Consider the following 57,671-nt stretch of genomic DNA (forward strand, 5'->3'; position numbering starts at 1 on the left):
TTGCTCTACACTAATAAATGGTGTAGATTTTACTTTAGTGGCTTTTCCTTTAAAAGTCTCATTGTTGTAAATAACCGTTAACTCATACTCGATATTATCTTCCGGTAAAAAATCGGTTATGGGTTCGTAATTTCCCGTGGCATTTATATCAGAAAAATTAATAACAGAATTATCTGATAAATTTGTTAGAAAAACAGTTGCATTTGTAACTGTAGGAATAGTTTCTTCAAAATAATCTGCAGATTCTCTAAGTTTTACAATAGTTTTTGCGGTAACTGGGCTTTCATCAAAATAGACTTCGAAAGATGCGTCTATTATTAATTTAGGACTTATGGTTGGTACATCTACGTCTATAACTTTTTCACAATTAGAAAATAGTAAGACAATTAGCGTTACGTAAAAAAATATCTTTTTCATCTTATTAAAATTTAAAATTGTAAGTTACAGATGGCACTAAACCAAATATTGATGTTTGTACAGCTTCGTTTCTAAAAGTCTCTTGGTTTTGTGTAAAAGCTAAAGAAGCCGCATTTTGTCTTCCGTAAACATTATAAATACCAAAAACCCATTCTCCTTGCCATTTTCTGTTTTTATTTTTTTCTGGATTTAAAGTTGCAGAAATATCTAAACGATGGTAGTTTGGCAATCTGTCTGAGTTTCGTCTATTATCATCATAAATTGGCACGTTTAAACCTTGGTATTCGTATTGCCCAACCGGATAATTTGTTGGTTGACCTGTTTGAAATACAAAATTAGAATTGAATTTCCACTTATCATTTAATTTGTAGCTAGCATTTACAGAAAAATCATGTGTTTTGTCGTATGGTGTGCTGTACCATTCTCCGTTATTAATTCCTGGTTCTTCAACTGTTCTACCTGCAGTTAATTGTTCTGATTTAGAAAGTGTGTAAGAAAGCCATCCTTGAAATTTTCCTTCATTTTTTTGAACAACATTTCTAATCCGTAAGCTCTAGCTTTACCATTTAAAATAATGGTTTCAATTTCGTTATTGGCAATTAAATTTGCGCCATTTATATAATCGATTCTATTGCTAATATCTTTGTAAAAAGTTTCTGTTTCTAATGTGTATTTTCCTTCATTAAAAGATTTAAAATAACCAACAGCATATTGATTTAATTGCTGAGGTTTTACAAAGGTTCCACTTGGTGTCCAAACATCTAACGGAGTAGGAGAAGATGTGTTAGAAAGCAAGTGTAGATATTGTACCATTCTATTGTAACTCGCTTTTATAGAAGAATTATCATCTAAAATGTAAGACATCGAAACTCTTGGTTCTAAATTGTTAAAACTTGCAAGTACATCGCTTCTTTTGTAGTTTTCTACACCAGTTGCTTCTGCAGATTCGTACTTTTTAAATTCAGAATTATATACAACTGCTTGGTCATTTGCATAGGAGTTTAATTCATCTTGCCCTAATCGAGTAAAATTGCTAAATCTAACACCATATTGTAGTCTAAAATTGTCACTAATTTTATGTTCAGCATCAATATAAGCTGCAAATTCATTTGCATATTTGTCAATTAATTTTTCTGCAACAATACCGTGAATCTTCTCTATTCGGAATTATTTCTCCGGGATTAAATTTGATGTAGATATTATTAATTCCATAACTTAATTTTACTTTTTCACTCACATAATGATTAAAGTCATATTTAAGGTTGAAGTTTGTAATGCCGAATCCCACTCGAAACCGACAAAGTCAAGAATCAATCCGTAGAAATAATCAGAATAAATTAAAGATAAGTTAGAAAATAATTTATCTGTAAATAAATGATTCCAACGTAAGTTTACCACAGTATTACCATAATCGTTTACAAAATTATCACTTAATCCGAAGACATCTTTACCAAAATAAGTAGATAAAAATAAATTGTTTTTATCGTTAAATCGGTAGTTTATTTTTGTGTTTACATCGTAAAAGTAGGCTTTATTGTCATTATCAAAAAGAGGTAAAAAAATATGAGCATAAGAAGATCTACCACCAATTAAAAAGAACTTTTTCTTTTTCTAAAGGACCTTCGATAAGTAATCTCGAAGAAACTAAACCAACTCCACCAGTAACTTTAAAATCTTTACTATTTCCTTCTTTCTGATAAATATCTAAAACAGATGAAAGTCTTCCGCCATATTTTGCAGGAATACCACCTTTATATAATCGAACATCTTTAATTACATCAGGATTAAAAACCGAGAAAAAACCAAATAAATGAGACGAGTTAAAAACAATTGCTTCGTCTAATAAAATTAAATTTTGATCTGCAGCACCACCTCTAACATTAAATCCGAAGCTCCTTCACCAGCACTTGTAACACCTGGTAAAAGAATTAGAGATTTAATAATATCTGCTTCTCCTAAAACAACCGGAATTTGTTTTATGGTAGAAGAAGTTAATTTATTAACACTCATTTGTGGTGTTTTTAAATTAAGTTTTTCAATATTACTTTCAATTACTATTTCATTAAGACTTTCTGTAGCTTCAAGAAGTTTAAAGTTTTTTGTAGTTTTTTCTGATAAATTAATGGTTTCTAAAAGCGTAGCGTAACCTAAGTAACTTAATTGAATTTTGTAGTTTCCTTGCGGAATTGTAATTGAATAAAATCCGTATTCGTTGGTTGTTGTACCAGCATTTAGTTCAGGGAAATAAATTGAAACTCCAATCAAGGTTTCGTTATTAGTATTGTCATAAACAGTACCGCTAAGTGTAATTTTTTCTTGTCCTAAAATTGACAAACCAATAAAGAGAAAGAAAACAAATAGTTGTTTTTTACGTAGCATTTTTTGTTTTGTTTAATTGCAGTAATAATTAATTAAACAAAAGTACAATTCTTAATTTTAATAGAACGTTAAAAATTTAGAATAAGAATCGTATTTGTGTAAAAATAAAATCCGGTGAAAACACCGGATTTTATAATACTAATAATTTTAAAGATTAAATACTTGCTAAAATAGAATTTAGTAAAGTATTTGGTCTCATAGCAGCATCTGCTAAACTATCTGTTGGTTGATAATAACCACCAATATTGTTAGCGCTACCTTGAATTTCATTTAATTCTGATACAATTTTAGCTTCATTTTCTTTTAAATCGTTTGCGATTTTGGTAAACGTAGCTTTTAAATCTGCATCTTTATCTTGATTAGCCAATCCTTCAGCCCAATACATTGCTAAATAAAAATGACTACCTCTGTTGTCTAATTCGCCAACTTTTCTTGATGGAGATTTATCGTTATCTAAAAATTTATCTGTTGCATCATCTAAAGTTTCTGATAATACAATTGCTTTTGCATTGTTGTTAACAGTACCTAAATGCTCTAGAGAAACTGCTAATGCTAAAAATTCCCCTAAAGAATCCCAACGTAAATGGTTTTCTTCTATAAATTGTTGTACATGTTTTGGGGCAGAACCTCCGGCACCAGTTTCAAACAATCCACCACCATTCATTAACGGAACTATAGAAAGCATTTTTGCAGATGTACCAACTTCTAAAATAGGAAATAAATCTGTTAAATAATCTCTTAATACGTTACCGAAACAGAAATTGTGTCTTCTCCTTTTACAATTCTTTCTAAAGTGAATTCTGTAGCTTCTATAGGTGATAAGATTCTAATGTCTAAGCCGAAGTATCATGATTTGGTAAATATGTATTTACTTTTTTAATGATTTCTGCATCGTGAGCTCTGTTAGCATCTAACCAAAAAACAGCAGGTGTTTTAGAGGCTCTTGCTCTAGTAACTGCTAATTTTACCCAATCTTGAATTGGTAAATCTTTAGTTTGACACATTCTCCGGATATCTCCTTCTTCTACATTGTGCTCTAATAAAGTGTTGTTATCAGCATCTGTAACTATAACTTTACCGAAGCAGACATTTGAAAAGTTTTATCATGAGAACCATATTCTTCTGCTTTTTGAGCCATTAAACCAACGTTAGGAACTGTACCCATTGTTGTAGGATCGAAAGCACCATTCTTTTTACAGAAATCGATAGTTGCAGCATAAATACCTGCATAAGAACTATCTGGTATTACTGCTTTTGTATCTTGTAACTCTCCTTTAGAATTCCACATTCTTCCGGATGTTCTAATCATTGCTGGCATAGAAGCGTCAATAATTACATCAGAAGGAACGTGTAAATTAGTAATTCCTTTATCAGAATTTACCATTGCTAAATCTGCATTTTTAGCAAGAATAGCATCGATATCAGCTAGAATTTCTGTTTTCTTTTCTGCAGATACTTCATCTAAGTTGCTTAATAAGTTACCGAAACCATTGTTAACATCAACTCCAATTTCATCAAAAGTAGCAGCATGTTTTTCAAATAATTCTTTAAAATAAGTTCTTACAGCATGACCAAAAATAATTGGGTCAGAAACCTTCATCATAGTCGCTTTCATATGTAAAGAAAGTAAAACGCCTTGTGCTGTAGCATCTGCAAATTCTTTATCTAAGAAAGAAAGCAATGCTTTTTTACTCATTACAGTTGCATCTATAATTTCACCATCAATTAAAGATAAATTTTCTTTTAAGACAGTCTTAGTTCCATTATCTGCAACGTGTGTAATTGTTACGTTTGTAGCATTATTTATTGTAACAGATTTTTCGTTATGTGCAAAGTCACCTTCGCTCATTGTAGCTACATGTGTTTTAGAATCTGCACCCCAAGCACCCATAGAATGTGGGTTTTTACGTGCATAATTTTTAATAGCTTTTGGCGCTCTTCTGTCAGAATTACCTTCTCTTAAAACAGGGTTTACTGCAGATCCTTTTACCTTATTATAAAGAGCTAATACAGCTTTATCTTCATCTGTAGTAACTTCTTCCGGATAATCTGGTAAACTATAGCCTAAATCTTGTAATTCTGATATTGCAGCTTTTAACTGTGGTACAGAAGCACTAATATTTGGTAATTTAATAATATTAGCTTCGGCTTTTTAGCCAAATTACCTAAATATGCTAAAGCGTCTTCTACTTTGTGTTCTTCTGATAAATAATCAGAAAAGTTAGCAAGAATTCTAGAAGCTAAAGAAATATCTTTTACTTCAATTTCTATATTAGAAGATTTTGTAAATGCTTTTACTATTGGTAAAAAAGAACGTGTTGCTAAAGCAGGAGCTTCATCAGTTTTTGTATATACAATTTTGGCTATTTTGCTCATTTTTAATTGTTTTTTAGAAATTAAACTTTATACGAAATGGATTTCGTAAAAAAAGTGGAACAAATTTATGAATTTAATGTGAAATTCTAATTGTTTAATTGTTATTAATTACCTTGTTTTTATAGGGGATTGATAATAAAAAGCATGTATTGATGTGAATATGTTTTTATTCGAAAAATTAAACAAAATTTAACTATTTGTTCATCTTTATTGAGTTTAATTTTTGGGTGACAGCCTTTTAATATAGACGGTTTTAAATAAGTTTAAAACAAAAAAAAGCACTGTAATAAAACAGTGCTTTTTAGTATTTTTATAAATTGAAGAATTATCTTCTTTTTTCTGTAATTCTAGCTTTTTTACCAGTAAGACTTCTAAAGTAAAAGATTCTAGCTCTACGAACTTTACCTCTTTTATTAACTTCAATTTTTTGAATAGAAGGTAAGTTTACAGGAAAGATTCTTTCTACACCTACAGTACCGAGACATTTTTCTGATAGTAAAAGTTTCAGAAGCTCCTACACCTCTTCTTTGAATAACTACACCTCTAAAAACTGAGTACGTACTTTTTCACCTTCTTTAATTTCATAATAAACAGTGATTGTATCACCTGCTGCAAATTCTGCAAATTCTTTTTTTGTTACAAATTCGTCTTGTACAAATTTTACTAAAGATTCCATATCTTTTAATTTAATTGGTTTTGTAAAACAACATTCACGATTTTTTCGTCAGAGGTTAATTTAGCGGTTGCAAAAGTAGTACTTTTTTTAGTTCTAAAAACTAAATGCGAACTATTTTTAAGGTTGATAGTCAGTACAATAGAAAATCCGAATTTTCTACTCTGTTTATTGTTTATTTTGATGATAATTGGTTCTAATTCAGTTACCTTTTTAAATTTATTAGTTAGTAAACTATCAATTTTACCTAATTTATTTTTGTCTTTAAAACGCTTATCAGAATCTATAAAAATTGCGCTTTTACCTTTTAAATCATTTAAATTGTCGCCTAAATAATCAAAATGTAAAGCTGGTAAACCAATAATGTTTTGGGCGTACACTTTATCTTCCATAAAAAAGTTTAGTGCTGCCGAAGTTTTATAGTTATCATTAGAAAAAACAAAAGCGTCTGTATATTGTTCTTTTAATTTTTCTGTTTCTGTTGCTAATTCTTTCCATCCAACCCAAGTGTCATCACTTTTAATAGGAACTAGATAAAAGATAATTTGTAAACTAACTAACAAATGAAATACAATAGAAAATATAAGCTGAATTTTTAGTATTTTTTTACTGATAAACATTCCTGCAATAATTACTCCGGTGATGTACGATGGCATCATCCAATTTAATTTTACCCAATATATAGGTGTCAATAAAAAGAAACCTAAAAAAGTTGGAATAAAAAAGGCTAATAAAAACAATGTTTTAGTTTGCGGAATTTTAAATTTTGTAACAGCTCTTTTTACATATTTAAAAGTAAAAGTTATAAAAATTAGAAATAAAACAGGTAGCAATAAAAACATTTGATGGCCAATTGCACCAAAGAAATAGTTTGGTGAAATTTTAAATTCTGTTATAGAGCTTGTTCTTTCTGATGATTGAAAAGCAAACGAAGCGAAATCGTTTTGATAATTCCAATACCAAACAGGAAAAGTAACTGCAACAGAAATTATTAAAGAAAACCACAACCACGGTGATAGTAACAATTTTCTATATTTATTAGAAAAAATTAAAAAAGCTAATAAACCAAATTGCAATAAAATTGCAGTGTATTTACTGTTAAATGCAAGTCCCATTGCCAAACCAGCAAAAACCCAATACCATTTTTTACTCTCGAAAATTGCTTTGTAAAGGCTAATTAAACTTAGTGACCAGAATAATAGTAAAGGTACATCTCGAGTTGAGTTAAACGATAAAATCGAAATAAATATGGTAGAAGCTAATAATACAAAAGCTCGTTCTAATTTTTGTTTGGATAAAAAATAAGAAGCTAATTTATAAAAACTAAGAATAGTTAAAGAGGTAATAAAAAAATCGGCAAATTTTACTACAAAAATAGAGGTGCCAAGAATATCTGTAAATAATCTTAAAATATATCCAATCATCCCTGGATGATCAAAATAAGATAAAGATAAATTTTGTCCGTATAAATAATAATAAGCATCTTGAGGCATTAAGCCCATAAATGGTAAAAGTAAAATTCTAAATAATTGAAAACCTAAAACCCAAGAAATTGCTTTGTGTTGCTTTATGTAATTTAGTAATGTTTCCAAATAAATAAAATTTAAAATGTTTTTTTACGAATTTTCGTCTAGTAAATCTGGTCTTATTTCTTGCGTTCTTTCATAAGCTTTGTCAGTTCTCCAATCATCAATTTTTGGAAAATTACCAGATAATAAAATTTCAGGAACCTTATTCCCTTCAAAATCTGAAGGTCTAGTATAAACTGGCGGAGATAATAAGTTGTCTTGAAAAGAGTCTGTAAGTGCAGATTGTTCATCACCAATAACTCCCGGAATTAATCGAACTACAGCATCAACTAATACAGCAGCAGCTAACTCGCCTCCAGTTAACACATAATCTCCAATCGAAATTTCTTTAGTTATAAATAAATCTCTAATTCTTTGATCTACACCTTTATAATGTCCTGTTAATATTAAGATGTTTTCTTTTAAAGAAAGTGTGTTTGCAGTACTTTGGTTTAATGTTTTGGCATCCGGAGTCATATAAATTATTTCATCATATTTTCTTTCCGATTGTAGCTTTCTAATACAGTTTGCAATCGGTTCTATCATCATAACCATACCTGCACCACCACCAAATTGTGTATCGTCTATTTGTTTATAGTTTCCTAAACCGTATTCGCGTAAATCGTGAATTATAATTTCTGCCAATCCTTTTTCTTTAGCGCGTTTAACTATAGAATGATTAAACGGACTTTCTAACAAGGCTGGAGCAACTGAAATAATATCTATTCGCATTTTGCAAATGTAAGTTTTTTAAAGAATTATAAAATAACTTTTTTTAATTGGCTGTTTTTTTTAAACTTCTTTCCATCTATTTGATTCTGCAAACTCTTAAATTATTGTTTTTTCTAAAACTTTTCTATGGATTTTATAAAAACAAATAATTTGTTAACTTTAGAAAAGTTGAAAAAAGAAGATTGATAATAAAAACATCTATCATCAAAATAGTAGTACTGTTTAGATGATAGATGTTTTTTTAGTTTTTACCATTTATAGGTAAAAAGTTTTGGCAATATTTTAAATATTATTTTCTAGTAATTTCTCCACAACCAATTCTTGCACCTGCTGCGCCGAAGGTTGAGAGCTAAAATCGTCGGGTCCTTGATGAATTATAATCGCATGACCAACCACATTTTTTAAATCATTTTCGCCGCCAACTGACCATAAATCTGTTTTTCTTTCAATAGAACCTTTTCCGGTTTCATCAACAACTAAATTTCCTATATCACCAATATGAAAAGGATCTTGTAACCATTTTCCATGATTTTTTTCGGTAGGATTCCAGTGTCCGCCAGCAGATTTTCCATCATCCGAAGAACAATCAGCAATTTTATGAATATGAATTGCATGATTTCCTTTAGAAAGGCCTTTTACTTCTGCTTTCATGGTAACCATACCATCTTGTTCTATAAAAGTTACAGTTCCGGAAATATCGCTACCGCTTTTTGGGCTAATAACAGCAACTGCTTTTTTGGGATTTGAACTACAGGCGCTTAAAATTATAATTGTTAAAAGAAATAATGATGTTTTTTTAAAATACTTCATATAATATATTTTTTAATTATTTTCTATTCGGATACCAATCTAGCTGCACAACTTCGATAGAATTATCGTTTTTATTTACGATTTCTTTAAATTTAGTAACATCGCTTAAACCTTCTGTACCTCTGTAATGATATGGGTAAATTTGTTTTGGTTTAAAGGCTAAAACAGCATCTGCAGCACTTTCTACCGTCATAGTATAAGGTAAATTCATGCAAATAAATGCTTTGTCAATATTCTTTAGATTGCGCATTTCCGGTATATCTTCTGTGTCTCCGTGAAAAGTAAATTCTTTCGTTATTAATGGTTAAAATATAGCCGTTTCCTCTTCCTTTAGAGTGAAATTTTAAAGCTTCTTCTCTTAAATTATACATCGGAATTGCTTCTAGATTAAAATTTGTAAAACTTTTAGTTTCACTATTATTAATTACAATAATTTCTTTTGCATTAATGTCTTTAATTTTTTCTGCTACCGCTTTTGGTGCTATTATTTTTGTTGATGATAGGTCTAGAGCTTTTAATGTTTTTAAATCCATGTGATCACCATGAATATCAGTAATTAAAACATAAGTAGGTTTTTTAAAACCGGAAAAAGCCTCTTGACCTAAAGTTGGGTCTAAATAAATAATTTCGTCTTTAAAAGTTAATACAGCAGTTGCATGCGAAATTGGTGTAATCTTTAAATCAGAAGTATTGCTTGTTTTTTCTGTTGATGTAACTGTTTCTTCGCTTTGTTTTTTAGTTTCTTCTTTTTTACAAGAAAAAATAGAAAAAGCTACAATTAATAAGTATGTTATTTTAAGTTTCATTATTGAGTGTTTTTTTACGATTTTACCAAAGATAAGAACTTTAAATTTCCTTTTCTGTTAAGCTTTTTTTAATTCTGAAACCTTTTTTAATGTTTTGTTAAATATCTTTTAAAAACCGCGATAAAAAAGAGATTTTTTTATCTTTAAAAATTAATATTTATCAGATGAAAACAGAAAAATATAGAGTTTCTAGTGCTATTAAATTACAAGATTTTAATACAAAAGAAGTTCTAGAAGACGCAGAGAAATCATTAAAAAAATTGCGTAAAAAAATAAGTAAAATGCAAGATGCTATGTATGCCGAAGGTAAATATAGTGTGTTAATTTGCTTACAAGGTATGGATACTTCGGTAAAGATAGCTTAATTAGAGAGGTTTTTAAAGATGTAAATGCAAGAGGTGTAGAAGTGCATAGTTTTAAAGTACCTACAGAATTAGAGCTAAAACATGACTTTATGTGGAGGCATTATATAGCTTTGCCTGCAAAAGGTAAAATAGGTGTTTTTAATAGAACTCATTATGAAAATGTTTTGGTAACAAGAGTGCATCCAGAATATGTTTTCGGCGAAAATATACCAACCGTAAAAAGTTTAGACGATTTAGACGATGCTTTTTATCATGATAGAATGGATAGAATTAATGATTTTGAAAGTCATTTAGTAAAAAACGGAACGATAGTTCTTAAATTCTTTTTAAATCTATCTAAAGAAGAACAAAAAAATAGATTGTTAAGAAGATTGAATATACCGTAAAAGAATTGGAAGTTTTCTGCAGGAGATTTAAAAGAACGCAAATTGTGGGATAAATACCAGTTTTGTTATGAAGATTTACTAAACAGAACATCAAAAGAAAATGCACCTTGGTTTATAATTCCGGCAGATGATAAACCTTCTGCTAGATATATTTTAGCAGAAATATTAAAAAAAGAATTAGATAAATACGATTTTAAAGCACCAGAATTGCCTGCTAAAGATGCCGCAAGAATCGAAGAATTTAAAAATCAATTAAACAACGAATAAATAAGTGGTAAACTAAAATGTTGTGTTTTAGTTTTTTGCTTTTAGAAAATATAAAAATGAATTTAAACTTAACAAAACCAATTGTATTTTTCGATTTAGAAACTACAGGAGTTAATATTGCCACAGATAGAATTGTAGAAATTGCAATTTTAAAAGTTTTTCCTAACGGAAATAAAGAAAGTAAAACGTGGTTGGTAAACCCTGAGATTGAAATTCCACAAAGTTCTATAGATGTTCATGGAATAACAAACGAAAAAATTGCAAATGAGCCAACTTTTAAAGAGTTGGCAACAGAGGTAAGCGCTATGATTGAAGGTTGTGATTTGGCAGGTTTTAATTCTAATAGATTCGATATACCACTTTTAGCAGAAGAATTAATGCGTGCCGGAATCGATTTTGATATGCAAGATCGAAAAGCAATTGATGTACAAGTTATTTTTCATAAAAAAGAGCAAAGAACATTAAGTGCAGGATACCAGTTTTATTGCGGTAGAGAGTTAGAAGGCGCTCATGGTGCAGAAGCAGATACAAATGCAACGTACGAAATTTTGTTAGCTCAGTTAGATAAATACGACGATATAGAAAATACTGTAGATGCTTTAAGTGAATATTCTACACATGGCGAAAGAGCAGATTTTGCAGGTTTTATTTTGATGAACGATAAAAAGCAAGAGATTTTTTCTTTCGGAAAGTATAAAGGCAGAACGGTAGAAGAAGTTTTTAAAGAAAATCCTGGGTACAATAATTGGATGCAAAATGCAGATTTTCCGTTGTACACAAAAAAGGTTTTAAGACAAATAAAAGAAAGAATGAATCCGCCAAAAAAGAAAATGACGGATGCAGAAAAGTTACAAGCGTTGCAACAAAAGTTTAATTTAAGATAGAATTACTTTTTTTGACGAATAACAATTGTAAAATAAAATAAAAATAATGTTTACAGCATATAACAATTTACCAAATAACTCTCGTGTTTGGATTTACCAAGCAGATAGAGAATTTACAGAAAATGAAATACAGTTTATTTCTGATAAAGCAGAAGAGTTTATAAATCAATGGACACGTCACGGTGATGATTTAAAAGGCTCTTTTACTATTAAATACAATCAGTTTTTAGTGTTGGCAGTAGACGAAAGTTTTAACAATGTTTCTGGTTGTTCTATAGATAGTTCTGTGCGTTTTGTACAAGCTTTAGAAAAAGAATTACAATTAGATTTAATGAATAAAATGAACGTTACTTTTAAAGATAACGAAAATATAAACCTTGTTAAATTATCTGATTTTCAAAGATTTGCAAAAGAGAAGAAAATTACTGCAGACACAATTGTTTTTAACAACATGGTAAATACCAAAGAAGATTTTGAAAATAATTGGGAAATTACTGCAAAAGATAGTTGGCATAAACGCTTTTTGGTATAACTATTGTTTTAGTATAATAAAGCCTGTTGGCAAGAAGTTGCGTTAAGGATAGAGCGGTCTGTTTGAGCTCTTTTTTAGGTGAAAGTTCGAGTGTTTTTTTTGACGAAGGAAGAAAAAATGTATGAAGAACAAACCTAAAAAAGCGAGTAGCGAAAGCCTGTTGAAACGCCAAAAAAATATCGAAAGAATTAGAATGAAGAAGAATATATTAGCCTTTTTAGCAATTGCTTTTACGTTAAGTTTAAGTGCACAAAGATTAGATCCGTTAAGAACTAAAGATTTTGTTGCACAAGAAATTTGGGTAGATAGCATAATGAATAGTATGTCTATTGATGAAAAAATTGGACAGCTTTTTATGGTGCAAGCGTATTCTAATTTAGATGAAAAGCATGAGCGTTTTATAAACAAAATGATTACAAAATATCATGTTGGTAGTTTAATTTTTATGCAAGGTACGCCAGAAAAACAGGCGATTTTAAATAATAGATATCAAGATTCTGCAAAAGTACCTTTGTTAATTGGTTTTGATGGTGAATGGGGTTTAGATATGCGTTTAAAAAATACATATCGATTTCCTTGGAATATGACTTTAGGTGCCATTAGAAACGATTCTTTAATTACAAAATTTGGTAAACATTTAGGCCAACATGCAAAACGAATAGGAATTCATGTAAATTTTGCGCCAGTTATTGATGTGAATGTAAATCCGAGAAAATCCTATTATTGGAAATAGATCTTTTGGTGAAAGTAAAGAAAATGTAACTGCAAAAGCAATTGCTTTTATTAAAGGTATGCAAAGTGAAGGTGTTTTAGCAAACGGTAAACACTTTCCGGGTCATGGTGACACGGCAGCAGATTCTCATCATACTTTACCAGTTTTAAATTTTGATGCAGCACGTTTAGATTCTATAGAATTGTATCCGTACAAAAAAACATTTGACGTTGGTTTGGCAAGTGTAATGACAGCGCATTTAAACATACCAAGTTTAGAGCCAAATGCAACGTTGCCAACATCACTTTCTAAAAATGTTGTAACAAATTTATTACAAGAAAAATTAGGCTTTCAAGGTTTAATAATTACTGATGGTTTAAACATGAAAGGTGCTACCAATTATGCTACCTCTGCACAAATAGATTTAGCAGCGATACAAGCTGGTAACGATTTGTTGTTGATTCCGCAAGATGTACCAGGTTCTGTAACTTTAATTAAAAAGGCTTTAGAAACAAAAACGTTAACAGAAGAGCGATTAAATTTTTCTGTAAGAAAAATATTAAAATCTAAATATTGGGCAGGTTTACACAACTACAAACCAGTTGTAGTAGAAAATATTGAACAAGATCTAAATAGAGTAGAAGATAAGTTATTACACAGAGAATTGGTAAAAAACTCGATTACTTTATTAAAAAATATAAATGGTAATTTACCAATTAGAGATTTAGAAAAGCAAAAAATAGCGTATGTAAAATTGGGTGATGCAGACAATACAGCTTATGTAGACATGCTAAAAAATTATACAAAAGTAGATGTTGTTGCTGATAAAAATTTAGACGGATTGATAACAAAATTGAAACCGTATAATTATGTAATTATTGGATTTCATAAATCAAACCAACATCCTTGGAAAAGCTATAAGTTTACGAATAAAGAATTGGTTTGGTTGCAAGAAATTGCAAGAGAAAAATCGGTGATATTAGATGTTTTTGCGAGTCCGTATAGTTTATTACAGATTAAAAGTTTTGCAAATATCGAAGGTTTAATTGTTTCGTATCAAAATAGTATAATTTCTCAAGAAGTATCTGCACAAATATTGTTTGGTGCAATTACAGCAAAAGGTAAATTGCCTGTTTCTATTGGTTCAGAATTTAAAGAAGGTTTTGGGTTAACAAGCACAAATCTCAGTAGATTCGAATATACAATACCGAAGCAGCAGGAATGTCTTCTATAAAATTGGCAGCTATCGATAAAATGGCCGATACAATTATCAGCCAAAAAATGGCACCAGGTTTACAAATATTTGTAGCAAGAAATGGTAAGGTGGTTTTAGAAAAAAGTTATGGTTACCATACACACGATAAAAAAATACCTGTTAAAAATTCTGATATATATGATTTAGCATCGTTAACTAAAATATTAGCATCGTTGCCTTTAATAATGAAAGCAGAAGAAGAACAAAAGATACCTTTGTCTGCTAGCTTAAGAGATATTTTACCAAGTTTTTCGAACTCAAATAAAGAAAAAGTTACTGTAAAAGAAGTTTTATCTCATTTTGGTAGATTAAAAGCTTGGATTCCGTTTTATAAAGATACGCAAGACAGCATAACAGGTAAGAATTTGGCTACGTTTTATAGCAGTAAAAAGTCGAATAAATTTGATATTAAAGTAGCAGAAAATTTATTTATCAATCATAATTATAAAGATAGCATTTACAAATATATTAAGGAAGCAGACCAAAGAGAACGAGTTGGTTATAAATACAGCGATTTAGGATATTATATTTTTAAAGAAGCCTTAGAATTACAATACGACAAACCTTTAGATAAACTAGTAGATCAAAATTTTTATCAATCTTTGGGTGCAGATAGAACCACATATTTACCATTAAAAAAGTTTCATAGAAATGAAATTGTTCCTACAGAAATAGATACATATTATAGAAATCAATTACTGCAAGGTTATGTGCACGATATGGGCGCAGCAATGTTAGGTGGTGTTGGTGGTCATGCGGGTTTATTTGCCAATGCAAACGATGTTGGTAAAATAATGCAAATGTATTTACAAAAAGGTTTTTATGGCGGTAAACGTTATTTAAAACCGGAAACTATAGATAAATTTAATCATAGATATTTTTCTAAAGAAAAGGTTAGAAGAGGTTTAGGTTTCGATAAACCACAACTTAATCCTAGAGTTAAAGCAACTTGTGGTTGCGTATCCGAAGAGAGTTTTGGGCATTACTGGTTTTACAGGAACCTACACCTGGGCAGATCCAAAAAGCGGATTGGTTTATGTGTTTTTATCAAACAGAGTATATCCAAACATGGATAATCGAGGTTTGATTAGAAGTAATATGAGAACCAAAATTCAGCAAGTAATTCAAGACGCAATTATTAATTAGAAGCTATTTCCTGCTTTTCGCACTCGCTTTTTTAGTTTGTTCGAATTGCAATTTTTCATTCTTCAAAATTTACAATCGAAACTTCTCTAAAAAAGAGCTCAAACAATTGCTGCAATCAGGGCTAAACTTATAAGCCAACTTTTTACAGATTTAAAAACTTTTTTGTGTTGGTTGGCGCCAGTTTTGTGTAAATAAAAACAAGAAATACAGAAAAGGTGAAATAAAATAAAGCCAGGTTATCTCCGTAAAATAAACCGATTATCAATGCCTGTAAAGAATAGAATATTGTAAACGTTAAAAGATTAACACTAAATCGAAAAGTATCTATAAACTCTACTTCTTTAATCAATTTAAAAACTTTTTTCCGATTAAAACCGGAATCAAACTATTTAAAACTATTACATAATAAAGCGGTTTTACATAATTTTTTTTATGAGATTTTGCTTCGGAAAAGTGTTTTTTAGAATCATAGAGTTTACCTTATCTACTTCAGTAAAATCTACTTGTGCATTGTTTAGTTTTTGTAAAACGGTTTCATAATTATCATCATCCGGAATATGAACAGTCAGTTTTTGTAATTGTTCGGTAACATTTGCTTTTAAAATATTAATAGCTTTTGCAGGTGTATTACTATTATAAATAGCTCTTGTTTTTATAGGTTTTCCATAATTAATAATAATTTTAGAAGGATAATCTGACGGATGCTGATACGTTAAACCAACCGGAATTACAGTTATATCTATATCTTCATGTTTTTCTAATGCACCAAAAACAATTCTTGTAAACCCTTTACTTAAAGGTCTAATGGTTCTTTTTTTATCATGACTTCCTTCCGGAAAAATCATTAAAGTTTCTCCTTTTTCAAAGATTCTGTGGCATTTATCAAAAATTTGCTGATTGTTTGCTAATTGCTTAATGCCATCTCGAATTCTATAAATGGGCATTAAGTATAAAGATTCTAAAATTTTCTTAACTATCGGGTTTTTAAATGTTGCCGCTCTAACCAAGTAATGGTTTCTTCTATTGTGAGTTGTAGTAACGTATAAAGGATCTACCAATCCGTTAGGATGATTTACAGCAAATAATACTGCTCCTTTTTTTGGAATATTTTCTGTGCCTTTAATTATAATCTTCTTACTGTAAAAAAATAAACCAAGTTTTACATAAGTCCATACAAGTGCAAACCAAATTTTTTGAAGCATAAATTATTCGATTAAAGTGTCTTTTTTAGAATTTCTTCCCCAATAAGTAGCCAATATAATTCCGAGAAAACACGTCCCAAATTCCCCAAAAAGCTGCCAAAAGTGCCATTCCGCCTAAGCCGTCAAAAAAACCAAAAATTAATAATAAACCCAATCCGCCATTTTGAATTCCGGTTTCCATGGCAATAGTTTTGGTATCTTTTTTATTTAATTTAAAACTTTTAGCAGTGTAAAAACCTAAAAAATAAGCGAATATATTGTGAAAAATTACTAAAAATAAAACGTGATGAATATGGTTTACAAAGATTTCTAAATTCTGAGAAAATGCAATAAAAATCAAAGCGATAAATACAAGCATCGATAATGGTTTTAAAACATTTTCTATTTTTTGTGCCATTTCAGAATGGTAATGTTTGATCAACATTCCAAAAAATAAAGGAATTCCTAAAATTAAAGAAACTAGTTTTAATAAATCGACCCAATCTAAAGCAACTGTTTCTAAAATACTGTTTGTAGGTTCGTATAAACTACCCCAAAACTGAAGGTTTAAAGGCGTCATAAAAATACAGATCAATGTAGCAAAAGCTGTTAAACTTACAGATAAAGCGGCGTTTCCGCCAGCCATTTTACTAAAAAAATTTGAAACGTTTCCGCCAGGGCAAGCTGCAATCATCATCATTCCGAGAGCAAAACTAGGATGCGGTTTTAAAAGTAGTATAATTAAAAAAGTAAAAGCCGGTAATAAAATAAACTGAGATAGTACACCAACAAAAAGTATTTTAGGGTTTTTAAGTAAACGCTTAAAATCATCAATAGAAATACCTAATGCAACACCAAACATTATAATACCAATAGCGATGTTTAAAACCCATAAACCACTAGAATCAAAATTTATTTTGATAGCATCGATATCTATTTGATCGTTCATTTTAAGAATATTTATTAATTTTAGAAAATAAAACTTAATTACTAAATGCGAACTCAATTATGTTAGCGCCCATTTTTAAAGCTTTTTCTCTTACACTTTGCGGATTGTTGTGTATTATTTGATCTTCCCAACCATCACTTAAATCTGTTTCATAATCGTAAAAAACAAGAAGTCTTCCTTCGAAAAAAATACCAAAAGCTTGTGCGGATTTTTTGTCGTGTTCATGAATTTTTGGGATTCCGTTTGGAAATTTAAAGGTCTGATTGTAAATTTTATGTGAGCTTGGTATTTCTTTAAATTCTAATTTTGGAAAAACTTTTTTCATTTCTTTACGAATGAATTTGTCTAAACCATAATTGTCGGATATATGTAAAAAGCCACCAGAAATTAGATAGTTTCTTAAGTTTTCGGCATCATCTTCAGAAAAGAAAACATTACCATGACCCGTCATAAATAGAATGGGAAAATTAAAAATATCTTCGCTACTTACCGCAACAGATTGTGGATTTTTAGAAATTTTGGTGTTAATGTTAGCGTTAGCAAAAGCAACTAAATTAGGAACCGCTGTAGGATTCGAGTACCAATCTCCGCCACCATTATACTTTAAAATAGCAACATCTTGTGCGTAAATTATGCTTAGTAAAAAGGTAAACGTAATTGTTAGAAGTTGCTTCATAAAATATTTAGGAAATTTTAAAGCAATATAAGAAAAAACTTATTGATTGATAAACGAAATAGTATTAACAGCAACTAAAGCTGCAGTTTCTGTTCGTAATCTACTTTCACCTAAAGAAATAGGTGTAAACTTCTTTTCTAATGCTTTTTTTATTTCTTCTATAGAAAAATCTCCTTCGGGTCCTATAAGTATAGTTGTTTTTTCAGCAGGATTTATTACAGATTTTAATAGATTTTTATCTTGCTCTTCACAATGCGCAATACATATTTTGCCATCAAAATCTTGATTGATAAAATCATTAAACTTTACAGGTTCGTTTAATTTTGGCAACGTAAATTTTAAAGATTGTTTCATGGCAGACTGAATAATTTTTTCAAATCGTTCTAATTTTACAACCCTTCTTTCTGAATTAGAACAAATAATTGGTGTAATTTCATCGATACCAATTTCTGTTGCTTTTTCTAAAAACCATTCTATTCTATCGTTATTTTTTGTAGGCGCAATTGCAACATGTAAATAATATTGCCAAGGTTTTTGTTTTTCAGTAAAAGAAGTAACCTTAGCTAAACACTTTTTATCGCTTGCTAAAATAATTTCTACATCAAATAAAAAGCCTTTACCATTTGTTATTTTAAGAATATCTCCTTCTTTTTTTCTTAAAACACGTACAATATGTTTGCTTTCAATTTTATCGAAAGTAATTTCTTGTGTTTCTATAGAAATTTCTGAATTATAAAATAATTGCATTTGTTAGATTTTATCAGAATTATTAAATAATACTCTTTTTGTAAGTTCGCCTTCGTTTATGAGTTACAGGATCAAAGTTTTCCCATAATTTTTTAATTGCTTCATTCTCTTCTAACTCTGGCGTTCTAATACAATTGTCTATTCCTAAAGGACCAAATGTTTTTGTGTATTGATCGAAAATAATTGCATGCACACCTTTGTTTTGATACTCTGGATGTACACCAATTAAATAAAAAGTAACGTCTTTAGCATGTTTTCTTGCTTTTAAAAGATGAAATATACCAAACGGAAATAGTTTCCTTTTGCTTTTTGAAGCGCTTCAGAAAAAGAGGGCATTACAATTGCAAAAGCTACAACTTTATTATTCTCATCAACAACAAACTTTATATATTCTGGGTTGATAAAAGAAATGTATTTTTTCTTAAAAAAGCTATTTGAGCATCAGAAATTGGTACAAAAGAAGAAAGTTTAGAGTACGATTTATCAAAAACATCAAACATTTCATCAACATATGGCATGATATCTTTTGTCTTTGTAAAGTCTAGTGCTTTTAATTTAAAACGTCTTTTAATAATCTTGCTAATTCTATCAAAATAAACTTTGTCTACTTTATCGAATTTAAATTTATTTTCTAAGTATTCTTTTTCTTTTACAAAACCAAGTTCTTCTAAATGATCTTTATAATATGGGTGATTGTACCAAGTAATCATGGTACCTATATGATCGAAACCCTCAACTAAAACACCAGTTTTATCTAAATTGTTAAAACCAACAGGTCCTTCTATATATTCTAAATTGTTTGCCAAACCAATTTCTTTAACTTTGGCTAAAAGAACTTTTGTTACTTCAATGTCATCAATTACATCAAACCAACCAAAACGCATTTTTTTTATTTGTTGTTTTTCAATTTCAAACCAATTGATAATCGCTACAATTCTACCTACAATTTTACCATCTCTAATCGCCACAAAAAATTGAGCATCAGCATTTTCAAAAACAGGATTTTTCTTTGGGTCGAAATTATCTACTTCATCTTTAATTATTGGTGGTACCCAATATTTATTGTCTTTATATAATGAAAAAGGAAATGTTACAAACTGTTTCATTTCCTTTTTAGTATTTATTTTTTTTAAGGTAATCATTGTAAAAAGTAGCGTCTAATTATTATCGTTTTTTTCTTTTTCTGATCTTCTTTCTTCATCTCTTTTTCTAGCTCTTTAATTTCTCTTTCTAATTTTTCAATTTCTGTTTCTTTCTTTGTGGCTTTCTTTTTTCTTTCCGAAGATACCTAAAAAACCACCAGTTTTTTTCTTTGAAGTTGCTTTTCTTGTTCTGGTTGGTCTAGATCTGGTATTTTTATCTTTCTTCTTAAAGATATTTAAAAACCTATTAAAAAAGCTACTTTGTTTTTTGTTGTAGCGAGATATTGGTGTGTCTTTAATTTCTTGACCATTATCATCTAATTCTATAAAAGAATCTCTATGTCTGTTTATTCTATACGAAATTCCTAAACTAGCGTAATAACCTTTAGATTGGCCTTCAAAAAGTAACCTTGCAGAAGTGTTAAATTGTAAATTTGTATCATATAAATAGGCTAAACCCAAGCCTAAGTTGGTGTTATTTTGGTATTCTTGAAAAATAGTTTGATTTTCTATAAATGCAGACCATTGGTCGCTAAAATTTTGTGTAGCCGTTATGATGTAAGAAAACTCAGAAAAATCTGAACCAATATTATCATAAAAAACATTGGTAATTACATTAAAATCTTGTGTAAGGTTATGTTGTAAAAGGATTCCTACTTTTGGCGTAATGCTACCCGTTTTATGAATTTCACTTACAAAATCAGTATTCATACCAAGGTAAACGGCAACAGAAGGTATTAATCTTTTTGTATCGAATGCGTGTCTTCTTTTCCAGCTTCTTACTTCTTTAGATTTGTCTTCGTATTCTTGTTGATAAACCAAATATTTAGCGCCAACAGTAACTCGGCTAAAACCGGATACGTCGTAACTCGATGTAAAAATATTTTTAAAAGCTACTTTATCTCTTTGATAGGTTAATTGTGTATTTAATTCTAGTTTTTCAAAAAGGAAACTGGTTCTAAATAAAAGATCTAAACCTAAAGATTCTGGTCTAGAAAACGTAGGTTCTATACTTGTGTTTCTATAAAAAACATTGCTTTCAAACTGGTATACTCCTGTTCCAACACTATATGGGCTTTCAGAAAAACCAGGTTTATTAGAGTTTATAACATCTGTATATTGCGCAAAATTAGAAGCAACACAACTAAAAAAAACAACAATAAATAGCTGAAATTTATTTACATTCATAGAAAAAGAATAGGGTTTACATTTTAAATCTAACATGCTTCACAAACATAGAACAAAAAAGCTGTTTTATAAAGGCAAACACTACTTTTTTAGGTTTAAGAAACTTTTATAGATTCATAACGTCTCAATTGTACTCAAATTGTTATTTTTGATATATTTTTAAATTAAATTTATAAATGGGTTTACTTAAAACACTCTTTTTTATTTTCTTATTTTATTATGCGTTTAAATTTTTAGCAAGACTTTTTGCGCCTTTTTTAATGAAAAAAGCAGCAGAAACTATTCAAAAGAAAGCAGAACAACAATTTGGAGGGCAGCAAAGACAAGCACAAAACCCTTCTGTAAAAGAAGGTGAAACAATTATAGATAAAAAACCAGGAAGCCAAAAAGAAAGTAAAAAGTCTGTTGGTGAGTATGTAGATTTTGAAGAAATCGATTAGACTAAACTCGCTTCAAAATAAATAGCAACCTAAAACAATTTTAAAATTGAAACTTAACAAACTTTTTCCTTATTTAGTAGCAATTCTTGTATTTATAATAGCTTCTTTAATTTACTTTCATCCTGTTTTAAAAGGTCAAAAATTAAATCAATCAGACATTACTCAATTTAGGGGAATGGTGAAAGATATTAATGATTACAGAGCAGATAATAACGAAGAACCTTATTGGACAGATGCTTCTTTTAGCGGAATGCCAGCTTATCCTGTAAGTGCTTATTATCCAAACGATATTGTAAGAAGTGTAGATAAATTACTTAGATTTTTACCAAGACCTGCAGATTATACATTTTTGTATTTTTTAAGCTTTTTTGTGTTGATGATGGCGTTAAAAGTTAAATGGAGATTGGCAATTTTAGGTGCTTTATCCTTTGGGTTTTCTACTTATCTAATTATAATATTTGGTGCAGGTCACAATGCAAAGGCCCATGCAATTGCATATATGCCTTTAGTTTTAGCCGGTGTTATTTGGATTTTTAATAGAAAGTTTGTTTTAGGTTTTATTGTTACAGGTTTGGCAATGGCTTTAGAAATTTATGCTAACCATATTCAAATGACCTACTATTTAGGTTTCTGTTTATTAATTCTTGGTTTGGTAGAATTAATTAATGCGATTAAAGAACGTAAGGTGCAATTATTTATAAAACAAGCAGCAGTAATTATTGCAGCTGTAGTTTTAGGTATAGGAGCAAATGCGCCAAGATTAATGGCAATGAAAGAATATTCTGAACACAGTACAAGAGGAAAATCAGAATTAACAATTAATCTAGACGGTTCTACAAAAAAGGCTACAGAAGGTTTAGATAAATCTTACATAACTCAATACAGTTACTCTAAATTAGAAACTTTTAATTTATTTATTCCGCGTTTTATGGGCGGTGGAACTGTAGAAGAATTAGGAGAGAATTCTAACTTTTATGAGTTTATTGAAGAAAAAACAGATAAAAAAACAGCCAAAGAATATTCGAAACAAGTTTTAACGTATTGGGGAGATCAACCAATTGTAGAAGCACCTGCGTATATTGGTGTTGTTGTGTTTTTTCTATTTTTCTTAGGATTATTTTTAGTAAAAGGAAGAATAAAAGAATGGTTAGTTGCTGCAACAATCTTTTCTATTATTTTAAGTTGGGGTAGAAATTTTGAGGTGATTACTAACTTTTTTATTGATTATGTACCACTTTACAATAAATTTAGAGCAGTTTCATCAATACAGGTAATTGCAGAATTGTGTGTGCCAATTTTAGGTGTTTTAGGTTTAAAAGAACTGTTTTCTAGTTCTCTAGAGTTAAACGAGAAACAAGCAGCTCTAAAAAAGGCAGTTATCGTATTTGGTGGTTTAATAATAGTAGGTTTTGGTTTTGCTCATATTTTCGGAACTTTTGAAGGATTAAGAGATGCGCAACAGTATAGTGAAGTTCCTGGGTTTTTAGACGCAGTAATTGCAGACAGAAAAGCAATGTTATTTTCAGATACAGTTAAATCTCTAGTAATGGTTCTTATTTACTGGTGCTGTGTTATGGTTTACTTTAAAAAAGAAAATTAAAATACCATTTGCCATTATAGTAATAACTGTTTTAATTCTTTTCGATTTGTTATCTGTAAATCTTAATTATGTAAATGCAGACGATTTTAAATCATCAAGAAAAATAGAAAAACCATTTGTAGCTTCAAGTGCTGATAAAGCAATTTTAAAAGATACATCTTATTTTAGAGTAGCAAATTTTTCTGTTGATCCTATGAATGATGGAAGTACATCTTACTTTCATAATTCTATTGGTGGTTATCATGCTGCTAAACTTGGTCGTTATCAAGAGCTATTTGATTATCAAATTGCAAAGAATAATATGCAAGTTTTAAACATGCTAAATACCAAGTATTTTATTGTGCCGGATAATAAAGGAAACGTTCAAGCACAACAAAATACCGAAGCAAACGGTAATGTTTGGTTTGTAGAAAAGTTAATTTCTGTAAACAATGCAAATGAAGAAATACAAGCTTTAGATTCTTTAAATACTAAAAATACTGCTGTAATTTTAAAAGAGAATTTTAGTAAATTAAAAGAAAATTTATTTGTTGAAAAAGATTCTACAGCAACAATTAAATTGATTAGTAATGATGTTACGAATTTAAAATATCAATCAAGTTCTACGAAAGCACAATTCGCTGTTTTTTCTGAAATTTATTATGAAGATGGCTGGAATGCTTATTTAGACGGAAAATTAGTGCCGTATTACAACGTAAATTATGTTTTAAGAGGAATGGAGATTCCCGCAGGAAATCATGAAATTACATTTAAATTTGAGCCAAAAGTAATTCAGAAAGGTAGTTTTATATCTTTAGCTTCTTATGGTTTATTGATTTTAGTAACTTTTGGATGGTTGTTTTATGATGAAAAAAAGAAGAAAAAGTAGCTAAAAATGTATAAGAAACTCCCATCAAAAAGATACGAACACACTTTGGCTTTTTTACAAAAAACAGTTCCTGCACCAGCAACAATTTTAGATTTAGGTGTTCGTAATCCGTTTTCTGAAATTATGGAGGGCAATGGTTATACAGTAATAAATACAGAAGGCGAAGATTTAGATCTTTTACCTGAAATTGTAAAAAAGCATAAAGTAGATGCTGTTTCTGCTTTCGAAATTTTTGAACATTTAATTGCTCCTTTTAATGTTTTAAGAGAAATTGAAGCGACTAAATTAATAACTACAATTCCTTTAAATCTTTGGTTTGCGAAAGCCTACAGAAGTAAAACTGATCTGTGGGACAGACATTACCACGAATTTGAAGATTGGCAGTTCGATTGGCTTTTAGAAAAATCGGGATGGGTAATTAAAGACAAAAAAATGGACAAGCCCAATTAAAAAGGTTGGTTTTAGACCCATTTTAAGAAAATTTACACCTAGATATTATGCTGTTTTTGCAGAAAGAAAATAGTATATGAAAATAGGAATGATTTTAGACGAGGAATTTCCTCCAGATCCTAGAGTAGAAAACGAGGCAATTGCCTTAATTAATGCAGGGCACAACGTTTTTCTTTTTTGTTTAGGGTATAATAATAGTCAAGCTTCATCAGAAAGTATACATAAAATTCAAGTAAAACGTTATTTGTCAACTCAATTTATCTATAAATTATCAGCTTTAGCGTATACAATTCCTTTCTACAAATTGATGTTAAAGAGTAAGATAAAACATTTTTTACAAGAGAATAAAATTGATGCGATTCATATTCACGACCTTAGAATTGCTGATGCTGTTTTTAGTGCCAATCAAAAATTAAAACTTCCAACTATTTTAGATTTACACGAAAATAGACCAGGAGATTATGAAGTTTTATCCGCATTTAACAAAGTTTCCAGGTAAGTTTTTAATATCTCCCAAAAAGTGGAAAAAGAATGAGGAGAAATTTATTAAAAAAGCAGATAAAGTTATTGTTGTAACTAAAGAATCTAAGAAGGAAATTATAAAAAGAGTACAAATTAATGCTGATAAAATAATTGATGTTCCTAACACAGTTCGTAAAGATTTTTTTACAAAGCATTCTATATTTCCTGATATTTTAGATAGATATGCGAATCATTTTGTGTTGCTTTATATAGGTGATACTGGTTTAAGAAGAGGTTTGCAAACTGCTATTAAATCGCTAGTTTTTTTAAGTGATAAAATTACGAATATTAAACTAGTTGTTGTAGGTAAAAACTCAACAGATACTATTCTAAAACAACTAGCAAAAGATTTAAAAGTAGAAAAGTATGTCGATTTTTTAGGGTGGAAAGATCCAAAATATTTTAGTTCTTATATTTTAAGTAGTGCTATTTGTATTTCGCCTTTGCACAGAAATTTACATCACGATACTACTTATGCGAATAAGATTTTTCAATATATGAGTTTTGGCAAGCCTTTATTGGTAAGTGATGCTACAGCTCAAAAAAACTTGACAGAAAATTATAATTACGGTTTGGTGCATAAAGCAGAAGATGTAAATGATTTTGCTGATAAAACAATCCAATTATATAGAAGTGAAGCATTAAGAACTAAATTTAGTGAAAATGGAAAAGATTTTGTGAGAAATAAATTTTCTTGGGAGCAAACATCAAAAAAACTCATACATTTATATGATAACCTTCTAAATTGAAAGTACTAATTATAACATATTATTGGCCTCCTGCAGGTGGTTACGGCGTACAACGTTGGTTAAAATTTGTAAAATATTTACAGAATTTTGATATTGAACCACTAGTGTATACCGTTGATAATGCAAACTATCCTAAAGAAGATAAAACACTACTTAATGAAGTTCCTAAAAATATTAAGATTTTAAAACAACCAATTTGGGAACCAACAGATTTATTATTTTGGAAAAAAAATAATAAACAAAAAAAAGGTGTTTCTAATGTTAGTAATGGCGGATTTTTGTCTTTTGTTAGAGGAAATTTTTTTATTCCAGATCCTAAAATTTTTTGGGTGAATTCATCGGTTAAATATTTGCAGAAAATTATCGATTCTTCTGAAATTGATGTAATAATTTCCACAGGGCCGCCACATAGTATGCATTTAATTGCGCAAAAATTGCATCAAAAGAATAATATAAAATGGGTTGCAGATTTTCGTGATCCTTGGTCAAACTTATATTATAATAAAGACTTTAATCAGTTATCTTTTGCAAAAAATAAAAATATTAAATTAGAAAAATCAGTTTTAAAAAATGCTGATTGTATACTAACTGTTAGTAACACTTTAAAAAGGGAGTTTTTAAAAACAGCAAAAAGAGTAGAGGTTATTACCAATGGTTTCGATGATGAAGTTGTGACTAAAAATATCATAAGATTAGATAAAAAATTTACAATTTCATATATTGGTTTGTTACCCAAACAAAGCAATCCAACAGTATTGTTTAAAGTTTTAGAAAAACTTTGTTTACAAGATTCAAGTTTTAAAAACGACTTACAAATTAATTTTATTGGAGATATTGTAAATGATGTAAAGCAAGATATACAACGATTTAATTTATCAGAAAACACTACATTCTTAGGGTATTTACCACATTATAAAGCGATCGAGTATCAAAAAAAATCTCAGGTTTTATTATTATTAATTCCGAATGTATTAAACAACGAAGGTATTTTAACAGGAAAGTTATTTGAGTATTTAACAGCTAAAAGACCTATTTTATCCATCGGACGAGAAAAAGGAGATTTGGCCACAATTTTAGAGGAAACAAACGCTGGTAAGATTGTAAATTTTGATAATGAAATAAAATTATCAGAAGAAATTAAATCGTTGTATAACGATTTTAAAAATAATGAATTGTTGGTTACATCTAGCGACATAAAAAAATATCATAGAAAAGAGTTGACGAAAAATCTAGCCTCTATTCTAAAAAACATAACTTCGTAGAATGGGAATTGTATTAAAACAATCATTAAAAAACACTTTTTTTATTTACTTAGGTTTTGCCTTTGGTGGTATTAATACTCTTTTTTTGTACACAAGGTTTTTAGAAGACGAGTATTATGGTTTAGTTACGTTTCTATTATCTACATCCAACCTTTTAATGCCATTAATAGCATTAGGAATTCATCATACAATTGTAAAGTTTTTCTCTAGTTATTTCACAAAAGTAGAAAAAGATAAATTTCTATCTTCTGTTGTTTTTTTGCCATTATTAATTGCAATACCAATAGCTTATTTTGGTAATATTTTTTATCAAGAAATAGGAGATTATTTATCAGAAGAAAATCCTATTATAAAAGATTATACAATTGTAATTTATTTAATAGCAGTGGCTTGTGCTTATTTCGAGATTTTTTATTCGTGGGCAAAAGTTCAGTTTCAAACTGTTTTTGGTAATATTTTAAAAGAATTATGGAATAGAGTAGTAGTAATGTTGTTACTTTTTGCTGTTTATTTTGAATTTATTAGCAAACCGGAATTTATTTATTACCTAACGGCAGCGTATTTTTTAAGGATGTTTATAATGATGTTTTATGCATTAAAACTTTACGTACCAAAGTTTACATTTGCAAAACCTGCAAATTTTATTGAAGTTTTACGATTTTACGGGTACATAATTTTAGCGGGAAGTGCTGGTGCAATTATTTTAGATATTGATAAATTTATGATTCCGGGTAAAGAAACTTTGGCAATCGCAGCTTATTATTCTGTTGCTGTTTTTATAGGATCTTTTATAGAAGCCCCAAGTAGAGCAATGTTAAATATTTTACAGCCATTAACATCTAAAACATTAAATGAAGATAACCAAAAAGAGGTTGGCTCTTTGTATAAAAAAAGTTCTATCAATTTACTTTTAATTAGCGGATTCTTCTTCGTTTTAATCAATACAAATGTGCAACAGTTATTCAATTTATTACCAAAAGAATATGCCGGTGGCGGACTCGTAGTGCTTATGATTTCATTTTTAAAAATGTACAATGGCTTTTTAGGTAATAATGGTGCAATTATTAATAATTCTAAGTTTTATAAAATTACGCTACCTGTAGGTATTGCTATGGCTCTTTCTGTTTACGCTTTAAATAAGTTATTTTATTATGAGTTTGAAATGGGTACAAATGGTTTGGCACTTTCTACCTTAATAGTAATTTTTTGCGCTAATACATTTAAACTATACTTTGTAAAAAAGAAATTCTCTATAACTCCTTTTACCAATAAAACCGCAAAAATGTTGGTAATAATAGCTGTTTTGTATTTTGCTTTTAATTTTTGGGATTTTCCGGTTGATAATATTTATATATGGGATTTTCCTATTCACCCAATTATTAACATCATTTTGAAAAGTATTTTAATTGTACCGATGTATATATTATTAATTTTCAAATTTAATATTTCTCCGGAATTAGATATTTTACTTGGTAAATATTACAATAAACAGTCTAAGTAGTCTGTAAACATATGAAAAAGCAAGGCAATACAAAGGATTCTTGTTTTCTTAAAAAATAGCCCAACAACATAAAAAGCCATTGCCCAAAATGTATGAAGTGGATGAAAATTGATACTACATCTATTTTCTTGAAATATAGGATTTGCTAATAAATGATCTAAATCTACAAGCATAGATAGTAAAAAAATAATGTAAACCGTTTTCCATTTTTTTCTAAAGAAAATAATAGCAAATAAAAACGGAACAATAAAATGTAAGCTGTAATGAACTATAAATTTAATGCTTATCATTAAAATTATTTTTTAGAATACAAACCTTTTCTAATTCTACTTAATTGAACAGGTGTTATATTTAAGTAAGAAGCTATATGATATTGTGGAATTAAGTTCTCTATATTTGGTATTTGTGCTTTTACTTTTAGATATCTTTCTGTAGCATTTAAAACAGATAAATCGTACACTTTAGCTTCTAATTCTAGAAATACTTTCTCAAGAATTTTAGAATATAATTTCCCAATTTCTAGATTTTGCTTAGTTAATTCTATAAAATCATCGTAATTAATAACTTGTAATTTACAATGAGATAAACAATCATAAGAAAACTTAGATTTTTTTCTTAGAATTAAAGCGCCTAAAGGCCCAATTGCTCTAATCGGCACAAATAGGTTTCTTATATATTCTTTACCTTTTTCATCTACATAAAAAGATCTAGCAATACCCTCTTCTAGAATATAAATACTTTTTGATATTTCTCCAGCTTTAGATATGGAATCTCCTTTGCGAAGCTCAATATTTTTGGCTAAAGAAAATATAAGATTTTGTGATTCTTCAGAAATTACACAAAATTTATCCAGTATTTTTTTTAAATTATTCATTAATTTGAGACACTAAATAGCTTAAGTAAATTTACTATTTTAGAGTCTGCAAAGATACAACTAATTTTCTAAAAAACTAATTGCGTTAGGTCCTTCCATAAATAATAAGTCTAAAATTGATAAATTTGGTATAAAACCATGCTTATCATCAAACATTTGTATGTACTTGTTTGTAAGAATGTTGGGTGTAAATTTTGCGTCAGCTAAATTTCTAAAGTCAAATTTTTTTCTGATTCTATGTAAGATTCACTTTTATTATAATCAATTTCTAGTTGCAAAACATCTGTAATAAAATCGAATGTATCAAAATTTAAATCCTGTAAAAATTTATATTTTTTTTCGAATATCGGAGTTAAATCATCAATGTAAAATTCAAAAAAGGCGAATTCCTATAGGCAGTTTTTAAAGATTTAAAGTGTTGATCTTGCCAATTTGTAGCACTTTCAATAATAGTATCTTTCGTTTTTTTCTGCCGGACTTTACAGGATGTTTTACAGGTATATTTAAAAGTTGCTTACCATTTGTATTAAAAATATAACACCTGTTTCTGTAGCTTTGTTTCTGAAAATTGTCTTCTGTTTCAAATAAAACAGTTTCTGCATTAACAATAGCTCGATATTGTGATATCGGAGAAAAGTATGTTGGTATAAATACAGCCATTTTATTTTTTAGCAGCTTTTTCTTCCCTTTAAAATAACTGTAGCCAATGTAAATTGCAATTAATGCAAAAACTAAATATCTATACGATACAGGCTCACCGTCACCACCAACAGTAGTAAATAACCTGTTCCATCTAATCGATTTTATTTTTTCTCCAAAACTTGCAGCATTTGCATCCCAACTCCACCAAATCATTACAGGTTTACCTAAAACATGATCAAAAGGAACATAACCCCAATAACGAGCATCTAAAGAATTATGTCTGTTATCTCCCATTAACCAGTAGTAATCTTGTTTAAATGTGTACGAATCTGCTTTTTCACCATTGATAAAAATATCGTCTCCAACAAAAGACAAGTCGTTATTTTCGTAATTTTTTATAATTTGCTCGTAATAAGGTAAAGATTTTGCATCTAACTTTACGGTAGCACCAGCTTTAGGTATGTAAATTGGTCCGAAGTTATCTTGACTCCAATTATTACTTTCTACATGCGGAAAAATTGCATTATCTGCACCATAATTAATTTTTGTAACAGCAACAGTTTGAGGTTGTTTTCTTAACCTTTCAACTTCATCTTCTGTTAAATTAATGTTTATTTTATTTGCAACAGATTCCATTTTAAGTCTTCTAGCAAAATCAGGATTGATACCACCTGCAACTTCTGTATATAAAGAGTCAGAGCTTATTTTAGTTAAGTTTCCGTTTTCTTTAATTGCTTTTTGTATTTTAGAATTATTCCAATATTCCGATAATATTCTATAAACACCTGTCTTTTCTTTTTTAATTAAAAACTTAGGAAAACTATTTGCGTCTATAGCTGTTTTTGCTTCATACGTATAATAAAATTGTATTTTGGCTCTATACGGAAGTACATTTTTCTTACCATTTATGTATACATAACCATCTCTTAGTTCTAGAGAATCACCAGCAATACCTACTGCTCGTTTTACATAATTTGTTTTTTTATCTACTGGTTTATAGGTGAATTTACCGAAGTATCTCCCCACATAGTAGCTAATGAATCTGTAGGCCAATTAAAACAAACAATGTCGTTATTTTTAATGTTTTGTAAACCAGGTAATCTTGTGTAAGGAAGCTGAGGTTTTTTTAAATACGAAGCTGTACCAACCAAAGGTAAAGAATCGTGTACCATTGGTGCCGCAATAACTGTTGATGGAACTCTTGCGCCGTAATGAAATTTACTTACAAACAAATAATCTCCAACTAATAAAGATTTTTCTAGTGAAGACGTTGGTATTGTAAATGGTTGCATAAAATACGTATGCACAAGTGTTGCTGCAATAATGGCAAAAGTAATAGAACTTACCCATTCACCTAATTCAGATCTAGGTTTTAGGCTTCTATCTTCATTATAAGTTGCATCTGTAGCGTAATTTATATAGAATATATAAAGACCTAAAGTAATAATTACAAAAAACGAATCAATTTTTTTGAAAAAACCAAAAGAACGAATTGTTTCAATCCAAATGACCGGAAACATTAATAAATTTACAATTGGAATAAAAAGTAAAATAACCCACCATTTTGGTCTATTTATTATTTGCATTAATACAATTCCGTTATAAACAGGCACTGCTGCTTCCCAAGCTTTTCTTCCTGCTTTTACATATAATTTCCAAGTTCCTAAAAAATGAATTACTTGTACAACAAGAAAAAAGATAAACCATTGGGTAAAAGTCATAATAATTATATTTTAAAATCCTTATTGATAAAGGAATGTATTTTAATTTTTTTATTAGGCGATAAAAATCAATTTTGTTACAGGTTTTAACTGATGTTTAACACGTCTTTCATACTAAAAACACCTGTTTTACCAAGAATCCATTCTGCGGCTACTACGGCACCTAAAGCAAACCCTTGTCTACTGTGTGCAGTGTGCTTAATTTCGATAGAATCTACTTCAGAATTGTACCAAACAGTATGTGTTCCCGGAACTTCGGTATTCTTTTAGCAACAATAGGTATGTTTTCTTCGGATGTGGTTTTGTCTAATTCCCAATCTTTTTTAGTAGAATTTTCTATAATTCCTTCTGCTAAAGTAATAGCAGTACCACTTGGTGCGTCTAATTTTTTTGTATGATGAATTTCTTCCATAGAAATATTATAATCTTCTAAATTACTCATCATTTTAGCCAGTTGTTTGTTTAATTCAAAAAAGATATTTACACCTAAACTAAAGTTAGAAGCGTAAATAAAAGCGCCTTTTTTTCTTCACATAACTTAACGGCATCGTTGTATTTGTCTAACCAACCAGTAGTCCCAGAGATTACAGGTACTTTATTTTCGATACAATTAGAAATATTATTAAAAGCAGAGTTAGGTATGCTAAAATCTATAGCCACATCTGCTAAAGTGATATCTATTTCTGTATCGACATCTTTTTTAATGACAATTTCATGACCTCTAGAAATTGCAATTTTTTCAATTTCCTTACCCATTCTTCCGTAGCCTAATAATGCAATTCTCATTTTTTAAAAAGTATATTTTAGTGTAAAACCAACTTTAGGAGCATCAAATAAAATAGGATCTTGAACAAATGATGGTTTTAATGATAAATTATCGTCTGTATTAAATTGTATTAAATGAGCATTTACACTAGCTTCTACAATCTGTAATACATAAATAATCACACCCCACATTAAAGATAAATCTCTATTTTCTCTTAATTGTTCTTGCGCTCTTTCTAAGGTTTCTAGAGATACTGTAACTTCTCCTAAGTCGTTTGTAAACTCATCCTGAAAACCAGATTTTCTAAGTTTATAAGCGGTTCTATAGCGTTTATATTCGCTGTTGTTATTTAAATAAAAGTAAGTAGGTGTTGCTATGGCGCCCCAAACCAAGGGTGCTTTCCAATATTTTTTATTATAAATTTGACCTAAACCAGGAAAAATAGCAGAATAAAAAGCAGCTTTAGCTGGCGCCAAAGGTTTATAAACACCTTCTTGTATAATAAGGTTCTGTTTGGTCTTAACTTTTGTTGAATCTTTTTGCGCAAAAAGATGAAAAGAAAAAAACAAAACAGAAATGGTTATTATAATTTTTTTGAAATCACTTATTTTAATAAGTTTTTTATTCGGTTAAAATCTTCTTCAGAATGAAATGGTATTGAAATTTTACCTTTTCCGTTTGCACTAACAGAAACATCAACTTTATGACCAAAATATTCGCTAATATCCTTTAGGCTATTTTTTACAAAAGTTGGTACCGTTTTTTTCTTAGGCTTAGCAATAGATCCAGATTTTAAGCTTTTTACTAAATCTTCTGTTTGTCTTACAGAAAGTTTTTCTCTTAAAATTTTTTCATAAATGGCTAATTGATCTTCTGTGTTGTCAACATTAATCATCGCACGACCATGACCCATAGAGATAAAACCATCTCTCATACCTGTTTGTAATATTGGATCTAATTTTAACAAACGTAAATAGTTAGTTACCGTAGATCTTTTTTTACCAACTCTTGTACTTAATTCTTCTTGTGTTAATTGAATTTCGTCAATTAAACGTTGGTAAGAAAGTGCAACTTCTATTGGATCTAAGTTTTTACGCTGAATATTTTCTACCAATGCCATTTCTAGCATTTCTTGGTCATTTGCTAATCTAATATAAGCGGGTACAGTTTTATTTCCTATTAACTTAGAAGCTCTAAATCTTCTTTCACCGAAACTAATTGAAATTTATTACTTTCTAATTTTCTAACAGTAATAGGCTGTATAACACCTAATTCTTTAATAGAACTAGCAAGCTCTCTTAAAGCTTCTTCGTCGAAATATGTTCTTGGTTGATAAGGGTTAACATCAATTTTATCTAATTCTATTTCGATAATACTACCAACTAATTTGTCGGCATTTTTATCTGATGCAGAATTTACATTTGGTGTGTCTTGTTGTAATAAAGCAGATAATCCTCTTCCTAACGCTTGTTTCTTAGTCGCTTTTGCCATCTTACGAATTCTTTTTAATAATTCTTGAGCTAAATTTAAGTAATTTACAGCTCCTTTACTTGTTGCATCATAAGCAATAATGCTTTCACCATAACTTGGTGCTTCACCTAAACGTGTATTTCTTCTAATAATTGTATCAAAAACCATAGAAGAAAAATGTTTTCTTACTTCATCTACTACTTGATTCGATAATCTTAAACGAGCATCGAACATTGTTAATAATAAACCTTCTATATCTAAACTTGGGTTGTGTATATTCTGAACACTTTTTACAGTATTTAGTAATTTACCCAAACCTTCTAATGCGAAATATTCACATTGAATTGGTATAATTACAGAATTTGCAGCAACTAAAGAGTTTAAGGTAATTAACCCTAAAGATGGTGCACAATCTATTAAAATATAGTCATAATCGTCTTTAATTTCTTCTAACGATTTTTTTAACATGTATTCTCTTTCTTGCTTATCTACAAGTTCTATTTCAATAGCTACTAAATCTATATGTGCAGGTATAATATCTACATTTGGCGAATCGGTTTTAATAATCGCATCTTTAGCTGATAAAGTGTGCTCTAAAACATGATATGTTCCGCCTTCTACAGTTTCTACATCTATACCTAAACCGGAAGAAGCATTTGCTTGCGGATCTGCATCTATCAACAAAACTTTTTTCTCTAAAACACCTAAAGAGGCTGCTAAATTTACACTGGTAGTTGTTTTACCAACACCACCTTTTTGATTTGCTATTGCAATAATTTTACCCATGAAAATAAATAGATTTATCTAAATGTAAAATTACATTTTTTTATGATTTTTAGAAGTGAAAGATGTTAACAAATGAATAAAATTTTAAAAAACTGATAATCAGTTAATTAAATTTATTTTTATTTTCTTTTTACACAAATTGATGTAATAAAAAACCGAAGGAATCCTTCGGTTTTTTACCGAAAAACAACTGCTATTTTTTTGGTGTATTTTTTAATATTTCAATTAAAAAGTTCCGAATTTTTGTGTTGATGATATACTTGCGCGTTCGTCCGGCGAATGTGCGCCTCTAATTGTTGGTCCGAAAGAAACCATATCTATTTCCGGATAATTTTGCCCTAAAATTCCGCATTCTAAACCTGCATGACAAGCAGTAACATTTGCTTTTTCTTGATGTAATTCTTCATATAAATTAGAAACGATATCTAAAATTTCTGAATTTACATTTGGTTGCCATCCAGGATATTCTCCTGAAAAATCAACTGAAAATCCGAGACAATTCAAAAGCAGATTTTAAAGAATTTGCTAAATCTAATTTATTAGTTTCTGATGATGATCTTGTTAAACAACTAATTTTAATATTGCCATCTTTTGCTACAATTTTAGCAATATTATTAGAAGTTTCTACCAAGCCTTCAATATCCGGACTCATTCTATAAACTCCGTTTAAAGCTGTGTAAATAGATTTTATAAAACCTTCTTGCACACCCAATTCCATTACCTTTTCAGGTAAGTTTGTGTCAGAGATTTCAATGTTTAGATTTGGTTCTAAAGTTGCAAATTCTTTTTTAATGTTGTTAATTAGTAAGTTGCTTTCAAACAAAAAAGCTTCTTTAGAAATTGCATCAACAGTAACCACAGCAAAACTTTCTCTTGGTATAGCATTTCTTAAACTACCACCATTAATTTCTGATATTCTTAAACCATAATTAGTAAATCCGTCAAATAATAAACGGTTCATTATTTTGTTGGCATTACCTAAACCTTTGATAATATCCATACCGGAATGCCCACCATTTAAACCATTTACAGTGATAGAAAAGGCATTTGAATTTTCTCGGAACTTCTTCTTCTTTATACGTTCTTGTTGCGGTAATATCTACGCCACCAGCACAACCCATTCCTATTTCATCATCTTCTTCTGTATCTAAATTTAGTAAAATATCACCTTTTAAAATATTTCCTTCTAAACCCATGGCACCAGTCATTCCGGTTTCTTCATCAATTGTAAAAAGTGCTTCAATATTTGGATGTTCAATTTCTGTAGAAGCTAAAACAGCCATTATTGCTGCAACACCTAAACCATTATCTGCGCCAAGTGTTGTGCCATCTGCTTTTACCCAATCTCCATCAACAATCATTTTAATTCCTTCAGAATCAAAATCGAAATTAGTTGCTGCATTTTTTTGATGCACCATATCTAAATGACTTTGTAAAACCACTGTTTTTCTATCTTCTAAACCTTTGGTAGCTTTTTTATTGATAATTACATTACCAACTTTATCTACAAATGTTTCTAAATTTAGTTTTTTACCAAAATCTACCATAAACTGTATAACACGTTCTTCTTTTTTTGAAGGACGCGGAACAGCGTTAAGGTCTGCAAACATATTCCAAACTTCTTTTGGTGCTAAATTTCTAACTTCTGTGCTCATAAAAATGTTTTTATTTAAAGTGTAAATTTAAGAGATTTCGATAACACTTTCTGTTAGATTTTTCCTAACTTTTAATAAATCTTTCATGTAATCGTCTTCTGCTCTAAAACCAACAGGTAGCACTAAAACAGATTTTAAATTGTGTTTTTCCAATCCTAAAACTTCATCGTATTTAGAAGGAATAAAACCTTCCATAGGGCAAGAATCTATATTTAAACTTGCACAAACTGTTAGTAAATTACCTAAAGCAATGTAAGCTTGATTTTTATTTGCAATAGCTAATTCTTCTTGTGTTTTTTTCTGAATTTCTGCCGTTAAAAAATCTTTAAACGGATTTAAAATTTCATCGGGTGTATTTCTGATTTTTTTACTAAGTTGAAATATTCTGTAACTTCTTTTGTAGTGTAATTATCTTGTATGCAAATTACAAATAGGTGAGAGGCTTGTACAATTTGCTGTTGATTAAAAGAAAACGGAAGCAGTTGTTCTTGAACTTCTTTATTATTAATTACAATTAATTTTATAGGTTGTAAACCATAAGAAGTAGCTGTTAAATTAAAAGCTTCTTTTAGTGTGTTTACTTGTTCTTCTGTTAGCTTTTTATTAGCATCAAACTTTTTTACTGCATAACGCCATTTTAAATTATCTATAATAGTCATGTTTTAAGCTTATTTTATTTTACAAAAATATGACATTAATATTGCTTTCTTAAAATTGCTTAATTATATAAATTTATAGAAGTATCAGTTTTTTTGTACTTTTAAAATAAAAACTATGAATGAAGATTTTCTTCATTATGTCTGGAAATATAAAATGTTTTCTAGCGTAAAATTGTGCACAGTAAATAACGAAACGCTCTCGATTCTTAAAACAGGTTTGCATAATCAAAATGCAGGACCCGATTTTTTAAATGCGCATTTAAAGATTGATGATCAAACTTGGATAGGTAATGTAGAGATTCACTTAAAATCATCAGATTGGTATTTGCATAATCATGAATTAGATAGAAATTATGAAGCAGTAATTTTACATGTTGTTTGGGAAAACGATGCTTTGATTTATATGAAAAATAATAAAGCAATACCCACTTTGGTTCTTAAACCTTTTGTAGATAAAAATCTTTTAAATAATTATAACAGTTTACTATTGTCTCGAAAAAATTGGATTCCTTGTGAGAAAAACTTATCACAAATAGATTTGTTTACTTTCAATAATTGGAAAGAGCGTTTGTTTTTTGAACGTCTAGAAAGAAAATCATCAGAAATTAAAATTCTTTTAGAAGTAGAGCAAAATAACTTTGAAGGGGTTTTATTTCAATTATTAGCTAAAAATTTCGGATTAAAAATAAATGGAGATGCGTTTTTGACTCTAGCAAAATCAGTTGATTATTCGATTGTAAAAAAAGTAAGTGCAAATTCTACACAGTTTTCTGCGTTACTTTTTGGACAAGCAGGTTTTTTAGAAGAAGACATTCAGCATAATTATTATTTGCTTTTAAAAGAAGAGTATGTTTTTTTAAAACATAAATTCAATCTAAAACCTTTATCAAACAATCAGTTTTCTTTTTTTAGAATGCGTCCTAATAATTTTCCTACCATAAGAATAGCACAGTTAGTTGCATTATTAACCAAAGAGAAAAATTTATTTTCTAAGATTATTGAATCAAATACGCTTGCAGACTTTTATGATTTATTTAAAATTGAAATGATTGATTTTTGGCAAACACATTATAATTTTGAATCAATTTCTAAAAAATCTTCTAAACGACTTACCAAATCATTTATAGATTTATTGATTATCAATACAATAATACCTTTAAAATTTATGTATCATAAGAGCAGAGGAGAAGTAAATGAAGAAACTTATTTAGAAATTTTAAGGGAAATTAAATCAGAAAAAAATAGTGTTATTTCTAAGTTTACAGAGTTAAAGGTTTCTTCTGAAAGTGCATTCGACTCTCAAGCTTTATTAGAGCTTAAAAACAACTATTGCGCACTTAAACGATGTTTAGAATGCGCAATAGGTAAAAATGTTTTAAGTAAAAGTTAAATTACTTTGGATCTAAAATGTTGTTAATATTTACAATTAAATCTTTGTAATGATACTTAGATATTTTATTTATAGCTCTTTTACTTGCAGTGTTTAACTGGTATTTTAATGTTGTTAATTCTCCTCTAACAATTGAAGAAATATCTGTACTTTTTGCAGATTTATCACTCATTAACGAACCTAATCTTTTGATAAAAGATTTTTGAAGTTTTCTTCTTTGTAAGTCTACGTTTTTAGTACTTCTAGCTTCAGAAAATATTCCTATACGTAAATCGCTTATCATGTCTGATGCAGGATAGAAATTATCTTGAATAACTTCTGCTTCAATCATTCTTTCTAAAGTTCTATAATTTAATAATGTTGCTAGATTTCTGTCTTGATAACGACCTAACTTTTCTGTATAGCCTGTTTCATCTATCTTATTAAGAATGTTTTTATCAAGTAACCAATTCTGAGTTTTAAATACGTTATTTAATAACCAATTTAAAGATTCTTTTTGAACGTTTTTAGAAACTGGTACATAAATAGCACCTTGTTGAGATGGTTTTTTGTTGAATTCGTATACTCCACCAATATTACCAGTAACATGACCAACATAACGCCCCCAAACACTTAGTAATTCACCATATAATTCATTTAAATCTTCGTAATTATTTGTTTGATTAGAAGTCCAATTAGGTAAATTTTTAGCAACAATTTTTAAGTTTTTTACTCCGTATGTGCTAGATTTAACTTGATCGTTACCAATTCCTTCGGTTTGTGCAGATGGATCAAAACGCTGGCCACCAAATCGATAAATTGGGTTATTTCCTTTTTCTTCAATCCATTTGTCTAAAGTTTTAACTTCTTGTTCTGGTGATGTAACATTTGGTATTTTTCTGTAACCCCAGTTAATTGCATAATGGTCGTAAGGACCAAGTTGTCTAATAAAACGTATGTTTTTATCACCTGGTTGTGCAACATAATTATATCTTGCGTAATCCATAATTGTTGCTGCAATTCCGTTTTTTTGAGTAAAATCACCAGATCTTAAAGAATCTGTTGGATAAGCATAACTAGCAGCCATGTTGTGAGGTAAACCTAAGGCATGACCAACTTCATGAGCAATTACCATGCGCATCATGTCGCCAATTTCTTCATCTGGAGTGTCTAAAGTTCTCGCAGAAGGATTCGCAGCACCAGTTTCTAGTAAATATCTATTTCTGTAAGAACGTAAATGATTGTGGTACCAAATAATATCACTTTCTAAAATTTCACCAGATCTTGGGTCAGAAACACTTGGTCCCGTTGCATTTCGTGTTGTACTTGCCACGTATCTAATAGAAGAATAACGAATATCTTCCATACTAAATTCGGGTCTTCTTCTTTTGTTGGAGGCATTTTTGCCATAATTGCATTTTTAAAACCAGCAGTTTCGAAAACTTTTTGCCAATCATCTACACCTTGTTTTATATATTTTCTTAGTTTTTCTGGTGTTGCAGGGTCTAAATAATAAACAATCGGTTTAATTGGTTCTACTAATTCTCCTCTATTATAAGCAGCTTCATCTTTTGGTTCTAACCTCCATCTTCTTATGTATCTTTTGCTGTCTGCTTTTAAGGCTTCAGAACTATAATCTACATTACCAATTGTAAAATAACCAACTCTTTTGTCGTAAACTCTCGACATCATTGGTTTTTCCGGTAATAAAATCATCGATTGATTAATTCGCATAGAAATCGTATTTGTATTTCTATTACTTGGCGGTGCATCAGCATCAAATGTAAAATCTTGAATTACCTCTATGTTTTTTGGGTAGCTTTTAATGCTACTGATAAAGCTTCTAGAAGCATCTAATCTTCTTACTTTGTAGTTTTTTCTGTAATATGATGGTAAGCCAGAAATTGCTTTAACATCTGTAGAGAAAAACTTAGTAACATCTACTAAAACTGCAGTAGAGTCGATGTTTTGAGATTTTACATCAAAAGCATAAATTATTGGTTCTAAATTGTTTGCTTTTACAGATTTGTAAATAGGTAAATTATCTTCTGCAATAGCATTGTAAGATTTTACTTTTAATAAGATTTTGTTTTTATATTTTTCCCAAACAATAACTTGTGTGTTAATTTTAGAACCAGCATTTACATAACCACCACCTAAATTAGCAGGAATTTCTTTAATTCTAGTAACTAATAACATTTCTTTACCTAAATATGAATTAGGAATTTCATAAAGAAATTTATCTTTATTTTCATGTACTTTAAACAAACCATCGTCAGTCTTTGTGCTTTTTTTACAAAGTCTGAATATTTAGGAGTTTTACTTTTTTTAGGAGCTTTGGTTTCTGTTTTTTTCAGTTTTATTTTTTTCTTTAATTTAATTCGACCACTTTGACTAAATAAGTCGGATGTGAAAAGGAGTGAAGTAACTAATGAAAATAAAATTATTTTTTTCATAATAGATTGGTTAATTATTTAATCTACTAAATTATTAAAATTAGCTGAAGCAGATTCTTATATTTCTGTTAAAAAAGAACCTCAAAAAACAGTAGTTTTTTGAGGTTTTCATAAATATTAAAAGAAAATATTTTTAATACAAACTTTTATATTTGTTTGGATTCGATTCGTGCATAATATCATAAATCTTTTCAAAAATATCTTCTGCAGATGGTTTAGAGAAATAATCTCCGTCTGTACCATAAGCAGGTCTATGTGGTTTAGATGCTAATGTAGCTGGTTTGCTGTCTAAATATTGATATCCGTTTTGTTTTTCTAAAATTTCTTGCAATATATAAGCAGATGCTCCACCTGGTACATCTTCGTCAACAACTAATAATTTGTTAGTTTTAGCAAGACTTTTAACACAATCAGAATTTAAATCAAAAGGTAACAAGCTTTGTGCATCTATAATTTCTATATTAATACCTACTTGTTGTAATTCGATAGCAGTTTCTTGCACAATTCTTAAAGTAGATCCGTAAGAAACAACTGTAATATCTGTACCTTCTTTAACAGTTTCTACATAACCAATAGGTGTTTTAAATTCTGCTAAATTAATAGGTAATTCTTCTTTTAATCTATAACCGTTTAAACATTCTACCACTAAAGCAGGTTCGTCTCCTTCTAGTAAAGTGTTGTAAAAACCAGCAGCTTTGGTCATGTTTCTAGGAACTAAAACATGCATTCCTCTAACGTTATTAATAATACCACCCATTGGTGAACCTGCGTGCCAAATACCTTCTAATCTATGACCACGAGTTCTAATAATTAATGGTGCTTTTTGTTTACCAAAACTTCTATAATGTAAGGTTGCTAAATCATCACTCATAATTTGTAAAGCATACAATAAGTAATCTAAATATTGTATTTCTGCAATCGGTCTTAAACCACGCATTGCTAATCCAATACCTTGTCCTATAATTGTAGCTTCTCTAATTCCTGTATCAGAAATTCTAATATCGCCGTATTTTTCTTGTAAACCTTCTAAACCTTGATTTACATCACCAATAAAACCAGCGTCTTCACCAAAAATTACAACTTCTGGATGCTTCTTTAAAATTGCATCAAAATTATCTCTCATTACAATTCTTGCATCTACCAAGTTTTGTTTTTGAGCATAAACAGGTTTTTTTGCGCTTACATTTAAAGCACTGTAATTACTCTCGCTATACAGATAAGAAGAATATTTATAAGCTGCTGCCTCAATCGTTTTTTTAATAAAGTTTTGAAGTTCTATTTTTTCAGAAAATTCTTCATCCTTTAAATAACGAAGTGTTTTTCTAGTTGCAATTAAAATATCTTTTCTAATTGGTTCAACTAGTTTTTCTAAATCGTTTTTATATTTTGTAATAAACGCGCTGTTTTTACTTTTTTAGCAACTCTGTCTAGTAGATTTGCCGCAATTTTTACTTCTGCAATTAATTCGTTATTGTAAGCGTTCCAAGCATTTCTTTTTGCAGTAGTAACTGTTTTTTTAGCTTCTTTTTCTAGAATGATTAAATCAGCTTCAGAATCTACAAAACGTAAAGTTTCCCCGTTTTCTGTTTCTAATTCAAAATCTAAAATCCATTTTCTCATTTTAGCGATACAGTCGTGTTCTTTTTCCCACTGTAATCTTTCTTTTCCTTTATATCTCTCGTGAGAACCGGATGTAGAGTGTCCTTGAGGTTGTGTTAATTCTTTAACATGAATTAAAACAGGTACATGTTCTTCTCTAGAAATTTTAGCCGCTTTATTATAAGTGTCTATTAATTTTACATAATCCCAACCATTTACTACAAAGATTTCATAACCATTGGCATCGTTGTCTCTTTGAAAACCTTTTAAGATTTCAGAAATACTTTCTTTTGTAGTTTGATGTTTTGCGTGAACAGAAATTCCGTATTCATCATCCCAAACACTCATAACCATTGGTACTTGTAAAACACCTGCAGCATTAATTGTTTCGAAAAATAAACCTTCACTTGTACTTGCGTTACCTATTGTACCCCAAGCAATTTCATTACCATTTTTAGAAAAGTTGGTTTTGTGTTGTACACTTTTTTCGTTTCTATAGATTTTAGAAGCTTGCGCTAAACCTAATAAACGAGGCATTTGACCTGCAGTAGGAGAAATATCTGAACTAGAGTTGTATTGTTCTGTTAGGTTTTTCCAGCTACCATCTTCATTCAAACTATGTGTGGCAAAATGCCCACCCATTTGTCTACCAGCAGACATTGGTTCTATATCGATATCTGTATGAGCATATAAGCCAGCAAAAAACTGTTGTGCAGTTAACTCGCCAATTGCCATCATAAAAGTTTGATCTCTATAATAACCAGATCTAAAATCTCCTTTTTTAAAGGCTTTTGCTAAGGCTAATTGAGGCACTTCTTTACCGTCACCAAAAATTCCGAATTTAGCTTTACCAGTTAAAACTTCTCTTCGACCAAGTAAACTACATTCTCTACTAATTTTAGCAATTTTATAGTCGTTTAAAACTTCTGCTTTAAAATCTTTAAAAGAAAGTTCTTTTGTATCTTGAGTAAGTGTTTTCTGAGCCATATTTTTCTTGAATTATACTTTTGCAAAAGTAGTCATTTTAGTTGATATTTAAAAATTTCTTATTTATTTAGTAATTTATCAACAAATTAATGTTTTTAGTTTAAAATTTTACGAATAATTAAATTTTGTAGATTTATTTTAAAAATCTGTACGAAATAGAAGTAAATGAAGATTATTATAGAATAACCTAAAATTTAATTAAACATTCTTAAATGCTTAAGTAAAGAAAAATGTGTGTTAAAGTTGTTTTAAAATTAGAGGAAGTTAGAATTGGTTTTTACAAAAATCCTCGTCTAAAGAAATTGTAAATAGAACCTAAATCACCTGTAAAAGTAAATCTAATTTTTTGAGGATATGCTTCTTGTGAAACCTCCCAGCCGTTATTAGAGTATAGCGGTAAATAGATTTCAAAAATATTATGAATAAAGTTTAAACGGATTCCGTTTTCATAACCAAAAAATAAATATTGGTTTTTATTTTTAAGGAAAGCAACATCATTGTAAAACTCGACCCACCTCCATAAACCAATGCTAGAGTTTAAAGATAACATATATTGATTAGCAAATCTTGTCGGTAAAACAGACTTAAAACCACCTTCTGTAATAATATATTGTTGGCTAAAAATACCGTAACTTTCTGATCGACCATAGTAATTTAACTCAAATAAATAGTCGTTAGCTCTATCTAAACCAAAGCTAAAATAATCTCCTTCAGATTTATTATGAAGAAATACGCCCGCAAAAACTCTAAAATCTAACTGAGTGTCTGATGTTGTTAGCTTTCTAAACCTATAATCTGCAGAAATCTTAGAGAAATTTTTTGCAACTTCTCCTGTAAAACTATACCTAGTTTCATCAATTATGTCAGGATTGATATAATTATAGCTTAAACTAAATACATTGTAATTATCTTGATCTGTTTTTGTTTCTAGCGGAGAAATTTCTTTATTAATATGAACAATTTTCGCTCTTAAATTTTCTGTACTTGCATCTCTTAAAGATTTTCTTTTAAATTGAATATCTACATATGGTATTAAAGAGCTGTAAGATAATTCCGGTGCATATTGTAATGTGTTTCCGGCAATACCATATGCAATTTTATAAATGTTAGTTTCTTCAAAAAACTGATTAAAAGCTACAGAAAAAGAACCATTTATCATTTTACTTCTAGTAGCATAACCTGGCGAAATTTTAAATTCTAAATTTCTTTTAATAATAGGCTTATTATGTAGTTTTACGCCTAAAATTAATCCATCGTAAAAATTGTATCCAAAACTAGGTTGATAAAAAATTTGATTGTAATTTGGTGCTTTAACATCTTTAATCAAAGAAAATTTTAAAGGTTTGTTAAATAATTTTCGCTTTACGTTGTAATAATTATCTAACGTATTGTATTCCGGATAAATATTTTCGTAGTTTAAAGCAATTTGGTCAAATTTACCTTTCGGAAGGGTAGTGGTAAGTGTGTCGGAAACGTTAGTAAACCATTCTTTATATTTTATTTCTTTATTTTTTATTCCGTATAAAGCAATAGGAGCCGTAATATTTCTCTTATTTTTAATTGTAACTTTTAAGCTGTCATTAGTTTCTTTAACTTTATCGATAGTATAATCTATCTTTTTGTTAGTTTTTATAAAGTCTTTAAAAAACCAAGAAATGTCTTTTGAAGTATTCTTAGTTAGAATATTTTTAAAGTCAGAATCGTTAGTAACTTTAAGTTTATTTTTTTGATAAAATTCTTTGATACTTTTATTTAAAATAGCTTCACTTAAAAAACCTTTTAAATAGGTAAAACCTAAACCAGCTTTATATTTGCTTACTATTCTTCTGTTAAAGTTCGATAAAGAATCTGCAGGAGTATTTAAGGCTTGATCTAAAAATCGTCCGGCAGTAAATTGATATACAAATGGATATTTTTCGTTAAACTGAAGTTTAGAAATATTAAATCTTTTTAAAAACCAAGAGTTAGATGCTTTTCCTAAAAGTTTAATTTCCGGATAAAATTTATTTACATACTCAATCATCAAATAATTTTGCAAGCCATCTATTAACCAATAATCTTTTCTTTCATTAATTAGCAGGGTTTGTTGTAAATATTTTTTTGATAAAACTTTAAATAGGGTTAAATCTTGTTTAAAAACATCAGAAAAGGGTCTAATAAAATTAGGTAGTTGCGTCAATCCGTAAATAGGATTTTGTTTACGCATTACTTCATCAATAAAAATTTTATCAGTAGGTAAAACTCCTAAATATGATGTTAAAAAACTTAGCTCTCTATTTAAGATTACTTTTGTGATATTTTCGTTGAAATCTTCCTGTATAATATCAGTTTGAATTTCATGACTATCTGTATGAAATTTTTTAAAAGTATTTTTTCTTTGGATGTCTAAAATAACATCTTTTTGGTTTTTACCATAAAGGTTGTAGGTAGTAAAAACGCCGTCGATATTTGTTTTTTGTTGTTTTAAACTACTTGTTAAGTTAAGGTAATTTGGTAATTTAAACTGAATGTTAAAAGTAGTATAATCTTCAAATAAATCGTTAAGATTTAAGTTGCTCATTAACTGCCAGCCATTTTTATAAATTGCAGGTGTTAAATACCAGTATCTTAATCTGTATCCGTTATTATATTTACCGTAACCTGTAAATTTAGAATTCGGGATTTTTAAAATATAAGTAACATTAATTCTTGTACTTTCTTTCGGTTTTAATGGTTTGTCAAGAAATAGCTGTAAGATATCTTCTTTGTTTTCGAGCTCTTTATAAACAATATTATTAAAATTTATTGTAATGTTTTTGATGTCTGAAAAACCTAAATCTTTTTGATTTGCAAAATATAAGTCTTTTCTAAAATCTTGAATAAAACGTTTTGAAAGTGGAGTTTTTCGATCTTTAAATGCGTTACCCCAATTGTGAAGAAATATGTGATTTAATTCTTGATTAGAAGTGTTTGTGTAAACAATTTCTTGTTGAATCATTAATTTATCTTCATCTACATTTAAAGTGGCTTTAATATTAATTGCATTTTGTTGTGCTAAGTTAAAGCCACTATAAAGTAGTATGAAAAATAGTATGTAAACTTGTTTTTTCAATAAAGGTAAACTAATAAATCTTTAATTAATTTTAGAAGTTTGGTTTAAGCTGGTATTTTGCGTAAAATTTATTAAAGTGTTCAACAGCTTCTTCTGCAGTATCTACCACTCTAAATAGACTTAAATCTTCTAAACCAATATTTTTTTCTGTAATTAGCGTGTTTTTTATCCAGTCTAACAATCCGCCCCAAAATTTAGAACCAACAAGTACAATTGGAAAACGGCCTATTTTTTTAGTTTGTATAAGTGTAATTGCTTCAAAAAGTTCATCTAAAGTTCCGAATCCACCAGGCATCACTACAAAACCTTGCGAATACTTAACAAACATAACTTTACGCACAAAGAAATAATCGAAGTCTAAACTTTTTCCTGGATCAATCCAAGGATTGTCATGTTGTTCGAAAGGTAATTCGATATTTAGACCAACAGATAGTCCTTTGCCTCTGTTTGCTCCCTTATTACCAGCTTCCATAATTCCAGGCCCACCACCAGTAATAACACCAAAACCTGCTTGCGTTAATTGAAAACCAATTTCTTCTGCTAATTTGTAATATGGATGATCTGGTTTTGTTCTTGCAGAACCAAAAATAGAAACACAAGGACCAATTTTACTTAATTTTTCGTATCCTTCTACAAACTCTGCCATAATTTTAAATATAGCCCAAGAATCGTTTGTTTTAATTTCGTTCCAAGTTTTAGTTTGTAGTTTTTCTTTTATTTTTCTATCGTCATTTGTCATTTTAAGTATATTTTATTTATTGTATCATGCTTTTAAAAAAGAAAAGCCTGCTAAATTAGTAATTTTTTTAAGAATTTGGCGGTGTAACTAGTTTTATGTTTTGCAATTTCTTCTGGTGTGCCAGTAGTTAAAATTTTACCACCTTTTTTACCGCCTTCCATACCAACATCAATAATGTAATCTGCTAATTTTACAACATCTAAATTATGTTCTATAATTAAAACGGTATTACCTTTATCTGCTAGTTTATTTAAAACTTCCATTAGCACTCTAATGTCTTCAAAATGAAGTCCGGTTGTGGGTTCGTCTAAAATATAAAAAGTATTACCTGTGTCTCTTTTGGATAATTCTGATGCTAGTTTAATTCTCTGCGCTTCTCCACCGTGAAAGTGTAGTAGATTGTTGCCCAAGTGTTATGTACCCTAAGCCAACATCTTTGATGGTTTTAAGTTTTCTATGGATTTTAGGAATTTTGATAAAAAACTCTGTTGCGTCTTCAATAGTCATTTCTAAAATATCAGAAATAGATTTTCCTTTGTATCTAATTTCTAAAGTTTCTCTATTAAAACGTTTTCCTTGGCAAGTTTCACATTCTACTTGTACGTCCGGTAAAAAGTTCATCTCAATAACTCTAACTCCGCCACCTTGGCAAGTTTCGCATCTACCACCTTTAACATTAAAAGAAAATCGACCAGGTTTGTAACCTCTGATAGAAGCTTCAGCGGTTTTTGCAAATAAACTTCTAATTTCATCAAAAGTTTTGGTGTACGTTGCTGGATTAGATCTAGGAGTTCTACCAATAGGAGATTGATCGATATCAATAACTTTATCAATATGTTCTAAACCTTCAATTTTTTTGTATGGCATTGGTTTTTTAACACCTCTGTAAATATGGGCGTTTAAAATTGGGTATAGAGTTTCGTTGATTAAAGTCGATTTTCCACTTCCGTAAACTCCGGTAACACAAATCATTTTACCTAAAGGAAATTCTACAGATACATTTTTTAAATTGTTACCTGTTGCTCCTTTTAACTTGATCTTTTTTCCGTTACCTTCTCTTCTTTTCTTAGGAACTTCAATCTTTTTCTTCCTGTGATATAATCTGCTGTAAGTGTTTTTTGTTTTTTTAATTGACTAAATGTTCCTGCGGATACGATTTCGCCACCATGTTTTCCGGCTCCTGGACCAATATCAAAAACAAAATCTGCTTTTTCAATCATATCTTGGTCATGTTCTACAACTAAAACAGAATTACCAATATCTCTAAGTTTAACTAAAGAGTCTATTAATTTTTCATTATCTCTCTGATGTAAACCAATACTTGGTTCATCTAAAATATATAAAACACCAACAAGCTGAGAGCCAATTTGAGTTGCTAATCGAATTCTTTGCGCTTCTCCACCGAGATAAAGATTTAGAAGTTCTGTCTAAGGTTAAATAGTCTAAGCCAACGTCTAATAAAAACTGAATTCTAGTTCTTATTTCTTTTAAGATTTCAGAGGCTATTTTTAGCTGTTTTTTAGTTAAATCTTTTTCTATGGTTTTAAACCATTTAGCAAGTTCTGTAACATCTAATTGTGCTAAATCGCTAATGTTTTTATCTAAAATTTTAAAATGTAAAGCTTCTTTTTTTAATCTTTTACCATGGCAAGTAGAACAAGTAACTTCGTCCATAAAACCTTTTGCCCATCTTTTTATAGAAGTACTTTCTGCACTCTTGTACTGGTTTTCAATAAATGCGACAATACCTTCAAAATCGATTTTGTAATTTCTTCTTACTCCAACAGTTTTAGATTCTATTTCAAAAGATTCGTTACCGCCATTTAAAATAATATCTAATGCTTCTTTAGGAATATCTTTAATAGCGTCTGTTAGTTTAAATTTATAACGTTCCGCAATATTTTGAATTTGTTTAAAAATCCAACTGTTTTTTTGTTCTCCAAGCGGAACAATTCCTCCATTTTTTATAGAAATAGAATCATCCGGAATCACTTTAGATAAATTAATTTCATTAGTCAATCCTAATCCGTTACAAGAATTACAAGCGCCTTTAGGTGAGTTAAAAGAAAAAGTGTTTGGTTCTGGATTTGGGTATGCGATACCGGTTGCAGGACACATAAGTTCTCTACTAAAATATCTTGGGTTATTGTCTTCAACATCAATAACCATCATTATATTGTTACCGAATATAAGGCTGTTTTTATAGTTTCATCTAAACGTTTTTCTACGGATTTGTTTACGGCTAAACGATCGATTACAACCTCAATATCATGAGTTTTGTATCTGTCTAGCTTCATTCCTTTTTCAATTTCTTGAATTTTACCATCTACACGAACTCTTAAAAAACCTTGTTTAGAAATTTGTTCGAATAATTCTCTATAATGCCCTTTTCTAGATTTAATTAAAGGTGCTAAAACGGCAATTTTTTTGTTATTAAAATCTTTTAAAATAAGATCTTTAATTTGCTCATCAGAATAACTTACCATTTTTTGGCCCGTGTTATATGAGTATGCTTCACCAGCTCTTGCAAAAAGTAATCTTAAAAAATCATAAATTTCTGTTATGGTACCAACAGTAGATCTCGGACTTTTATTTGTTGTTTTTTGTTCGATAGATATTACGGGCGATAAACCATCAATTTTGTCAACATCGGGTCTTTCTAATCCTCCTAAAAATTGTCCGGCATATGCAGAAAAAGTCTCTATATAACGCCTTTGTCCTTCAGCATAAATAGTATCAAAAGCTAAAGAAGATTTTCCGCTACCACTTAAACCAGTTATAACTACTAGTTTTTCGCGAGGAATTTTTACATCAATATTCTTTAAATTATGAGCCCTTGCTCCGTAAACTTCTATATATTCTTGGTCTTTCAAATGTGCCTTATTTTTCAAAAAAAGCAAAGTTAATCATTAGAAATTTAATTTAAGAATCAATCTAAAAACCTTTATAAATGTTTTTTAACTAGTTTTAAGATGTTTAAGAAATAAAAAATCTTCCTTTTAAAAATGTAAAATAGTATCTTGCGATATATTTAATTTGGTAAATAATGATAGACAGTATTCGTCATTTTTTTGAAAGAAATGGATTTGGAGTCTTTTCTAGATTGGCAGATAGATTAGGGATGAGAGCATTAAACGTTCGTTTATTCTTTATTTATGCTACATTTTTTACTGCAGGTTTGTCTTTTGGCTTGTATTTAACAATGGCTTTTATTTTAAAATTAAAAGATATGATTTACACCAAAAGAAGTTCGGTTTTTGATTTGTAAAATATGAAGTTTCTAAAATCGAAAATAAATAAAATTGCTTTACTAGTTATGTTAATAATTGGTGTTGGTACAATTGGTTATATGTCGCTTTACTGGCTATAATTTTGTAGATGCACTTTATATGACAGTAATTACTGTAACAACGGTAGGTTTTGGTGAGTTGCAGCCTTTTTCACCTGAAGAAAAAGTATTTACAATTTTTTTAATTTTAACAAGTATTACCATTTTTGGTTATGCGGTTTCTTCGTTTTCAGAATATTTGGTTAGCGGTAAATTATTTCAACATTTTAAACACAGAAAAGTGGAAAAACAAATAAATCATTTAAAAAACCACACTATTGTTTGTGGTTACGGTAGAAATGGTAAGCAAGCAATATTAAAATTAAGAAACTACAATAAAGAATTTGTTGTTGTAGAAAAAGATAAAGAAATGATTTCTTTTCTAGATTCTGAAGGGATTTTAAATATTGAAGGTGATGCAACTTTAGATGAAACATTATTAAAAGCCGGAATCGAAAAAGCCTCTTTTTTGATAACAGCTTTACCTTCGGATGCGAATAATTTGTTTGTTGTATTAACAGCAAGTCAATTAAATAATAAGTGTACAATTATTAGCAGAGCCTCTAACGAATCTTCTTACAAGAAATTAAAGTTTGCCGGTGCAAATAATGTAATAATGCCGAGATAAACTTGGCGGAAATCATATGGCGTCTTTGGTTACAACGCCAGATGTTATAGAATTTGTAGATAGATTAACTATAGAAGGTGAAACAACTGCAAACCTAGAAGAAATAGCTGTAAACGATTTGCCATCTAAATTTATAAATAAAACTATTTTAGATTTAGACTTAAGAAAACAAACTGGTTGTACTGTAATAGGATTTAGAAATCCGGATAAAGATTATGTAATCAATCCAGAGGCAAATATCAAATTAGTAGAAAATTCTCAACTAATTGTTTTGGGTAGGCCGGAGCAAATAATTAAACTAAGACAAATCTTTTAAATGAAAAAAGTAATTATTACAGGTAGTAATGGTTTGTTAGGTCAATCTCTACTAAACTTATTACTCAAAAATAAAGATGTGTATGATGTTTATGGTTTTTCTAAAGGAAAAAACAGAAGCGGAAGAGAAGATTTTAAGTACTCGTCAATAGATATCACTAATAAAATTTTATTAACTGATGCTATTCTAAAAATTAAACCAGATTTTATTGTAAATACAGCAGCTATGACAAACGTAGATGCTTGTGAAGATGCCAAAGAAACATGTAACGAGTTAAATGTTTTAGCGGTAGAATCGTTAAAAGATGTTTCAAAAAAACTTAAAATTCATCTAATTCATATTTCTACGGATTTTATTTTTGATGGCAAAAAAGGATACTATAAAGAGTCTGATATTCCGAATCCTTTAAGTTATTATGGTGAGTCAAAATTAAAATCTGAACAAGTTTTACTGAATTCAGAAATAGATTTTACAATCTTAAGAACAATTTTAGTATATGGAAAAGTTTTTGACATGAGTAGAAGTAATATTGTACTTTGGGTAAAAGAAATGTTAGAAAATAACAAAGAAATTACAATTGTTGATGATCAATATAGAATGCCAACTTATGTAGAAGAATTAGCATTAGCTTGCAAGGTTGTTATTGATAAAAAAGCAAAAGGAATTTTTAATATTTCTTCGGATAAACTGCTTAGTGTTTTTGAAATCGCACAAGAAATTGCAGAGGTTTTTAACTTAAGTAAAGATTTAATAAAACCAATTTCCACCAAAACTTTAAATCAAAAAGCTTTAAGACCTGCAAAAACAGGTTTCGACTTAACTAAAACGAATAAAGAGTTAGGCTTTAAAACAAATTCTTTTAAAGTAGATTTACAAAAGTTTAAAGAAACGTTGTCATAAAGTTACTTTTAACGCTTAAAACTTGTTAAAAGAGCATTTTTTTATGATATTGCGGGTCACTAAATTTAAATTAATCAAATTTCTATTATGAATAAAAAACTTCTTTCGTTGCTAATGTTAGCAACACCCTTTTTACATTTGCTCAAGAAAAAGGTTTAGATCAACAAATTGATGAAGCATTTGGTAATGCAACAGGATGGTTTGTAGATTTTATTTTTTATCAAATTCCTTTTACAGATACTATTAGTATTTATTGGGTTTTGTTCCCTTTAATATTAGGGGCTTTATATTTTACAGTTTATTTTAACTTCATCAATTTTAGAGGTTTCTTTACTTCAATAAATATTGTTAGAGGAAAATATGACGGTTTAGAAGGTAAAGGCGAAAATAAAGCTATTGAAGTTTCAAATACTGTTTCAACAACAGAAGAAGGTGATAATCCGGATACAATTAGAGTAGAGGGACATGAAGGTGAGGTTTCGCATTTTCAAGCATTAACAGCAGCGCTTTCTGCAACTGTAGGTTTAGGTAATATTGCAGGTGTAGCAATTGCTGTTTCAATTGGTGGTGCTGGTGCAACATTCTGGATGATAATTGCTGGTTTCTTAGGAATGGCGTCTAAATTTGTAGAATGTACTTTAGGTGTAAAATATAGAGATATCGAAGCAGATGGTACTGTTTACGGAGGACCAATGTATTATTTAACAAAAGGATTAAAAAATAAAACGCTAGGTAAAATTTTAGCAGCTTTATTTGCAATTTTTGTTATTGGTGGTTCTTTTGGAGGAGGAAACATGTTTCAGGTAAATCAAGCTTTTCAATTAGTTCAAAATATTACAGGTGGTTCAGAATCTGTTTTAGCAGGTAAAGGTTGGTTGTTCGGTTTGGTTATGGCTATCTTAGTTGGTATTGTAATTATCGGTGGAATTAAGAAAATTGCTAAGGTTACAGATAAAATTGTTCCTTTTATGGTTGCAATTTATGTGGGTGCAGCATTGTTTGTGATTTTTGCAAATTATGATATGATTGGTGATGCTTTCTTACAAATTTTTAATGGAGCTTTTAGTCCGAAGGAATTGCTGGTGGTGCAATTGGTGTAATGATTCAAGGTTTTAGAAGGGCAGCATTTTCTAATGAAGCAGGTATTGGTTCTGCTTCTATTGCGCATTCAGCAGTAAAAACTAAATATGCAGCAAGTGAAGGAATGGTTGCTTTATTAGAGCCATTTATTGATACTGTAGTGGTTTGTACAATGACTGCTTTAGTGTTAATTATTACAGGTAATGTAACTGCAGAAAATGCATCTTTAAATGATGCGCAAGCAATTTTATTAACTTCAGGAGCTTTTGAGTCGGCTATTTCTTGGTTTCCATACGTGTTAACAGTTGCAGTAGTTTTATTTGCATTTAGTTCTATGATTTCTTGGTCTTATTATGGTTTTCAAGGTTGGTCTTATTTATTCGGAAGATCAAAAAAGATGGAATACACTTACAAAGTTATTTTCTGTATTTTTGTTGTAATAGGTGCGGCAGCTAGTTTAGGTTCTGTAATTGGTTTCTCTGATGCAATGGTATTTGCAATGATGGTTCCAAACATGATAGGTTTAATTCTTTTAGCGCCTAAGGTTAAAGTAGAATTAAAGAAGTATATGAGTGCTATTAAAACAAACAAAGCATAAAAAGTACAAATGAACATATTCAAATCCCATTTCGGTATAATAAAAACCAAAGAAATGGGATTTTTTTATTGGTTATAATTATAGCTTTATTCCAAGTTTTAATTTTCTTTTATAAAGACTCAAGTAAAGATGTATCAATAATTGATAATGCTCGAACTTTAGCCTTTTATAAGAAGATAGATAGTTTAAAATTAATTGCTTTAGAATCAAGAAAGCTTAAGTTATATCCTTTTAATCCGAACTATATCACGGATTATAAAGGTGCTCAATTAGGAATGTCTATAAATGAAATAGACAAATTACTTGCTTACAGAAAGCGAAATCAATTTGTGAATTCTAAAGAAGAGTTTCAGAAAGTTACAAATGTTTCAGATTCACTTTTAAATAGAATTGCTCCGTATTTTAAGTTCCCTGATTGGGTTACTCAACAAAAAACAAGTACATCTAATTCTACTATTGTTAAATATTCTAAAAAAGAATAAAACTCCATCGACAACAGATATTAATAAAGCAACTTTAGAAGATTTTAAAACAATTGAAGGAGTTGGAGATAAAATTTCAGCCGTAATTATTAAGTATCGTTCTAAATTACAAGGATTTTCTATGTTTAGTCAACTAGACGAAATATGGGGTGTTAAGCCGGAAGTTTTGGTTAAAATTAAACAAACCTTTAAACTTATAGAATTACCATATATTCAAAAAATCAATGTAAATACAGCTTCTTTTAAGGAAATTCTTAAAACTCCGTACGTAGATTATGAATTATGTAAAAAGATATTTGAGTACAGAGATGAGGTGGCTGAATTGCAAAATATTTCACAATTAAAAAATATCAGTGGTTTTCCGTTAGATTTGTATGACAGAATAGTCTTATATTTGGTAGCTAAATAAACAACTCAAAATTCTTACCGGATGAACAGTATGTACTTTACTGAAGAACACGACGCTTTTCGTGCAAGTTTTAAAGATTTTTTACAGAAGGAAGTAGTTCCTCATATTGATAAATGGGAAAAAACAGGAACCATAGACAGATTTATTTGGAAAAAATTTGGCGAAATGGGATATTTCGGCTTGTGCACACCGGAAGAGTACGGAGGTTTAGATTTAGATTTATTCTACACCGTAATTTTTTTAGAAGAATTGCAAAAGGTTAATTCAGGTGGTTTTGCAGCAGCAATGTGGGCGCATGAATTTTTAGCAATGACACACCTTAATAAGGAAGGTACAGAATTTATCAAACAAAAATATCTTGTGCCGAGTGTAGAAGGGGATAAAATTGGTTGTCTTTGTATTACAGAGCCTTTTGGTGGAAGTGATGTTGCGGGTATGAGATCTACAGCTATTAAAAAAGGTGATAAGTATATTCTAAACGGATCTAAAACTTTTATAACTAACGGAGTTTATTCAGATTATTTAATAGTTGCAGCAAAAACAGATCCTTCGGATAAATATAAAGGGATTAGCATTTTTGTTGTCGATAGAGAAGCAAAAGGTATTTCTGCAACGAAATTAGATAAACTTGGTTGGAGAGCTTCAGATACTGGAGAAATTGCTTTTGATAATGTAGAAATTCCTGTTGAAAACTTAATGGGAGAAGAAGGAAAAGGCTTTCCTTATATCATGCAACATTTTGCTTTAGAAAGGTTGATAATGGGTGTAAATGCACACGCAAGAGCAGAATTCGCAGTAGATTATGCAATTAATTATATGCAAGAAAGAGTTGCTTTTGGCAAGTCTTTAGATAAATTTCAAGCTTTAAGACATAAAATAGCAGAAATGTCTAGTAAAGTAGATATGTGTAGAGAGTATAATTACTCGATAACTAAAAGATTAGATTTAGGAGCTTATGTTGTTAAAGAAGCAAGTATGTCTAAATTATTATCTACAAAGATAGCAGATGAGGTAATTTATGATGCTTTACAACTTTTAGGAGGTTATGGTTATATGGAAGAATATCCTATGGCAAGGTTGTTAAGAGATAGTAGATTAGGACCGATAGGAGGAGGAACTTCAGAAATACTAAAAGAGATTATAGCAAAAATGGTAATCGATAATAAAGAATATAAACCAGCTACCTAGTACATTTTTATATTTTATTATTTTTTGACTGTATAATGATTATTTAAAAACCTGTTTTAAACTATTGAAAATTAGAGTAAATAGACTATTTAAAATAAATTTAATTTAGTAATTGTTATTTCATAATTTGTAACTACATTTGCAAACCAAAAAATAAACCAAATAGTCATTGTGCTATTCAAAATATAAAGATACTATGAAGGGAGGTGCTAACTTATGTTAATTATACCTATTAAAGAAGGAGAAAATATAGATAGAGCGTTAAAACGTTATAAAAGAAAAATTCGATCGTACAAAGACGATGAAGAACTTACGTAACAGAAAAAACTTTACAAAGCCATCTGTAGCGAAAAGAGCTCAAAGAATAAAAGCTTCTTACGTTCAAAGATTAAGAACACAAGAAGAGGTTGGATAAATCTAACGTATTCTTAAAATAATAAATCTCGTACTAATTTTAGTGCGAGATTTTTTTGCTTTAAAAACACTAAATTTGATTATTAAAAATCAATAATGTTAATCAATTCTTTTTTAGATTATTTATCCTTAGAAAAAAATATTCTAAGCATACTATAATTGCATACAAAACAGATTTAACTGCTTTCAATGAATTTTGTTTATCAGAATTTGAATTAGATGATTTGTTAGAGGTGAAATATCCTTTAATTAGAAGTTGGATTGTAAGTTTAGTTAATTCTGATGTATCAAATAATTCTATAAACAGAAAAATTAGTTCATTAAAATCATTTTATAAATTTTTACAAAAAACAGGTCAGTTAGATAGTAATCCGTTAGCAAAACATAGAGCTTTAAAAATCAAAAAGAAAGTTCAGGTTCCTTTTACTGTAAAAGAAGTGAATGCTGTTATAAGTTCTCTTGAGCATGATAATAGTTTTGAAATTCTTCGAAACAAGTTGTTGGTAGAGCTATTGTACTCTACGGGAATTAGAAGAGCGGAGTTAATCAATATAAAATTACAAGATATAAATTCTACAAATAATACTATAAAAGTCTTGGGTAAAAGGAATAAAGAACGTTATGTGCCAATACTTCCCTCTGTGTTAATTTCAATAAAAAAGTATTTACAAGAGAGAAACAAAGAAGGTTTTGTTTCAGAATATTTGTTAATTACTTCAAAAGGAAATAAATTATATGAAACACTTGTTTACAGAATTATAAATTCTTACTTTAGTGAAGTCTCATCAAAGGTAAAAAAGAGTCCGCATATATTAAGGCATTCTTTTGCAACACATCTTTTAAATGAAGGGGCAGACTTAAATTCGGTTAAAGAATTGCTAGGGCATACATCTTTAGCCTCTACTCAAATCTATGCTAGTAATAGTTTAGA

31 protein-coding genes and 21 pseudogenes (2 of these 52 cut by a window edge) are annotated in these 57,671 nt (G+C 29.3%); 22 read left to right on the forward strand and 30 right to left on the reverse strand.

What is annotated here, in order from left to right:
* From ACZ1HD_RS04910 to ACZ1HD_RS04950, 9 genes and pseudogenes are all read right to left on the reverse strand, one after another.
* Positions 1–417 carry the 5' portion of a DUF4249 family protein gene (locus tag ACZ1HD_RS04910; protein WP_472688798.1) on the reverse strand. It extends 414 nt beyond the left edge of the window, so only the first 417 of its 831 coding nucleotides appear in the window; the start codon lies at positions 415–417; its stop codon lies off the left edge, out of view.
* 4 nt (positions 418–421) lie between these two features.
* A pseudogene (locus tag ACZ1HD_RS04915) lies at positions 422–2,796 on the reverse strand (TonB-dependent receptor).
* Positions 2,797–2,950: 154 nt separating this feature from the next.
* Positions 2,951–5,172: pseudogene (locus ACZ1HD_RS04920) on the reverse strand (NADP-dependent isocitrate dehydrogenase).
* 325 nt (positions 5,173–5,497) lie between these two features.
* Positions 5,498–5,848: pseudogene (rplS, locus tag ACZ1HD_RS04925) on the reverse strand (50S ribosomal protein L19).
* A 5-nt stretch (positions 5,849–5,853) separates the two neighbouring features.
* Positions 5,854–7,437: a glycosyltransferase family 39 protein gene (locus ACZ1HD_RS04930; RefSeq protein ID WP_472688799.1), complete on the reverse strand. Its 1,584-nt coding sequence runs from the start codon at positions 7,435–7,437 to the stop codon at positions 5,854–5,856.
* A gap of 24 nt (positions 7,438–7,461) precedes the next feature.
* Positions 7,462–8,145 carry a tRNA (guanosine(37)-N1)-methyltransferase TrmD gene (trmD, locus tag ACZ1HD_RS04935; RefSeq protein ID WP_077808771.1) on the reverse strand — a complete coding sequence of 228 codons (684 nt, stop codon included), beginning with the start codon at positions 8,143–8,145 and terminating at the stop codon, positions 7,462–7,464.
* 282 nt (positions 8,146–8,427) lie between these two features.
* Positions 8,428–8,955: a superoxide dismutase family protein gene (locus ACZ1HD_RS04940; protein ID WP_472688800.1), complete on the reverse strand. Its 528-nt coding sequence runs from the start codon at positions 8,953–8,955 to the stop codon at positions 8,428–8,430.
* 16 nt (positions 8,956–8,971) lie between these two features.
* Positions 8,972–9,166, reverse strand: coding sequence for a hypothetical protein (locus ACZ1HD_RS04945; RefSeq protein ID WP_472688801.1), 195 nt, complete (start codon positions 9,164–9,166; stop codon positions 8,972–8,974).
* 16 nt (positions 9,167–9,182) lie between these two features.
* Positions 9,183–9,761 (reverse strand): MBL fold metallo-hydrolase, encoded by a 579-nt coding sequence (locus tag ACZ1HD_RS04950; RefSeq protein WP_472688802.1) that lies wholly within the window; start codon positions 9,759–9,761, stop codon positions 9,183–9,185.
* A 155-nt stretch (positions 9,762–9,916) separates the two neighbouring features.
* On the opposite strand from ACZ1HD_RS04950, the pseudogene ACZ1HD_RS04955 reads away from it, so the two are divergent.
* The 4 genes and pseudogenes from ACZ1HD_RS04955 to ACZ1HD_RS04970 all read left to right on the forward strand — a co-directional run bounded on the left by ACZ1HD_RS04955 (position 9,917) and on the right by ACZ1HD_RS04970 (position 15,308).
* Positions 9,917–10,779 (forward strand): annotated as a pseudogene (locus ACZ1HD_RS04955) (PPK2 family polyphosphate kinase).
* Between the two features lie 56 nt (positions 10,780–10,835).
* Positions 10,836–11,663, forward strand: a complete 828-nt coding sequence (locus ACZ1HD_RS04960) for a 3'-5' exonuclease (protein ID WP_079738399.1) — start codon at positions 10,836–10,838, stop codon at positions 11,661–11,663.
* Positions 11,664–11,709: 46 nt separating this feature from the next.
* Entirely contained in the window at positions 11,710–12,195 is a 486-nt protein-coding gene (locus ACZ1HD_RS04965) for an ABC transporter ATPase (RefSeq protein WP_077808777.1), read from the forward strand.
* A gap of 193 nt (positions 12,196–12,388) precedes the next feature.
* Positions 12,389–15,308: pseudogene (locus ACZ1HD_RS04970) on the forward strand (glycoside hydrolase family 3 N-terminal domain-containing protein).
* A gap of 416 nt (positions 15,309–15,724) precedes the next feature.
* Here the strand turns inward: ACZ1HD_RS04970 and ACZ1HD_RS04975 are convergent.
* The 6 genes and pseudogenes from ACZ1HD_RS04975 to ACZ1HD_RS05000 all read right to left on the reverse strand — a co-directional run bounded on the left by ACZ1HD_RS04975 (position 15,725) and on the right by ACZ1HD_RS05000 (position 21,227).
* Complete coding sequence (locus ACZ1HD_RS04975) at positions 15,725–16,510, reverse strand: lysophospholipid acyltransferase family protein (protein WP_472688803.1); 786 nt, start codon at positions 16,508–16,510, stop codon at positions 15,725–15,727.
* 3 nt (positions 16,511–16,513) lie between these two features.
* Positions 16,514–17,438, reverse strand: a pseudogene (locus tag ACZ1HD_RS04980) (bile acid:sodium symporter family protein).
* 34 nt (positions 17,439–17,472) lie between these two features.
* The gene (locus tag ACZ1HD_RS04985) at positions 17,473–18,114 is read right to left on the reverse strand and encodes a DUF4159 domain-containing protein (RefSeq protein WP_472688804.1); all 642 of its coding nucleotides are present in this window, start codon (positions 18,112–18,114) and stop codon (positions 17,473–17,475) included.
* Positions 18,115–18,153: 39 nt separating this feature from the next.
* Complete coding sequence (locus tag ACZ1HD_RS04990) at positions 18,154–18,861, reverse strand: 16S rRNA (uracil(1498)-N(3))-methyltransferase (protein ID WP_472688805.1); 708 nt, start codon at positions 18,859–18,861, stop codon at positions 18,154–18,156.
* A gap of 22 nt (positions 18,862–18,883) precedes the next feature.
* Positions 18,884–20,003: pseudogene (locus ACZ1HD_RS04995) on the reverse strand (GTP cyclohydrolase).
* Positions 20,004–20,099: 96 nt separating this feature from the next.
* Complete coding sequence (locus ACZ1HD_RS05000) at positions 20,100–21,227, reverse strand: transporter (protein WP_472688806.1); 1,128 nt, start codon at positions 21,225–21,227, stop codon at positions 20,100–20,102.
* A gap of 140 nt (positions 21,228–21,367) precedes the next feature.
* Between ACZ1HD_RS05000 and ACZ1HD_RS05005 the strand changes: the two genes are divergently transcribed.
* The 8 genes and pseudogenes from ACZ1HD_RS05005 (at position 21,368) to ACZ1HD_RS05040 (ending at position 28,583) form a co-directional block, all read left to right on the forward strand.
* Positions 21,368–21,631 (forward strand): DUF4834 family protein, encoded by a 264-nt coding sequence (locus ACZ1HD_RS05005; RefSeq protein ID WP_079738407.1) that lies wholly within the window; start codon positions 21,368–21,370, stop codon positions 21,629–21,631.
* A gap of 46 nt (positions 21,632–21,677) precedes the next feature.
* Positions 21,678–23,231, forward strand: a complete 1,554-nt coding sequence (locus tag ACZ1HD_RS05010) for a hypothetical protein (protein ID WP_472688807.1) — start codon at positions 21,678–21,680, stop codon at positions 23,229–23,231.
* Positions 23,200–24,099, forward strand: coding sequence for a YfhO family protein (locus ACZ1HD_RS05015; protein WP_472688808.1), 900 nt, complete (start codon positions 23,200–23,202; stop codon positions 24,097–24,099). Before ACZ1HD_RS05010 ends, ACZ1HD_RS05015 begins: the two co-directional genes overlap by 32 nt.
* A 6-nt stretch (positions 24,100–24,105) precedes the next feature.
* Positions 24,106–24,622, forward strand: a pseudogene (locus tag ACZ1HD_RS05020) (methyltransferase domain-containing protein).
* 3 nt (positions 24,623–24,625) lie between these two features.
* Positions 24,626–25,048, forward strand: coding sequence for a glycosyltransferase (locus ACZ1HD_RS05025; RefSeq protein ID WP_472688809.1), 423 nt, complete (start codon positions 24,626–24,628; stop codon positions 25,046–25,048).
* Complete coding sequence (locus ACZ1HD_RS05030; RefSeq protein ID WP_472688810.1) at positions 25,011–25,820, forward strand: glycosyltransferase family 4 protein; 810 nt, start codon at positions 25,011–25,013, stop codon at positions 25,818–25,820. The genes ACZ1HD_RS05025 and ACZ1HD_RS05030 overlap by 38 nt, the downstream gene beginning before the upstream one ends.
* Positions 25,817–27,082, forward strand: a complete 1,266-nt coding sequence (locus ACZ1HD_RS05035; RefSeq protein ID WP_472688811.1) for a glycosyltransferase family 4 protein — start codon at positions 25,817–25,819, stop codon at positions 27,080–27,082. Before ACZ1HD_RS05030 ends, ACZ1HD_RS05035 begins: the two co-directional genes overlap by 4 nt.
* A 1-nt stretch (position 27,083) precedes the next feature.
* A complete protein-coding gene (locus ACZ1HD_RS05040) occupies positions 27,084–28,583 on the forward strand; it encodes a lipopolysaccharide biosynthesis protein (protein ID WP_472688812.1) in 1,500 nt (499 codons plus the stop codon).
* Here the strand turns inward: ACZ1HD_RS05040 and ACZ1HD_RS05045 are convergent.
* The 10 genes and pseudogenes from ACZ1HD_RS05045 to ACZ1HD_RS05090 form a co-directional block, all read right to left on the reverse strand.
* Positions 28,562–28,873: a DUF6122 family protein gene (locus tag ACZ1HD_RS05045; RefSeq protein WP_340934471.1), complete on the reverse strand. Its 312-nt coding sequence runs from the start codon at positions 28,871–28,873 to the stop codon at positions 28,562–28,564. The genes ACZ1HD_RS05040 and ACZ1HD_RS05045 overlap by 22 nt on opposite strands.
* Positions 28,874–28,878: 5 nt before the next feature.
* On the reverse strand, positions 28,879–29,457 hold the full coding sequence (locus tag ACZ1HD_RS05050) for a Crp/Fnr family transcriptional regulator (protein ID WP_340934470.1): 579 nt from the start codon (positions 29,455–29,457) through the stop codon (positions 28,879–28,881).
* A 60-nt stretch (positions 29,458–29,517) separates the two neighbouring features.
* A pseudogene (locus ACZ1HD_RS05055) lies at positions 29,518–30,117 on the reverse strand (WbqC family protein).
* Positions 30,118–30,123: 6 nt separating this feature from the next.
* Positions 30,124–31,820 (reverse strand): annotated as a pseudogene (gene lepB / locus ACZ1HD_RS05060) (signal peptidase I); the annotation flags it as partial.
* Positions 31,821–31,906: 86 nt separating this feature from the next.
* Positions 31,907–32,606: pseudogene (gene dapB, locus ACZ1HD_RS05065) on the reverse strand (4-hydroxy-tetrahydrodipicolinate reductase).
* Between the two features lie 3 nt (positions 32,607–32,609).
* A complete protein-coding gene (locus ACZ1HD_RS05070; RefSeq protein WP_472688813.1) occupies positions 32,610–33,062 on the reverse strand; it encodes a DUF5683 domain-containing protein in 453 nt (150 codons plus the stop codon).
* Positions 33,063–33,190: 128 nt separating this feature from the next.
* Positions 33,191–34,077: pseudogene (locus ACZ1HD_RS05075) on the reverse strand (ParB/RepB/Spo0J family partition protein).
* Positions 34,078–34,086: 9 nt separating this feature from the next.
* Positions 34,087–34,842: pseudogene (locus ACZ1HD_RS05080) on the reverse strand (ParA family protein); the annotation flags it as partial.
* Positions 34,843–35,035: 193 nt separating this feature from the next.
* Positions 35,036–36,497: pseudogene (locus ACZ1HD_RS05085) on the reverse strand (aminoacyl-histidine dipeptidase).
* 27 nt (positions 36,498–36,524) lie between these two features.
* Positions 36,525–37,156 (reverse strand): annotated as a pseudogene (locus tag ACZ1HD_RS05090) (NAD(P)H-dependent oxidoreductase).
* Positions 37,157–37,271: 115 nt separating this feature from the next.
* On the opposite strand from ACZ1HD_RS05090, the gene ACZ1HD_RS05095 reads away from it, so the two are divergent.
* Complete coding sequence (locus ACZ1HD_RS05095) at positions 37,272–38,546, forward strand: DUF2851 family protein (protein ID WP_472688814.1); 1,275 nt, start codon at positions 37,272–37,274, stop codon at positions 38,544–38,546.
* A gap of 1 nt (position 38,547) precedes the next feature.
* On the opposite strand, the pseudogene ACZ1HD_RS05100 reads toward ACZ1HD_RS05095, so the two are convergent.
* From ACZ1HD_RS05100 to uvrA, 5 genes and pseudogenes are all read right to left on the reverse strand, one after another.
* A pseudogene (locus ACZ1HD_RS05100) lies at positions 38,548–40,981 on the reverse strand (zinc-dependent metalloprotease).
* A 133-nt stretch (positions 40,982–41,114) separates the two neighbouring features.
* A pseudogene (locus ACZ1HD_RS05105) lies at positions 41,115–43,567 on the reverse strand (alpha-ketoacid dehydrogenase subunit alpha/beta).
* 277 nt (positions 43,568–43,844) lie between these two features.
* A complete protein-coding gene (locus ACZ1HD_RS05110) occupies positions 43,845–46,658 on the reverse strand; it encodes a gluzincin family metallopeptidase (protein ID WP_472688815.1) in 2,814 nt (937 codons plus the stop codon).
* A gap of 31 nt (positions 46,659–46,689) precedes the next feature.
* The gene (locus ACZ1HD_RS05115) at positions 46,690–47,397 is read right to left on the reverse strand and encodes an LOG family protein (RefSeq protein WP_472688816.1); all 708 of its coding nucleotides are present in this window, start codon (positions 47,395–47,397) and stop codon (positions 46,690–46,692) included.
* 50 nt (positions 47,398–47,447) lie between these two features.
* Positions 47,448–50,270: pseudogene (gene uvrA / locus ACZ1HD_RS05120) on the reverse strand (excinuclease ABC subunit UvrA).
* Between the two features lie 173 nt (positions 50,271–50,443).
* Between uvrA and ACZ1HD_RS05125 the strand changes: the two are divergent.
* From ACZ1HD_RS05125 to ACZ1HD_RS05165, 9 genes and pseudogenes are all read left to right on the forward strand, one after another.
* Positions 50,444–50,665, forward strand: a complete 222-nt coding sequence (locus tag ACZ1HD_RS05125; RefSeq protein WP_077808815.1) for a PspC domain-containing protein — start codon at positions 50,444–50,446, stop codon at positions 50,663–50,665.
* Positions 50,666–50,668: 3 nt separating this feature from the next.
* Positions 50,669–51,669: pseudogene (locus ACZ1HD_RS05130) on the forward strand (potassium channel family protein).
* On the forward strand, positions 51,670–52,569 hold the full coding sequence (locus ACZ1HD_RS05135; RefSeq protein WP_340934444.1) for an SDR family oxidoreductase: 900 nt from the start codon (positions 51,670–51,672) through the stop codon (positions 52,567–52,569).
* Positions 52,570–52,656: 87 nt separating this feature from the next.
* A pseudogene (locus tag ACZ1HD_RS05140) lies at positions 52,657–54,247 on the forward strand (alanine/glycine:cation symporter family protein).
* 68 nt (positions 54,248–54,315) lie between these two features.
* Complete coding sequence (locus tag ACZ1HD_RS05145; RefSeq protein WP_472688817.1) at positions 54,316–54,729, forward strand: hypothetical protein; 414 nt, start codon at positions 54,316–54,318, stop codon at positions 54,727–54,729.
* Positions 54,704–55,138: a ComEA family DNA-binding protein gene (locus tag ACZ1HD_RS05150; RefSeq protein WP_472688818.1), complete on the forward strand. Its 435-nt coding sequence runs from the start codon at positions 54,704–54,706 to the stop codon at positions 55,136–55,138. Before ACZ1HD_RS05145 ends, ACZ1HD_RS05150 begins: the two co-directional genes overlap by 26 nt.
* 21 nt (positions 55,139–55,159) lie before the next feature.
* Positions 55,160–56,326 (forward strand): acyl-CoA dehydrogenase family protein, encoded by a 1,167-nt coding sequence (locus ACZ1HD_RS05155; protein ID WP_340934437.1) that lies wholly within the window; start codon positions 55,160–55,162, stop codon positions 56,324–56,326.
* A 216-nt stretch (positions 56,327–56,542) separates the two neighbouring features.
* Positions 56,543–56,741 (forward strand): annotated as a pseudogene (gene rpsU, locus ACZ1HD_RS05160) (30S ribosomal protein S21).
* A 157-nt stretch (positions 56,742–56,898) separates the two neighbouring features.
* On the forward strand, positions 56,899–57,671 hold the 5' portion of the coding sequence (locus ACZ1HD_RS05165) for a tyrosine-type recombinase/integrase (RefSeq protein WP_472689287.1). Its footprint extends 52 nt past the window's final position; only the first 773 of its 825 coding nucleotides appear in the window; its start codon is at positions 56,899–56,901; the stop codon falls past the right edge of the window.

Source organism: Polaribacter sp. HA6-7, assembly GCF_055693625.1.

What these genes read in the sequence shown, in the direction of transcription:
- ACZ1HD_RS05040 (WP_472688812.1), top strand. Translation starts at nt 27,084, where the DNA reads ATGGGAATTGTATTAAAACAATCATTAAAAAACACTTTTTTTATTTAC.
- ACZ1HD_RS04985 (WP_472688804.1), bottom strand. Translation starts at nt 18,114, where the DNA reads ATGAAGCAACTTCTAACAATTACGTTTACCTTTTTACTAAGCATAATT.
- ACZ1HD_RS05000 (WP_472688806.1), bottom strand. Translation starts at nt 21,227, where the DNA reads ATGTTAGATTTAAAATGTAAACCCTATTCTTTTTCTATGAATGTAAAT.
- ACZ1HD_RS04975 (WP_472688803.1), bottom strand. Translation starts at nt 16,510, where the DNA reads ATGCTTCAAAAAATTTGGTTTGCACTTGTATGGACTTATGTAAAACTT.
- ACZ1HD_RS04960 (WP_079738399.1), top strand. Translation starts at nt 10,836, where the DNA reads ATGAATTTAAACTTAACAAAACCAATTGTATTTTTCGATTTAGAAACT.
- ACZ1HD_RS04945 (WP_472688801.1), bottom strand. Translation starts at nt 9,166, where the DNA reads ATGAATTTACCTTATACTATGACGGTAGAAAGTGCTGCAGATGCTGTT.
- ACZ1HD_RS05005 (WP_079738407.1), top strand. Translation starts at nt 21,368, where the DNA reads ATGGGTTTACTTAAAACACTCTTTTTTATTTTCTTATTTTATTATGCG.
- ACZ1HD_RS05155 (WP_340934437.1), top strand. Translation starts at nt 55,160, where the DNA reads ATGAACAGTATGTACTTTACTGAAGAACACGACGCTTTTCGTGCAAGT.
- ACZ1HD_RS04940 (WP_472688800.1), bottom strand. Translation starts at nt 8,955, where the DNA reads ATGAAGTATTTTAAAAAAACATCATTATTTCTTTTAACAATTATAATT.
- ACZ1HD_RS05025 (WP_472688809.1), top strand. Translation starts at nt 24,626, where the DNA reads ATGAAAATAGGAATGATTTTAGACGAGGAATTTCCTCCAGATCCTAGA.
- ACZ1HD_RS04950 (WP_472688802.1), bottom strand. Translation starts at nt 9,761, where the DNA reads ATGAAACTTAAAATAACATACTTATTAATTGTAGCTTTTTCTATTTTT.
- ACZ1HD_RS05030 (WP_472688810.1), top strand. Translation starts at nt 25,011, where the DNA reads ATGAAGTTTTATCCGCATTTAACAAAGTTTCCAGGTAAGTTTTTAATA.
- ACZ1HD_RS05045 (WP_340934471.1), bottom strand. Translation starts at nt 28,873, where the DNA reads ATGATAAGCATTAAATTTATAGTTCATTACAGCTTACATTTTATTGTT.
- ACZ1HD_RS05050 (WP_340934470.1), bottom strand. Translation starts at nt 29,457, where the DNA reads ATGAATAATTTAAAAAAAATACTGGATAAATTTTGTGTAATTTCTGAA.
- ACZ1HD_RS05125 (WP_077808815.1), top strand. Translation starts at nt 50,444, where the DNA reads ATGATAGACAGTATTCGTCATTTTTTTGAAAGAAATGGATTTGGAGTC.
- ACZ1HD_RS04990 (WP_472688805.1), bottom strand. Translation starts at nt 18,861, where the DNA reads ATGCAATTATTTTATAATTCAGAAATTTCTATAGAAACACAAGAAATT.
- ACZ1HD_RS05135 (WP_340934444.1), top strand. Translation starts at nt 51,670, where the DNA reads ATGAAAAAAGTAATTATTACAGGTAGTAATGGTTTGTTAGGTCAATCT.
- trmD (WP_077808771.1), bottom strand. Translation starts at nt 8,145, where the DNA reads ATGCGAATAGATATTATTTCAGTTGCTCCAGCCTTGTTAGAAAGTCCG.
- ACZ1HD_RS05095 (WP_472688814.1), top strand. Translation starts at nt 37,272, where the DNA reads ATGAATGAAGATTTTCTTCATTATGTCTGGAAATATAAAATGTTTTCT.
- ACZ1HD_RS04965 (WP_077808777.1), top strand. Translation starts at nt 11,710, where the DNA reads ATGTTTACAGCATATAACAATTTACCAAATAACTCTCGTGTTTGGATT.
- ACZ1HD_RS05115 (WP_472688816.1), bottom strand. Translation starts at nt 47,397, where the DNA reads ATGACAAATGACGATAGAAAAATAAAAGAAAAACTACAAACTAAAACT.